Origin of the sequence: Comamonas koreensis, from assembly GCF_021026195.1 — a bacterium.
In the GTDB taxonomy this organism is placed as follows: Bacteria; Pseudomonadota; Gammaproteobacteria; order Burkholderiales; family Burkholderiaceae_C; genus Comamonas; species Comamonas koreensis.
Map to the genome: position 1 here is coordinate 1 of NZ_JAJNCT010000028.1, position 57671 is coordinate 57671.

Annotated in this window: 50 protein-coding genes, 2 tRNA genes and 1 pseudogene (1 of these 53 running past the window's edge); 23 read left to right on the forward strand and 30 right to left on the reverse strand. The window is 63.8% G+C overall.

Features of this window, described 5'->3' with window-relative positions:
• Window positions 1–78: 78 nt before the first annotated feature.
• From LPW39_RS19385 to LPW39_RS19430, 10 genes and pseudogenes are all read right to left on the reverse strand, one after another.
• A pseudogene (locus LPW39_RS19385) lies at window positions 79–315 on the reverse strand (helix-turn-helix domain-containing protein); the annotation flags it as partial.
• Window positions 316–432: 117 nt separating this feature from the next.
• Entirely contained in the window at window positions 433–780 is a 348-nt protein-coding gene (locus LPW39_RS19390) for a PRC-barrel domain-containing protein (protein ID WP_230778871.1), read from the reverse strand.
• A gap of 340 nt (window positions 781–1120) precedes the next feature.
• A complete protein-coding gene (locus tag LPW39_RS19395) occupies window positions 1121–1657 on the reverse strand; it encodes a Dps family protein (RefSeq protein ID WP_230778873.1) in 537 nt (178 codons plus the stop codon).
• 257 nt (window positions 1658–1914) lie between these two features.
• The gene (locus LPW39_RS19400; protein ID WP_230778875.1) at window positions 1915–2124 is read right to left on the reverse strand and encodes a helix-turn-helix transcriptional regulator; all 210 of its coding nucleotides are present in this window, start codon (window positions 2122–2124) and stop codon (window positions 1915–1917) included.
• Entirely contained in the window at window positions 2124–2495 is a 372-nt protein-coding gene (locus tag LPW39_RS19405; RefSeq protein ID WP_230778877.1) for a hypothetical protein, read from the reverse strand. Before LPW39_RS19405 ends, LPW39_RS19400 begins: the two co-directional genes overlap by 1 nt.
• Before the next feature lie 124 nt (window positions 2496–2619).
• Window positions 2620–4023 carry a phospholipase D-like domain-containing protein gene (locus tag LPW39_RS19410; protein WP_230778879.1) on the reverse strand — a complete coding sequence of 468 codons (1404 nt, stop codon included), beginning with the start codon at window positions 4021–4023 and terminating at the stop codon, window positions 2620–2622.
• A 59-nt stretch (window positions 4024–4082) separates the two neighbouring features.
• Window positions 4083–4439, reverse strand: coding sequence for an arsenate reductase (glutaredoxin) (gene arsC, locus LPW39_RS19415; RefSeq protein ID WP_230778881.1), 357 nt, complete (start codon window positions 4437–4439; stop codon window positions 4083–4085).
• Window positions 4440–4452: 13 nt separating this feature from the next.
• Complete coding sequence (locus LPW39_RS19420; RefSeq protein WP_230778883.1) at window positions 4453–4851, reverse strand: roadblock/LC7 domain-containing protein; 399 nt, start codon at window positions 4849–4851, stop codon at window positions 4453–4455.
• A 57-nt stretch (window positions 4852–4908) separates the two neighbouring features.
• A complete protein-coding gene (locus LPW39_RS19425; protein WP_230778886.1) occupies window positions 4909–6294 on the reverse strand; it encodes a phosphatase domain-containing putative toxin in 1386 nt (461 codons plus the stop codon).
• Window positions 6295–6648: 354 nt separating this feature from the next.
• Window positions 6649–8283, reverse strand: a complete 1635-nt coding sequence (locus LPW39_RS19430; protein WP_230778888.1) for an ABC transporter permease — start codon at window positions 8281–8283, stop codon at window positions 6649–6651.
• An 88-nt stretch (window positions 8284–8371) separates the two neighbouring features.
• Between LPW39_RS19430 and LPW39_RS19435 the strand changes: the two genes are divergently transcribed.
• Entirely contained in the window at window positions 8372–9415 is a 1044-nt protein-coding gene (locus LPW39_RS19435; RefSeq protein WP_230778890.1) for an ABC transporter ATP-binding protein, read from the forward strand.
• A 28-nt stretch (window positions 9416–9443) separates the two neighbouring features.
• On the opposite strand, the gene LPW39_RS19440 is transcribed toward LPW39_RS19435, so the two are convergent.
• From LPW39_RS19440 to LPW39_RS19475, 8 genes are all read right to left on the reverse strand, one after another.
• On the reverse strand, window positions 9444–10199 hold the full coding sequence (locus tag LPW39_RS19440) for a lysophospholipid acyltransferase family protein (RefSeq protein ID WP_230778892.1): 756 nt from the start codon (window positions 10197–10199) through the stop codon (window positions 9444–9446).
• Window positions 10200–10216: 17 nt separating this feature from the next.
• On the reverse strand, window positions 10217–10666 hold the full coding sequence (gene ruvX / locus LPW39_RS19445) for a Holliday junction resolvase RuvX (protein ID WP_230778894.1): 450 nt from the start codon (window positions 10664–10666) through the stop codon (window positions 10217–10219).
• Window positions 10663–11271: a YqgE/AlgH family protein gene (locus tag LPW39_RS19450; protein WP_133855278.1), complete on the reverse strand. Its 609-nt coding sequence runs from the start codon at window positions 11269–11271 to the stop codon at window positions 10663–10665. Before LPW39_RS19450 ends, ruvX begins: the two co-directional genes overlap by 4 nt.
• Window positions 11272–11395: 124 nt before the next feature.
• Entirely contained in the window at window positions 11396–17710 is a 6315-nt protein-coding gene (locus tag LPW39_RS19455; protein ID WP_230778896.1) for a hybrid sensor histidine kinase/response regulator, read from the reverse strand.
• A gap of 111 nt (window positions 17711–17821) precedes the next feature.
• Window positions 17822–20089 (reverse strand): methyl-accepting chemotaxis protein, encoded by a 2268-nt coding sequence (locus LPW39_RS19460; protein ID WP_230778898.1) that lies wholly within the window; start codon window positions 20087–20089, stop codon window positions 17822–17824.
• Window positions 20090–20127: 38 nt separating this feature from the next.
• Window positions 20128–20655 (reverse strand): chemotaxis protein CheW, encoded by a 528-nt coding sequence (locus LPW39_RS19465; protein WP_230778900.1) that lies wholly within the window; start codon window positions 20653–20655, stop codon window positions 20128–20130.
• A 3-nt stretch (window positions 20656–20658) separates the two neighbouring features.
• Window positions 20659–21024: a response regulator gene (locus tag LPW39_RS19470; protein ID WP_230778902.1), complete on the reverse strand. Its 366-nt coding sequence runs from the start codon at window positions 21022–21024 to the stop codon at window positions 20659–20661.
• Window positions 21025–21033: 9 nt separating this feature from the next.
• Window positions 21034–21420 carry a response regulator gene (locus LPW39_RS19475; RefSeq protein ID WP_021027286.1) on the reverse strand — a complete coding sequence of 129 codons (387 nt, stop codon included), beginning with the start codon at window positions 21418–21420 and terminating at the stop codon, window positions 21034–21036.
• Window positions 21421–21725: 305 nt separating this feature from the next.
• Here LPW39_RS19475 and thiD point away from each other — a divergent pair, with 305 nt between their 5' ends.
• Both thiD and hemL read left to right on the forward strand, forming a co-directional pair.
• Window positions 21726–22658, forward strand: coding sequence for a bifunctional hydroxymethylpyrimidine kinase/phosphomethylpyrimidine kinase (thiD, locus tag LPW39_RS19480; protein ID WP_230778905.1), 933 nt, complete (start codon window positions 21726–21728; stop codon window positions 22656–22658).
• A gap of 104 nt (window positions 22659–22762) precedes the next feature.
• Window positions 22763–24061 carry a glutamate-1-semialdehyde 2,1-aminomutase gene (gene hemL / locus LPW39_RS19485; protein ID WP_230778907.1) on the forward strand — a complete coding sequence of 433 codons (1299 nt, stop codon included), beginning with the start codon at window positions 22763–22765 and terminating at the stop codon, window positions 24059–24061.
• 87 nt (window positions 24062–24148) lie between these two features.
• On the opposite strand, the gene LPW39_RS19490 is transcribed toward hemL, so the two are convergent.
• The 5 genes from LPW39_RS19490 to dusB all read right to left on the reverse strand — a co-directional run bounded on the left by LPW39_RS19490 (window position 24149) and on the right by dusB (window position 28581).
• Window positions 24149–24859, reverse strand: coding sequence for a Bax inhibitor-1/YccA family protein (locus LPW39_RS19490; RefSeq protein ID WP_230778909.1), 711 nt, complete (start codon window positions 24857–24859; stop codon window positions 24149–24151).
• Window positions 24860–25006: 147 nt separating this feature from the next.
• Window positions 25007–25495 carry a c-type cytochrome gene (locus LPW39_RS19495; RefSeq protein WP_230778912.1) on the reverse strand — a complete coding sequence of 163 codons (489 nt, stop codon included), beginning with the start codon at window positions 25493–25495 and terminating at the stop codon, window positions 25007–25009.
• A 105-nt stretch (window positions 25496–25600) separates the two neighbouring features.
• Window positions 25601–27199, reverse strand: coding sequence for a bifunctional phosphoribosylaminoimidazolecarboxamide formyltransferase/IMP cyclohydrolase (gene purH / locus LPW39_RS19500; protein WP_230778914.1), 1599 nt, complete (start codon window positions 27197–27199; stop codon window positions 25601–25603).
• 78 nt (window positions 27200–27277) lie between these two features.
• On the reverse strand, window positions 27278–27511 hold the full coding sequence (locus LPW39_RS19505; protein WP_021027292.1) for a Fis family transcriptional regulator: 234 nt from the start codon (window positions 27509–27511) through the stop codon (window positions 27278–27280).
• Window positions 27508–28581, reverse strand: a complete 1074-nt coding sequence (gene dusB / locus LPW39_RS19510; RefSeq protein ID WP_230778916.1) for a tRNA dihydrouridine synthase DusB — start codon at window positions 28579–28581, stop codon at window positions 27508–27510. The genes LPW39_RS19505 and dusB overlap by 4 nt, the downstream gene beginning before the upstream one ends.
• A gap of 305 nt (window positions 28582–28886) precedes the next feature.
• Between dusB and LPW39_RS19515 the strand changes: the two genes are divergently transcribed.
• A complete protein-coding gene (locus LPW39_RS19515; protein ID WP_230778918.1) occupies window positions 28887–29420 on the forward strand; it encodes a YqaA family protein in 534 nt (177 codons plus the stop codon).
• Between the two features lie 23 nt (window positions 29421–29443).
• On the opposite strand, the gene LPW39_RS19520 is transcribed toward LPW39_RS19515, so the two are convergent.
• The 5 genes from LPW39_RS19520 to LPW39_RS19540 all read right to left on the reverse strand — a co-directional run bounded on the left by LPW39_RS19520 (window position 29444) and on the right by LPW39_RS19540 (window position 34807).
• Window positions 29444–30436, reverse strand: coding sequence for a tripartite tricarboxylate transporter substrate binding protein (locus LPW39_RS19520; protein ID WP_230778921.1), 993 nt, complete (start codon window positions 30434–30436; stop codon window positions 29444–29446).
• Window positions 30437–30487: 51 nt separating this feature from the next.
• The gene (nadC, locus tag LPW39_RS19525; protein ID WP_230778924.1) at window positions 30488–31357 is read right to left on the reverse strand and encodes a carboxylating nicotinate-nucleotide diphosphorylase; all 870 of its coding nucleotides are present in this window, start codon (window positions 31355–31357) and stop codon (window positions 30488–30490) included.
• Window positions 31358–31505: 148 nt separating this feature from the next.
• Complete coding sequence (locus LPW39_RS19530; RefSeq protein WP_230779323.1) at window positions 31506–32417, reverse strand: NUDIX hydrolase; 912 nt, start codon at window positions 32415–32417, stop codon at window positions 31506–31508.
• Between the two features lie 322 nt (window positions 32418–32739).
• On the reverse strand, window positions 32740–33834 hold the full coding sequence (gene ychF, locus LPW39_RS19535; RefSeq protein WP_133857775.1) for a redox-regulated ATPase YchF: 1095 nt from the start codon (window positions 33832–33834) through the stop codon (window positions 32740–32742).
• A 91-nt stretch (window positions 33835–33925) separates the two neighbouring features.
• Window positions 33926–34807: an MOSC domain-containing protein gene (locus LPW39_RS19540; RefSeq protein ID WP_230778927.1), complete on the reverse strand. Its 882-nt coding sequence runs from the start codon at window positions 34805–34807 to the stop codon at window positions 33926–33928.
• Window positions 34808–35055: 248 nt separating this feature from the next.
• On the opposite strand from LPW39_RS19540, the gene LPW39_RS19545 reads away from it, so the two are divergent.
• The 10 genes from LPW39_RS19545 (at window position 35056) to alkB (ending at window position 45559) form a co-directional block, all read left to right on the forward strand.
• Window positions 35056–36213 (forward strand): FAD-dependent monooxygenase, encoded by a 1158-nt coding sequence (locus LPW39_RS19545; RefSeq protein WP_230778930.1) that lies wholly within the window; start codon window positions 35056–35058, stop codon window positions 36211–36213.
• 211 nt (window positions 36214–36424) lie between these two features.
• Complete coding sequence (locus LPW39_RS19550; protein ID WP_230778933.1) at window positions 36425–37138, forward strand: DsbC family protein; 714 nt, start codon at window positions 36425–36427, stop codon at window positions 37136–37138.
• A gap of 108 nt (window positions 37139–37246) precedes the next feature.
• Window positions 37247–39082 carry a M61 family metallopeptidase gene (locus LPW39_RS19555; protein WP_230778935.1) on the forward strand — a complete coding sequence of 612 codons (1836 nt, stop codon included), beginning with the start codon at window positions 37247–37249 and terminating at the stop codon, window positions 39080–39082.
• A gap of 148 nt (window positions 39083–39230) precedes the next feature.
• On the forward strand, window positions 39231–40010 hold the full coding sequence (locus LPW39_RS19560; protein WP_230778938.1) for an enoyl-CoA hydratase: 780 nt from the start codon (window positions 39231–39233) through the stop codon (window positions 40008–40010).
• 139 nt (window positions 40011–40149) lie between these two features.
• Window positions 40150–40226: transfer RNA gene (locus LPW39_RS19565), tRNA-Met, on the forward strand.
• Between the two features lie 126 nt (window positions 40227–40352).
• Window positions 40353–40429: transfer RNA gene (locus LPW39_RS19570), tRNA-Met, on the forward strand.
• A gap of 931 nt (window positions 40430–41360) precedes the next feature.
• Window positions 41361–41897 (forward strand): thiamine pyrophosphate-binding protein, encoded by a 537-nt coding sequence (locus LPW39_RS23670; RefSeq protein WP_230778941.1) that lies wholly within the window; start codon window positions 41361–41363, stop codon window positions 41895–41897.
• A gap of 84 nt (window positions 41898–41981) precedes the next feature.
• Window positions 41982–42923 carry a ketopantoate reductase family protein gene (locus tag LPW39_RS19580; protein WP_269075896.1) on the forward strand — a complete coding sequence of 314 codons (942 nt, stop codon included), beginning with the start codon at window positions 41982–41984 and terminating at the stop codon, window positions 42921–42923.
• Between the two features lie 71 nt (window positions 42924–42994).
• Entirely contained in the window at window positions 42995–43966 is a 972-nt protein-coding gene (locus LPW39_RS19585; RefSeq protein ID WP_230778947.1) for a Bug family tripartite tricarboxylate transporter substrate binding protein, read from the forward strand.
• 927 nt (window positions 43967–44893) lie between these two features.
• The gene (alkB, locus tag LPW39_RS19590) at window positions 44894–45559 is read left to right on the forward strand and encodes a DNA oxidative demethylase AlkB (protein WP_230778949.1); all 666 of its coding nucleotides are present in this window, start codon (window positions 44894–44896) and stop codon (window positions 45557–45559) included.
• On the opposite strand, the gene LPW39_RS19595 is transcribed toward alkB, so the two are convergent.
• Window positions 45556–46461, reverse strand: coding sequence for a LysR family transcriptional regulator (locus LPW39_RS19595; protein ID WP_230778953.1), 906 nt, complete (start codon window positions 46459–46461; stop codon window positions 45556–45558). The two genes, alkB and LPW39_RS19595, sit on opposite strands and share 4 nt — an antisense overlap.
• An 88-nt stretch (window positions 46462–46549) precedes the next feature.
• Between LPW39_RS19595 and LPW39_RS19600 the strand changes: the two genes are divergently transcribed.
• From LPW39_RS19600 to LPW39_RS19635, 8 genes are all read left to right on the forward strand, one after another.
• Window positions 46550–47392 (forward strand): DODA-type extradiol aromatic ring-opening family dioxygenase, encoded by an 843-nt coding sequence (locus LPW39_RS19600; RefSeq protein WP_230778956.1) that lies wholly within the window; start codon window positions 46550–46552, stop codon window positions 47390–47392.
• Between the two features lie 96 nt (window positions 47393–47488).
• Entirely contained in the window at window positions 47489–48466 is a 978-nt protein-coding gene (locus LPW39_RS19605) for a bifunctional helix-turn-helix transcriptional regulator/GNAT family N-acetyltransferase (RefSeq protein ID WP_230778958.1), read from the forward strand.
• 7 nt (window positions 48467–48473) lie between these two features.
• Window positions 48474–49355, forward strand: a complete 882-nt coding sequence (locus LPW39_RS19610) for a DMT family transporter (protein ID WP_230778961.1) — start codon at window positions 48474–48476, stop codon at window positions 49353–49355.
• A 77-nt stretch (window positions 49356–49432) separates the two neighbouring features.
• A complete protein-coding gene (locus LPW39_RS19615) occupies window positions 49433–49870 on the forward strand; it encodes a hypothetical protein (RefSeq protein ID WP_230778964.1) in 438 nt (145 codons plus the stop codon).
• Between the two features lie 170 nt (window positions 49871–50040).
• On the forward strand, window positions 50041–51369 hold the full coding sequence (gene miaB / locus LPW39_RS19620; protein WP_230778967.1) for a tRNA (N6-isopentenyl adenosine(37)-C2)-methylthiotransferase MiaB: 1329 nt from the start codon (window positions 50041–50043) through the stop codon (window positions 51367–51369).
• 167 nt (window positions 51370–51536) lie between these two features.
• Entirely contained in the window at window positions 51537–53837 is a 2301-nt protein-coding gene (locus tag LPW39_RS19625; protein WP_230778970.1) for a hypothetical protein, read from the forward strand.
• 8 nt (window positions 53838–53845) lie between these two features.
• Window positions 53846–55003 (forward strand): hypothetical protein, encoded by a 1158-nt coding sequence (locus LPW39_RS19630; RefSeq protein ID WP_230778972.1) that lies wholly within the window; start codon window positions 53846–53848, stop codon window positions 55001–55003.
• Entirely contained in the window at window positions 55000–55665 is a 666-nt protein-coding gene (locus LPW39_RS19635; RefSeq protein ID WP_230778975.1) for a DUF1266 domain-containing protein, read from the forward strand. The genes LPW39_RS19630 and LPW39_RS19635 overlap by 4 nt, the downstream gene beginning before the upstream one ends.
• Window positions 55666–55708: 43 nt before the next feature.
• Here LPW39_RS19635 and LPW39_RS19640 read toward each other — a convergent pair whose 3' ends face one another.
• Window positions 55709–56284 (reverse strand): C40 family peptidase, encoded by a 576-nt coding sequence (locus LPW39_RS19640; RefSeq protein WP_230778978.1) that lies wholly within the window; start codon window positions 56282–56284, stop codon window positions 55709–55711.
• Window positions 56285–56520: 236 nt separating this feature from the next.
• Here LPW39_RS19640 and fdnG point away from each other — a divergent pair, with 236 nt between their 5' ends.
• A protein-coding gene (gene fdnG / locus LPW39_RS19645) for a formate dehydrogenase-N subunit alpha (RefSeq protein WP_230778981.1) crosses the window boundary here: on the forward strand, window positions 56521–57671 show its 5' end (the start). Its footprint extends 1912 nt past the window's final position; the window shows 1151 of its 3063 coding nt (coding positions 1–1151); its start codon is at window positions 56521–56523; its stop codon lies off the right edge, out of view.

Consider the following 57671-nt stretch of genomic DNA (forward strand, 5'->3'; position numbering starts at 1 on the left):
CCTTAGCCCGGTTCAATTCGAGGAGCGGCAACGTTTAAAGGGCTAGGCAAAGTGTCCGGGAAACTGGGGGAAGCCCAGCTCGGGTGTCAGCGGCTGAGGATTTTTATTGATCGGCATAGCCGCAGATGATGCACCAACGCTCCAACCAAGTCTGCCGTGCTTTCGCAACCACACCAATACGGTTGATCTGCCCTGTATGCCGTACTTGTGCTGCGCCTGCTTGTATGTCAGCTCGCCTTTTTCTACCTGCTCGACAACGGCCAGCTTAAAAGCCAGCGTGTAATCGCTCTGTGTCCGCTTAGTCCTAGACTCCATCTTGCTTATCCCTTTGGGTAAGTCCAAGGTGTCAACGCTAATACGGACGGGTCAGCAAAAACAAAAAAAGCGCCTGTGCTGCATCCGCAGTACAGGCGCCCTGCCGTCAGCAACAGCTTAAGCCGTCGCTTTCGGATACACAAACTGCGGCAGGCCTTGCAAGGTCTCCTTGGTGGCATCCGGCAGCAGCAGGCCGTACTTACCCAGCTTGAAACGGGAGAACTCGATGGCGACGTCATAGGTGCCCAGACCCATGAAGCCGCCGATTCCGACAATCGCAAAAATCAGGTTGTCTTCTCGGCCAACGATCACGTCATCGACGGTGCCAATTTCCTGGCCGTTCGTGTCGTGTACCGGCTCGCCGATGAATTCCTTCCGCACACTCCAGCCGGTGGCCAGGACCTCAGCCCCGCGTGGCGAGATGGAAAAAGGGGTGTTGATTGTGACTTTCTCTTGGTTATCCATACACGCACCACAAAAAATTGAAGCAAGTCCAAAATGTATCAAATTACATTCGTTCGGAAACTGCATCCAACCCCGATTGACAGAAGTCGGCGCGGCGTCTGACAGGGGAAGATCCACCGCTATCACAGCCAGCTACACCGGCAGCACACCCTCAGGAAATAGATCAATATGGATACATTTGTTTTCATTCCGCAGCCAGCATGATGGGTGACGACTCTTGCCTGACGCTCGCGGTCCCCGAGAACGCGCGGACGCAGCAACCACCGCACTTGCCAAACCACCGATCAGCCCCACAAATACTGCCCCAGGCGCTCAAGCTGGGGCAGCGTGGCCTTGGCCCTTAACTGGCGTTGCGGCCGGATTCAAACAGGAACCAGGTACGGCGCTCGGTTTCGTCGATCCAGTTTTCCAGCAGGCTCGACGATGCAATGTCACGGTGCTCGTCGGTCACATTGTGCGCCTCGCGCAGGCGCGCCGCCATTTGCTGGTTGTCCTCGCGCAGCTCGGCCAGCATGTCCAGCGGATCGACGTAGTCCGCATCGTTGTCGCTGATGCGCTGCAGGCGTGCAATATGGCCAATCGAGCGCAAGGTCGTGCCACCCACCTTGCGGATGCGCTCGGCGATGGCATCGGTCATCGCATACAGCTGGTCGGCCTGTTCATCGAGCAGCAGATGGTAGTCACGGAAGTGCGGGCCACTCATGTGCCAGTGGAAGTTCTTGGTCTTCAGGTAGAGCGCAAACACATCAGCCAGCACGCCATTCAGCGCTGCACTGATGTCCTTGGTCGCGTCGGCACTCAGATCACTGGGCGTAACCAGCGGCGCCTTGCGGCGTGCCTTGATATCCGTTTTACTGCTGCGGTCAGATTTGGCCATGGTGTACCTTTCAAGCAATGCGTTGAAGACAAACGAAGCGGAAGCGGCGTAACCAGCAAGTATCCGGAGCCATGATGGCAGCCAGATGGCAGCGGTCCATCCGCTCTAACAGACTCTGCTATTCAGAGGATGACTAGCTTCTTACCAAAGCAAAAATATTGCAAACAAATCCCTGTCAGCCGTTGTTGATGATGGTTGGCAAGTCACCTGATCTTGAGGTACATCAACGACCACTGCATGCAACTGCACACCGGCGTTCAGGCCCCCTCGCTGCGATAGGGGTTGGCAAAGATTGCCTCTACTGGCAAGTCAAACACCACGCTGATACGGTAGGCCAGATCGAGCGACGGATCGTGCTTGCCCGTCTCCAGCGCATTGACGGCCTGGCGCGACACCCCCAGGCGTTGCGCCAGGTCTGCCTGGGTCCATTGGGCCTGGGCGCGCAGGCTGCGTAGATGGTTGTCCATCAGCCACGCAGCCGCAGGGTGCAGCTCACCAACGCCCACACCAGCCAGAACAGCGGCACCACCAGCCACGCCGGCACGTGGGGCGCAGCGGCATAGCTCTCGCCAAACCCCCAGATGCTGCAGAGCATCAGCAGCAAGCCGCAGGCGATGACGACGCTGCGGATGGCCTGTGCGCGCTGGTACTCGTCCGCCGCTTTGATCCACAGCAGCGAAGCGCGCAGCTGCGCCGCAATCGGCACGGCCACCGCCAAAGCCAGCAGCCAGGCCATAGGTGTACCGATGATGGCATCGAACCAGCCAAAGATGACTAGCAGGTGAATAGCGCAGTAGACGCCCATCCATAGCGCGGTACGGACGAGGTAAGCGCGCATGGTGGACGATGGTGGGTGCGAGGGTAAGCGGAGGTGCATGCTGCAATGGGGATGAAAATGTAAAGTAAACCTGACTTTAGCAAATGTCAGGTTTACTTGTCAATCCCACACCGATTGAACCGCCTTAGAGCTGGAAGGCCACCGCGCGCACCAGACCCTCACCCACATCGCGCCACCAGCCCGGTGGGCGGTAGGCATAGGCCGAACTCTCTGCCATCTGCTGCTCGCACCAGTGCTGCAGCCAGGCGATGTCCTGGGCGCTGTAGAAGGCGGTCATCGCCTCGTAGTTGAGGAACAGGCTGCGACCATCAAGATTGGCCGATCCGCACAAGGCCATGCTGTCATCCACCACCACCACCTTGGCATGCACCATATGCGGGGAGCAGAACACTTCGGCACCGGCCAGCACCAGGGCACGCAAGGCGCGCTCGCGGGCCCAGTCGGCCAGGCGGTGATTGGACTTCCGGGGCACCACCACGCGCAGCCGCACCCCCCTGCGGCAGGCCAGACACCAGGCCTCCAGCAGCGCGTCATCGGGCACAAAATACGGGCTCACCAAGGTGATCGAGGTCTGCGCATGGAAGGCGCTGGCCAGCAGCAGCGCATGCAAGGTGTCATCGGCATGGTCGGGGCCGCTGGGCAGCCACTGGGCCCAGGCTTGGTCACCGCCGCCCAGCGCCATCGCGGGCGACAGCCACATGGTGCGTCGCCGCCCGCGTGCTGCACGCCAGTCTGCCTCAAACTGCGCGGCCACTACGCCGGCCAAGGCGCCTTGCACGTTGAAGCTCAGATCCACCCAGGCCGGGTGCCCGGCGCTGCTGGGTAGAAAGTACTCATCGGCCAGGTTGCGCCCGCCGCTCCAGACATGCACGCCATCGGCCACCGCCAGCTTGCGGTGGTTGCGCAGATTGCTGCCTCCGCGAATGGGCTGCAGCATGGGCACCATGAAGCGGCGCACCAGTACGCCCGAGCTCCGCAACTGGCGCAGGCGCATGGGCAACAGGCGCCAGCAACCCACGCCATCGAGCAGCAAGCGCACCTTCACCCCACGTGCCGCCGCATGCTGCAGCGCCGTGCCAATCTGGCGCCCCACCACGTCATCGGCAAACACATAGGTGCAGACATCCAGGCTGCGCTGGGCCTGCTCCATCAACCGCAGCAGCTGCTGCAAGGCCTGCAAGCCATCCTGGTGAAACACCACCTCGGCATTGGGCTGGGCGGCATCCAACTCCATGCTGGCCAGCAACTGGCCGGCCCAGGCGGGCACCTGCTTGGGCACGCTGCTGCGGCGCTGGCCACTGTTGGGGATGACCGCATGCGCCGGCGGCCGCACTGCCTTGCGCGGGCCGAACACCAGAAACAATGGCAAAAAGAGGTAGGGAAAGGTGACCATGCCCAGCACCCAGCCAATGGCCGATGCCGGATGGCGGCGCTGGTGGCCGGCACGCGTGACCAGGGTGTAGACCAGGAGCGCCACCATCACCGCAATCGTGTGGCCCAGGCCGGAGAGCACCGTGACGCGCAGCATCCGCTAGGCCCCGTCTGTTGGCACAGGGCTGCTGCTGGGCAGGCAGGCGGCCGGGCCCATCAGAGCAGATCGAGCACCCGCTCAGGCGGGCGGCACAAGCGGGCCCCTTTGGCGCTCACCACAATCGGCCGGTTGAGCAGCACGGGGTGGGCGGCGATTTGCGCGATCAGTTCGGCATCGCTCAGTCCTTCGCGGCCCAGGTCCAGCTCGTGGTAAATGGCCTCTTTGCTGCGCATCACCTCACGCACTGGCACGCCCAGTTGGGCGACCAGCGCGCTCAGATGCGCAGTATCCAGCGGCTCGTGCAGGTAGTCGATGACCTGGGGCTGGATGCCCTGCGCCTCAATCAGCGCCAGCGCGCCGCGCGAGTTGCTGCAGCGCGGGTTGTGGTAGATGGTGATGGTGTCTTGGGCCATGCCCGCCATCTTATTACAGAGAGGCTTCCAGCTCCGGCATGATGATGCGCGCCTTGGTCAGCGCCATGCCCAGGTTGGCGGTGCGCCGGCAGACCAGCACGGCCACATACTCGGGGTTGGCCTTGCCGCGCATGAAGATGTGGATCAGGTTGTCGCTGTTGACAATGATCTCCTGGAAGTAGTGGTGGCCGTCATCCTGCAGGCCACGCGACTTCTTGAACATGCGCTCGATCATCGACACGTTGGGGCCATTGAAAAGGTCAGCCGTTGCAGCGGCCACCAGATCGATGACCTCACGCGGGTGCGAATCCACCGTGCGAATGGCCAGCAGCATGCCCGTGGCCACGTCGACATAGCCGGCAGCCAGACATTCAGGCACAAAGGTGGCAACCTTCTGCAAAACGGTATCCATGGACATTGATGTATTCCTTCAAAGGGGGTTGGTAAAGGGCTGGCACTTTGGATGCAGTCAGCCCATTTTTTCGAGCAGCATTTCTTCATACGCCAACAGCGAGCGTTCTTGCTGCTCGGACTGTACGTACTGCGGCTCGATCTCGCGCACACGGCGCAGCGCTTCTTCAGCGGTGACGCCTTCAAAAACCAGCCAGGCTGCCAGCACGGTGCCTGTACGGCCCAGGCCTGCCAGGCAATGCACCGCCAGCACATCGCCGGCCAGCAGCAGCCGCTTCATCTTGAGCATCAGCATCTGCAGCTGCGACACCGATGGCGGCTCGCGGTCATGCACCGGCAGATGCACATTGCGCAGGCCGTTGCGCGCCAGCGCCGCCTGGTCAATATCTTTCTCGGTCAAGGACACCAGCACGGTGACGCCGCAGCGCCGCAAGGCCTGCATGTCCACATCGACGTCACTGACAACTCCGGGCAGCGGCGTGCCCGCCAACTTGCCGGGCACCAGCCAGGCAAAGCCGCGCGGCCCGCGTGCGCTGGGTACAAAATGCTCGGCCGCCAGCACCGGGTTGGCCAGTGCCAGATCGGGCAAAACGGCGCGCTGGCTTTGGCGAGCGGCCTGCGCTGCGGTGGGTGCGGGGGCCTGAATCGCAAGGGGGGACAGTTCAGCCTGCATGGCCTCCTGCACCGACTGCAGGGGCACCACCACCGCACAGCTGCCACTGCGCACAAACTGCTGACCTGCAGGTGAATAAGGCGCGGAGAAAAAGTTGTCAGCGCGACTGCTTTCCTGCACCGCGCCACCCGCCAGCAGCAGCACATGGTCGGCCACGCGCTGGGCATGACGCTGGTTGTGGGTCACCAACAGCACGGCGCGCTCCCGGGCAATGCGTTTGAGCAGCTCCAGCAGCAGGTAGCTGTCGTAGTCCTGCAGATCAGCGCTGGGCTCATCGCACATCAGCAGCGCAGGGTCGGCGGCGGCTTCGCGCAGAATGGCAACCGCACGCTGGTGCATGGCGGACAGCTCCACCGTCGTCTGCGCCAGCATCGGCTTGATATCGGCAAAGCCCATGCGGTCCAGATAGGCCTCGCACCAGGCCCGGCGGTCCAGCCCGGAGAGCAAATGGGCCTGTGGCACCAGCTCGCTGAGCGAATCCTGCACGCTCGACTGCATCAGGCGCACATGCTGGCGCACCAGGCGAGGCCGGTGATCGCCCGCCAGCGGCTGGCCGTCATAGCGCAATTGCCCCCATTGCACAAAGCGCGGGTTCTCGTCATTGAGGCCCGCCAAGCTACGCAACACCGTGGATTTGCCACTGCCCACAGGCCCCATCAGGACCGTGATCGCGCAAGGGGCGATCTGCAATTGCAGGCTGGAGAGGATGACCTTTTCGCCATAGGCCACGCCCCAGTTATCTGTTTCCAGAATGGGTGTTGGTGTTTGCACGCGATGGGAGCCGCTCAGCGGCATTGAGAGGTAGACAGGGAGCCAAGCCGGGCACGACCTCGGCACGCCCGCCATCCGAACACACGGATGTCAACCATCTCCGTGATTCAAAAAACGAAACACCAATAGTCAATTAATGTTTCAACACCACAGTTTAGGGAGAAACCCGAGTCGTTTGTTTGATCCAGATCAAACACGATATAGGTCGCCTATCGATCAGGCGATAAGACCACAGAAATCCAAATTATGGACAAGGTTCAAACACTGACCTGCAGCACGCCGAATAAGACCGAAGCATGCGCGCCGCAGGGCAAGCCTGCCGAATCGCCAGCACGCCAGAGACAACGAGTGGTGTCAGCGCGCAGCCGAGCTGCGCATGGTGCGGATCAGCAAGATCACCGGCACCAGCCCGACCAGCACCAGCGCAAGAGACGGCAGCGCCGCCTCGCCCAGGCGCTCATCGCGCGCCAGCTGGTAGGCCACCACAGCCAGGGTGTCGCTGTTGAAGGGGCGCAGCACCATCGTGGCGGGCAACTCCTTCATCACATCGACAAAGACCAGCAAGGCGGCGGTCAAGGCCGAGCGGCGTAGCAGCGGGCCATGCACGCGGGCCAGCAGGCCGGCGCTGCCAACGCCCAGCATGCGCGCCGATTCATCCAGGCTCTTGGGAATGCGGGTGTAGCCGCTTTGCAGGGACTGCAACGCAATGGCGGTAAAGCGCACCAGGTAAGCCCAGATGATGCCGGTCGAGGTGGCGGTGATCAGCGCCGGAAATCCCCATTGCGGAAACGCCTGCTGCACCCAGCCCACTGGCAGCAACAAGCCCACCACGATCACTGCGCCGGGCACCGCATAGCCCAGGCTGATAAGGCCCACAGTGCTGCGCGTAACCCAGTCCTGGCTGCGGCGTGCCGCATAGGCGGCCAGCATTGCAATGGCCACGGCCAGCACGGCGGTGATGGCACCAAAGCGGATGCTGTTGCCAGCCCACTGCACAAAGCGGTCCAGCGGAATCACCGACCAATCGGCCGCCAGCGGCCGCAGCATGAACATGACCGGCAGCACAAAACCCAGCAGCACCGGCAGGGCACAGACCAGCCAGGCCGCCAGGCAGCGCGCGCCTTGCAGGCGGTAAGGCTGGGCCTCGGCTGACGAGGCGCGCCCCACCCCGCTGGTGACAAAGCGCATGCGCCGCTGGGCGCGCAGCTCCAGCTGCAGCACCACCAGCACCAGGACCAGCAGCATCGTCGCCAGCTGGGCCGCGGCACTGCGGTTCTCCATGGACAGCCAGGCCTTGTAGATGCCGGTGGTAAAGGTCTGGATGCCAAAGTAGCTCACCACGCCGAAATCGGCCAGGGTCTCCATCATCACCAGCGCCACACCGGCCACCACCGCCGGCCGGGCCATCGGCAAGGCCACCGTCCAGATGCGGCGCGGCATCGACGCGCCCAGCAGGCGCGCCGCCTCCATCAGGTGGGCGGCGCGCTCGCTCAGCGCCGTGCGGGCCAACAGGTAGACATAGGGGTAGAGCGAGACCACAAACACCAGCACGGCGCCGCCGAGCGACCGCACCTCGGGCAGCAAGCGCCCTTGCAGCCCAAAGCTGGCACGCATCCACACCTGCAGCGGCCCGCTGAACTGCAAGAAATCGGTATAGGCATAGGCCGTTACATAGGCCGGCATGGCCAGCGGCAGCAGCAGCAACCATTCCAAGGTCTTGCGGCCGCGAAAGTCGAACAAGGTCACCACCGCCGCGCACAGGGTGCCCAGCACCGCCGAGCCCAACGCCACCATCAGCCCCAGCGCCACCGTGGTACGGATGTAGCCTGGCAGCACCGTCGCAAACATTTCGCGCACCACGGCAAACGCACCGAGGTCATTGCCCGCCCCGGGCAGCCAGGCGCTAAAGACGGTGAGCACCGGCAACACCAACACCAAGGCAATAGCTACCAACAGCAGCTGACGACGGAAGCGGGCGAGATTTTGCAAATGCGAATCACTGACAGGCCAAAAGCTGGCGATTCTACCTGCCCGTTTGCTAAGCCCTTTCCACGGGAGAGCCCTCTACAATGCAGCCATGTTTCTAGAGGTCTCCCAACTGAATGTGCGCTACGCCGGGCGCCCCCAGCCTGCGGTGGCGCAGGTGTCTTTGCAGCTGCAGGCGGGCGATATAGGGGTGCTGATTGGCCCCTCGGGCTGCGGCAAGACGACCTTGCTGCGTGCGGTGGCCGGGCTCGAACCCATCAGCAGCGGCGAGATCCGCCTGCAAGGCCAGGTGGTCAGCAGCAGCAGCGCCAATCTGCCACCGGAAAAGCGCCGCATCGGCATGGTGTTCCAGGATTACGCACTCTTTCCGCATCTGACGGTGGGCAAGAACGTGGCCTTTGGCATCCACCAGCGGCCCAAGGCCGAGCAGCAAGCGCGTGTGCAAGAGGTGCTGCGCCTGGTGGGGCTGGAGAACAGCGCATCGCGCTACCCGCATGAGCTCTCCGGCGGCCAGCAGCAGCGCGTGGCGCTGGCCCGGGCGCTGGCACCCGAGCCGCAGCTGATGCTGCTTGATGAGCCCTTCTCCAACCTCGATGTGGACCTGCGCGAGCGCCTCGCCCATGAACTGCGCGACATCCTCAAGGCCGCGCAGGCGACCGCCCTCTTCGTCACCCATGACCAGCTGGAAGCCTTTGCGATTGGCGACCAGATCGGCGTGATGGAAAGCGGCCATCTGCACCAATGGGCCGATGCGACCACCCTCTTCCAAAAGCCGGCGAGCCGCTTTGTGGCCAACTTCATCGGCCATGGCAGCCTGCTGCCGGCCAGCCCAGTCTCGTCTGCGCAAGGCTGGCAGCTCGACACCCCGCTCGGCGCCATTGCGGCGCCCGAAGCCCCGCAGGCCTGCGATGTGCTGCTGCGCGCCAGCGAGGTGGTGTTTGATGCGGCTTCGCCCTACCGCGCGACCTTGCTGCGCAAGTCCTTCCGGGGATCGCAGTACCTGTACACCTTGCAACTGCCCAGCCAGCAGCTGGTCTATGCGCAGGTCTCCAGCCAGCTGCAGCACGCGGTGGGCGACAGCATTGGCCTGCGTGCCCAGCCCGAGCACCTGGTCTGCTTCGCGCCCGGGCAATGAGCCTCAGGCCAGAAGCCCTCGGTCCTCGTCAGCGCTGCACCTGGCGCAATTGGTCCACCGCCGCCTGCAGATCGGCCGACCAGTCGCGCCGGTTGCGGCCTGCGCTGGCCTGCGGCTGGCCGTAGTTCAGTTGCGCCACCAACGGCGGGGCCGTCACGGTGCGCCAGATGGAGCCCAGCAGGCTCTCATCGCCTATATAGCTCGGGGCACTGCTCATGCAGCCACTCTGCCGGTCATAAAAGCACAGGCCCAAGGGCAGGACAGGCGCCTCTGCCGCAATCGCCGATTGCAGCAAGTTGGCATGGAAAGGCAGCAGCTGCCGGCCATCGCCCGTCGTCCCCTCGGGAAAGACCGCAACGATATCCCCATGGCGCATCGCTTCCTCCATGCGGCTGACGGTGCGCATCGCATCGCGCCGGGAGTTGCGCTCAATGAACAAAGTGCCTGCGGCGCTGGCCAGGCCGCCGATGACGGGCCAGGCCTTGACGTCGGACTTGGAAACAAAGCGGCAGTGCCCGGCCGCATGGATGACCGGAATATCGAGCCAAGAGAGGTGGTTGGCAACGATCAGCAAGGGGCCGTGCGCAGGCACCGCACCCAGCACCCGCAGCTCGATGCCGCTCAGCCGGAGCAGTTGAGCGGCCCAGCGCTCCACCGCCCGGTTGCGCTCGGCATGGCCCAGGCGGCCAAACGTCAGCCAGATCGTGATGACACCCACCACGATATGCATACCCATGCGCGCCAGGCGCCACAGGCCAATCAGGGAACGGGTCAGCGCTTGCATGGCGGGCCAGCGGGGTTTCAGGCCGTGCCGCCCAGATCGGGCGCATCCAGGCTGCGCATGAACTGCTCAAGAATGATGCAGGCCGAGGCCGCATCGGCATCGCGCGCGCCGTTGGCCAGCGCTTCGGTGGTGCTGTAGCGTTCGTCCACCTCAAACACCAGCAGGCCAAAGCGGCCCCGCAACTGGCGCGCAAAACGCAGCGCAAGCGCAGTGTTCTCATGGGCGGCGCCATCGGGGTGGTAGGGAATACCGACGACCAGCGCATCGGGCTGCCACTGGCCGATCAGGCTCTCCATCGGAGTAAAGCGGGCCTTGCCTTCGGCATGGATCGTCGGCAGCGGCCGGGCGGTGCCCAGCATGCGGGTGCCAAAGGCAGCGCCGGTACGCTTCATGCCAAAGTCAAAGGCGATGAAGCTTTGCATGCGCGCCGCGTCTGCCAGCAAGGGCTTGGTGGCTGCGTCCGTCATGCGCGGCCTGCGGCGGCCGACAGCGCCCAGGGCTGCACGCCCAGCAAGGCCAGCGCGGTGTTGTAGCGGTCGGCCACGGGCGTGTCAAAAATCACGCCGGCATCGGCATGCACCGTCAGCCAGGCGTTTTCGGTGATCTCGGACTCCAGCTGGCCCTCGCCCCAGGTCGAATAGCCCAGCGACACCAGCACCCGGTGCGGGCCGGCGCCGGTCGACAGCGCTTCGAGCACATCGCGCGAGGTGGTCATCTCCAGCCCGCCGGGAATGGTCAAGGTGGCCGAGTACGCCGATTCATCGGCAGCGCCCGACTCGATCACGATCCGGTCGTGCAGCACAAAGCCGCGCTCGGTGTGCACCGGGCCGCCCTGGAACACGGGTTCGAGCTCCAGGTCCTCGCGGCGCAGCGGCAGATCGACCTTGTCAAACAGCTTGCCCATCGTGATGTCCGAGGGCTTGTTGATGATGATGCCCAGCGCGCCTTTTTCGCTGTGCTCACACACATAGACCACGCTGCGGCCAAACATTTCGTCTTGCATGCCAGGCATTGCAATCAGAAAGTGGTGGGTGAGGTTCATGGTCCCGGAAGTGTCAGTCTCAGCGCTCATGGGGAACCATTGTACGGGCAGCCCGCCGCCCTTTTGTCTGCACGTACCTCTGTATGCGCAGCCAGGCCGGCATAAAAAAAGGCTGCCCGCAGGCAGCCCTTTTGGCTCGCTCCATGCGCCGCTATCAGTGCAGCGGCGCAGCGTCGGCCGCCTTGATCTCATTGTCCAGCACGCACTGGCGGACCAGCGAGAGCAGCACTTCGTCGGCATAGGGCTTGCCCAGGTAGTGGTCCACACCCAGGCTGGCCGCGTGCTCGCGGTGCTTGTCGGCAATGCGCGAGGTGATCATCACCACCGGCAGGTCCTTCATTGCCGCATCTGCCCGGATCTCGCGCACCAGCTCGAAGCCGTCCATGCGCGGCATCTCGATGTCGGACAGCACCATGACCGGGCGCTCCTCACGCAAGCGGTCCAGCGCCTGCAGGCCATCAGCGGCCAGCGCCACACGGTAGCCTTCGCGCTGCAGCAAACGTTGGGTCACGCGGCGCACCGTGATGGAGTCATCGACCACCAGCACCAACGGCGTCTGCACCACTTGCTCGGCCAGTTCGCGCACCGGCGCCTGGGCCACCTCGGGGCGCACAGCCGCCTGGGCAATGCGCTCGGCGATCTGATCGCCATACACGGTGTACAAAGCCACTGGGTTGTAGATCAGCACAATCGCACCCGATGCCAGCACGGACATGCCTGCCAGGCCTGGCAAGCGCGCCAGCTGCGGCCCCAGGTTCTTGACCACGACTTCCTGGTTGCCCAGCACTTCATCGACGTGGACAGCGACACGCTTGGTGGCCGAGCGCAGGATCACCACCGCACTGGTCTTCTCCGGCTCCTCGGTGCTGCGCAGGTTGCCCTGTAGCAGCGCGCCAGCAAAGTAGTACGGCAGCGCTTGCTCGTTGTCGGTGTAGATGTTGTTGGCATGGGCCTGCTCGATCAGTGCCTTGGGCACGCGTCGCACATACTCCACCAGGTTGGCGGGCACGCCAAACTTGATATCGCCGGCCCGCATCATCACCACCTGGGTGACGGCAGTAGTCAGCGGCATCACCATCTGGAAGCGCGTGCCCTTGCCGGTTTCTGACGTCGTCACGATGTGGCCACCCAGCGACTGGATCTCGGTCCGCACCACATCCATGCCGATACCGCGCCCCGACAGCTCGGAGACCTCGGTGGCCGTGGAGAAGCCTGGCGCAAAAATCAGCTGCGCCGCCTTGTCCACATCCAGCGCTTCGTCGGCCGTGATCAGACCCGACTGCATCGCCTTTTGGCGAATGGCCTCCAGCTGCAGGCCCGCGCCGTCGTCGTGGATGGACACGGCGATATCGTTGCCTTCCTGGCGCACATCGATGGCGATGGTGCCCACCGGCTGTTTGCCCTGGGCCTTGCGCTCATCGGGCGTTTCGATACCGTGCGCCACACTGTTGCGCAGCAAGTGCTCGAACGCCGGGGTCACCCGGTCCAGCACGCCACGGTCGATCTCGATCGAGGCGCCGGTGATGTCCAGCTTGACTTGTTTGCCCAGCTCCTTGGAGATCTGGCGCACGATGGCGTAAAGACGCTCGGAGATGGAGTCGAACTCCACCATGCGCGTGCGCAGCAGGTCCCGCTGCAGCTCTCGGGCCTGGCGGCCCTGCGCAATCAGGTCATCTTCGGCGCCTTCTGCCGTGCGCTGCAGGTTGCGCTGCACGGTGCCCACGTCGTTGACCGATTCGGCCATCATGCGGGTGAGTTCCTGCACGCGGGTGAAGCGGTCGAACTCCAGCGGGTCAAAGCCCGACTCCGAATCCTTGGCCAGCGCCATGCGCGACTGCATCTGCGACTCGGCCTGCATTTCCACATCGCGCAGCAAGGTGCGCAAGCGCTCCAGGTTGCTCGACATGTCCTTGATGGACGAGCGGATGTTGCTCAGGCGCATGTCCAGACGCGAACGGGCAATCAGCACCTCGCCCGCCTCGTTGACCAGGCGGTCGAGCAGCTGCGAGCGCACACGCACCGATTGGCCGGCAGCGGCACGCACCGGCGCCATGCGCAGCATCAGCGGCTTGTGCTGTACGCCCGCGCCTGCGTCGGCCGCATCAGCCGCTTGCGCAGCTTGGTCGGCACCGGCCCTTTCCTGCGCGGCTGGCGTGCTGGCGGCCACTTCGGCCACCACTTCGCCCATTTCGGTGGCGGCAGGCACTTGCTGGGGCAAGGCGCCTTCTGCCAGCACCTGGTTGCCGCGCTCCTGCAGGCCGACAAACTCGTGCTGCAGGCCGTCGTAGCGCGCCAGCAGGATGTCGATGTCCTGGCCGGTCAGGTTCTCCGTGCCGATGTCCTCGACCTCGGATTCCATGCGGTGCGACATTTCACCCAGGCGCATTGCGCCGGCCAGCCGTGCACTGCCCTTGAGGGTGTGCAGATGGCGCAGCACTTCACCACGCGGCGGCAGGTACTGCGGGTCAGCAGACCACTCGCGCAAAGCCGCACCCAGCTTGGGCAACAGCTCCTGCGCTTCTTCTTCAAAGATCAGGAACAGGTCCGGGTCGATGACATCGACCACTTCGATCGCATCGTCATTGCGCAGCTCCAGCACATCGGGCAAGGCTGCAGCAGACACCGCTGCCGCTGGCGCAAACGCGCGGACCGGCTCCATCGCCACTGGTGCGTGCTCGTGCAGTGCGGCCAGGCCCGAGGGCTCGGCATCGAACTCGGCAAAGCCATAGGGCGGGTGCAGCTGCGAGTTGATTTCCTGGTTGGCAATGTCGACCAGGTCCTGCACGACGATCTCGCTGGCAGGCTTGACAAAACCGGCCGCCAGTTGGTGCAGCAGCTTGCGGATCTCCGAGCCTGCGGCCTGGCAGGTATTGAGCCAGGAGACTTCCGGGTTGGAGAAATTGTGGATGTGTGAGAGCGCATGCTCCAGCGAGCGCGCCAGCTCGGACAGGGAGGTGAAGCCTACCGTTGACGAGCTACCTGCCAGCGAATGGGCGTAGGCAATCGCATCTTCGGGGAAGTTGCGGTTGGGCGCCTGGGCCCAGGCGTAGAGCACCTTCTCCAGGTTGTGCGACCAGTTCTCGGCCTCTGCCAGGTAGACATTGAACAGCGCCGTGCTGACACCCAGCACATTGGCCACCTCGGCAGGCTCTTCGCCGTCTGCCACAGCCGGGGCCTTGGCAACTGCTGCGATGTCCTCAACCAGTTCTTCTACCGGGGCTTCTGGCTGTGCCGCGGCTTCTTGCGCGGCAGGTACGTCGGCCGGTGCGTCCGGTTCCACTGCGGCAGCAGGATGGACTACCGGCTCAGGCTCCTGCTCTACGGCAGGGGCCAGCGCCTCGCCCAGGCTTTCTGCCGGTGCCTGGTCCTGTGCCGTTGCCAGAGGCTCTGCAAAGTCCGCAAGGTCCAGGATCTCGACCGCCTCGGTTGCCGCCTCGGGCAGCACCAGATCATCGGGCACCACCAGCAAGCTTGGGGGCTCAGCCACGGGCTCTTGCGGCAGCGCTTCAAGCTCGGGCAGCATGGTGTCTGCAAACTCGATCGCGTCAAAACCGGTGGCGGCAGGCGGCACGGCTGCGGCAGGCGCGTCCGTCAGATCCAGCGATGGCAGCTCCAGAGGCAAGCGGGTTGGAGCGGGCTCCAGCTTGGTGGCCTCTTCATCGCCGACAAACTCCAGGCCGGCATCCATCGAGACAAAATCCAGCGCGCTGTCATGCGGCTGCAGCGCCTCGGGGGCCTGCACTTCGGCGCTCTTGGCTTCGGCACTGGCCATCGCCTGCGCAAACTCGGAGAAGTCCACTTCCTCGGCGCTTTCGGGCGCCAGGGACAGCGGCACCAGGCCCGAAGGCGTGGTCAGCGCAGGCTCGGCCTCCAGTGCAGCAGGCGGGTCCAGCTCCAGGTCGATGCCCTCGAGCGGCCAGACCAGCGCGGGCGCTGCCTCGGTAGGGGCCGCGGGTGCAGGCGCTTCCTCTTCAACAGGCAGCTCCAGCTCAGCGAGGGCTTCGGCAGCCTCGACCGCGTCGGGAGTCTCGGCGTCCAGTGCCATCTGCTGCGTATCGTGTGGCCATTCCTCGTCCACGGGCGCTTGGCCGGACTCGGTCGGCACCACCAGCGGCAGGTGCAGGCCATCGATGCGCATGGCATCCGCAGAGATACGGAAGATCTCGGGGTTCCAGGTGGACTGGCGCTGCGCGCCAATGTCTTCGGCCCAGCGGCCAAAGCCGGTCAGCGCTTCCGCGCTCAATGCCAGCAGCGGTGCATTGGCCGGCTTGTGCTCAGCCAGCCAGCTGTTGAGCACCTGTTCCATCGACCAGGCGGCATCGCCATACTGCACCAGCCCAACCATGCGGGAGCTGCCCTTGAGCGTGTGGAAGGCGCGGCGCAGGGTCGTCAATGCCTCGGCATCGCCCGCATCGCGGCGCAGCGATTGCAGTGCCTGGCCACCGGTCTGCACCACCGACTGCGCTTCTTCCAAAAAGATTTCCAGCAGTTCCTGGTCCAGCGATTCCTCGGAGGCTTCGGGCTGTGCCGGTGCTGCCACCACGGCAGCGGGCGCCGGGGCAGGAGCCTGGACCGGCGCAGGAGCGGGTGCGAAGAACTGCAGATCGGGTGCGAGCACCACAGGCGCCTTGGGTGCCGGGGCGGGGCTCGCATCGAACAACGGTGCAGGAATGGTCGGCGCAAAGTAGACGGAATCGTCTTCCGGCTCTTCGGGCTCGGCAGGCGCCGCCACCGGCGCTGCTGCAACCGGAGCAGGCGCGACATCGCCCGCCTTTTGCGTGCCCATTACAATGCGCAGCTCGCCGCTGGTCGCATCAAACACAAAGAGCTTGCGCGCCAAGGTGCGCTGGTAGCCCAGCATGTCGAGCAAAAAGCCCAGCGCGCCCAGGCTGTTGCCCAGTTTTTCAAACACGACGGGCTTGTCTTCGTCAGCCACCTGGCCGGCAGCCAGCTGGTCCACCACAGTGCGCAGGTGCTGCGTAGCAGCGACAGCCTGGTCCAGGCCCAGCACCGACAGCACGCCGCGCATCTGCGACAGCGAACCGGTAACGGAGCCGAGCATCGATACATCGTCGGGGTTGCGGAAATACTGGTCCAGGTGCTTTTCTGCCTCGGCGAGGGTGGAGTGAAGTTCATCCACCACGCTGCCCATGGTCTGGTGGTCGCTGACGCGGCGGTACAGCTCTTCGACCCAAATCTCCAACGGCTCGGGCGGCTGGTCGGCCAGCACATGGTCCAGGCGCTGCGCCAGGCGGTCGGCACGCTCGCGCATCAGCGCGGGCTTGACGTCCAGCGACTCCAGATTGGCCTGCAGGTACAGCACCGCCGTGGCCACTTCCATGGCCATCGCGGTCGAGGGCGGGTTGCCGGTGTTCACCAGGCGCTCGGTCACACGACCGAGCGCCGCGCCCAGCTCATCGGCACCAATGTGCAGCTTGTGCAGGGATTCGCGGATCAGGTGGAACTGGTCGGCCACCGGCTTGATCTTGTAGCGGTCGCCATCGGCCAGCGATGACCACAGCTCGGCCGCAGATTCCAGGCGCTTGCGCGCTTGCGCGAGCACGGCCGGGTCATACTGGCCAAAGCGTTCCTGGCCGTAGTTGACGCCTTGCAGCGCCTCGGTCTGCAGGCTCACGCGCACCGCTTGCAGCACCGCCGCCTTGGCCTCATCGGGCCCCTGGGCGACGGCACAGAAGAAATTCAGCTCATGCTGCAGGCTCGGGTCCACGTCGCTGCCACCCTTGGCATGCGCGGCGAACTGCATGATCACCCGCGAGGCCGAGCGCTTCACATAGAGGTCGGGGTCGAGCAGCTTGTACGCCAGCGCGTCAAAAAAGCCTGCGGCCACCTTCCAGAACAGTTTCAGAGGCTTTTGCGTCTGGCCCTGGGCGAGGCCCAGGCAGACTGCCGTCAAATCCTGCGCGGCACGGCTGTCGGCAGACTTAATGATCTGCAGCATGTCCGAATCCAGGCGTTCACGTGCGCTGCGGTCCAGTGGCAGCGCAGCGACAGCCGGGGTCAGCGGCTCTTGCTGCGCCTGGTCGCCATGCCACAGGTCGGCGGGGTGGACGCGCTCCACCCCGGTGAAGGCCTGCATTTCCTTGTATTGCGGAAACAAGGCCACAAAGGAGACGTTGCGGCCCTTGAGCACATGGCTCAGGTACTCCAGCAGCGCAAACGAGGTCTTCTCCATCAGTGCGACCGATTTCTCGGTGCACAGATGCGGTTTGGCCGCAAAGCGCTGCGCGGCCACTTCCATCAAACCGACCAGCTCGGCCGCCTGGTCCACACCCACCATCTGCAAGGCACCCTTGACCTGGTGCAGGTACTGCTTGGCCACCCGGATACCGGTGGTGTCGATAGCCTCCAGATCCGACGCCTTGGCCGCTTCCACATCCCGGCTGTAACGAAGCAATGCCTTGACCGTGGATTCCAGTGACCGGCGCACCTCGTCATTGATCCACGCCAATGGCCCGAGATCCCTCTCTTCTGTTGGCTGCGCGTTTTCCGCTTTATTTTCGATAGCTATAGACATGCAACAGTCCCCGATTGCGGGTCAAAATTAAACAGCAGGCATGGGTCAGGCGATCTTGAACCGAGACACCGACTGGCGCAGTTCCTCGGCCATTTGCGACAGCTCACGCACCTGCTGCGCCGTGGTACGGGTTCCATCACTGGTCTGCTCCGTCACCGCAAAAATATGCTGGATATTCTCCGCCACATCGTTGGCCTGAACCGCTTCGTCAGACGCTGAACGGGAAATCTGTTGAATCAGATCGGCCAGCTCACGCGAGACGCGGTCAATCTCCGCCAGCGCGGTACCGGCGCTGTCCGACAGACGGGCCCCTTCCACCACACCCTGGGTCGAGCGTTCCATAGCGGCCACCGCGTCCTGGGTGTCGGTCTGAATCGCCTTCACCAGCACCGAGATCTGGCGCGTTGCGTCGGCAGAGCGTTCGGCCAGACGCTGCACTTCTTCGGCCACCACCGAGAAGCCACGACCGGCTTCACCGGCGGAGGCCGCCTGGATGGCCGCGTTCAATGCCAACACGTTGGTCTGTTCGGTAATGTCCGAGATCAGGTCGGTAATTTCACCAATCTCCTGCGAGGACTCACCCAGGCGCTTGATACGCTTGGAGGTGTCCTGGATCTGGTCACGGATGGAGTTCATACCACCGATCGCGTTTTCCACCGCATGCAGACCGGTCTCGGCAGCCATCAGCGATTTGCGCGCCACCGAAGCCGATTCCTGCGCCTGCGAGGACACGAGGTTAATACGGGTCGCCATGTCCAGAATGGACTTGCCGGTTTCGCGAATTTCGCGCAGTTGCTCGGTCGAGGCCGCCAGCAGTTCTGTCGAGGTGGAGTCCACGGTCGACGTGGTTTGCGCCACGCGGGTCGCCGTGTTCTGCACGCTGCCCACCAGCATGCGCAGCTCTTCCACCGTGTAGTTCACCGAGTCGGCAATCGCGCCGGTGATGTCCTCGGTCACGGTGGCTTCCTGGGTCAGGTCGCCTTCAGCAACAGACTGCAACTCGTTCATCAAACGCAAAATAGCGGCTTGGTTGGCATCGTTGAGGCGCTTGGCTTCCTGCTCCTGGCGGGTCGCTTCCTGTTGCAGCGATTCAGCAGCGCGGCGGCGGTTCAAGCTGTCTGCCAGCTGCAGACGCACCAGGCCCCACACACCCAGGCCCACCAGCAACGCTGCCAGCACAATGCCTACCAGGTACAGCCAGACGCGGTCCGACCAGCTGTTCAGGTCAGCCTGCAACACTTCCAGGCCCTTGCGCAGCGGATCGCTGGCCGACTGGATCGAGACTTCAGCCTCGCGGGCTTCCGAGATACCCTTGAGGTTGCTCAGCACCGAGGAGCCATCCTTCAAGGTGATGTCGTACTGGGTCGACAGCTCCTGCAACTTATCACGCACAGCGCCATCACGGGCGGGGCTCAGGCGCAGCTCAGCGCTGCCGTTGAGCAGACCGGCGACGATTTCCTTGAAGGTGTTCAAATCCTTGCCCAGCAGGAACACTGCTTCGGCGTTTGCACCCGAGGCGCTCTGGAAATCGTTGGCGGATTTACCGATACGCTGGGTCAGCATGGCCAACTGGCTGGCGGCAGCAATTTCAGCAGGCGGCGCGGCTTGCTGCAGCTTCAGGCTGACCACCGCCTCGCTCAGCTCGAGCAGGGTCTGGGTGTTCTTGTGAATCGCCTGCAAGTCCTTGTTCATTGCGACCAGCGAGGCTTTTTGCTTCACCACGGCATCGCTCTTGCTCGCGGTGCGGTCCGAGGCTTCCACCAGTGGCGCCAGCACGTCGGCGTAGGTGCTGGCCAGCGCCTTGATGGCAGGGTCTTCCGAGCCAGCATTCAGGCCGTCGATGTTTTTCTTCAGAATCGAGGAGGCTTCTGCCACTTCCGCAAAGGCCTGTTCGTTACCGTTGACGGCCTGGCCCACCGATTTGGCCAGACGCTGCGACTGGGTCAGTGCCTGACCGGTCGCGGCCAGCTGACCGCCCGTGGTGCGCGACTGCAGAATCGCCCACACCGCCAGGCCAAAGAACACCACCAGACCCACGACCACGATGGACAGCAAGGTCTTCTGGTGCTTGGCAGCCGGAGCGGCACCAAGGATAGGCAGGGTCACCAGGTCTTCGCTGGTCGTATCGCCTTCGACCAACTGGGCCATGTAATCATCCGACGCAGCGACGCCGGAGGCGCCTGCCACGCTCTTGGATGAAGACACGCCGTCGCCGGTCGAGCCTTCGGAGAGCATCACCTGGTCACCATCTGGGAAGATGCTGACACCTGGGTCTGCCACGTCTTCTTTGCGTTTGAATAGTTTGTTGAACATACAAATACCGAAAGGGATGAAGCCGCGGAAGCCCCGCACTAAACCGTGATATCGAGAAAATCGGGCGCATTGGCCAGCAGCTGCAGGTTGAGTTCCTGCCACTGCTCGCCACTGGCGGATATGTAGAGCGCACCAAAAAACTCCGGCGCCTCAGCCGGTTTGTCCTTGGATTGCGAGAAATCATTGCTGCCGCGCAAGCCTTCGAGCTGCTCGACAAACAGTGCGGCATTGACGCCCATCATGGGGTTGAGCGCGACAACCGAGGCCCCGGCAAACACCTGCTCACTGCGCGCGACGGGCAGGCCCAACATGCGGGCCAGATCCACTACCGTCAACAAAATACCCCGGATGCTGGTCACGCCGAGCATCCAGGGTTTGGTGTAGGGTACAGGCTCCACCCCGCTCCAGCCCAGCACTTCGCCGGACTGACTCAAAGGCAGCAGAAAGTTCTTGCCACTGATCTTGACCGCCAACCACGAGGCACCAACCGCTGTCTGGTTGCGTGCCTGGCTCAGACGGTCGGCCAGACGGGTTTGCAGCTCTCGCAAGTCTTCGCGCTGTGCCATGCCTTATCCCAGTGCCTCGATCTTGGCCTTGAGTTCGGCGGGGTCCACCGGTTTGGTCACATAGCCCTTGGCACCCTGACGCATGCCCCAGACCCGGTCGGTTTCCTGGTTCTTGCTGGTGCACATGATGATCGGGATATCCGCATATTCCGGGCTGCGGGAGATCAGACGGGTCAGCTGAAAGCCGTTCTGTCCCGGCATCACCACGTCCATCAGAATCAGGTCGGGGCGTTCTTCAGACAGGCGCAGCATGGCCTCGTCCGAGTTTTGCGCAGTGCGCACCACCATACCCTGGCGTACAAGTAGATCGCTCAAAAACATCAATTCAGTTTTTGAGTCGTCAACGATGAGAACTTTTTGAATAGGCACGACCCCTCCTTAACGTTCGGCAACGAAACGTCCGACGGTTTCCAGTAATTGATCTTTGGTAAATGGCTTGGTGAGGTAGTCTTCACATCCCACCATTCGTCCCCGGGCCTTGTCAAAGACGCCGTCCTTGGACGACAACATGACCACGGGTGTAGATGCAAAAGCATCATTGCGCTTGACGATGGCGCAGGTTTGGTAGCCGTCCAGTTTTGGCATCAGGATGTCGCAAAACACCATGTCCGGCTTGAAATCGTTGATTTTGGAGAGGGCGTCGAAGCCGTCTTCGGCAAGCAGCACCTCGTAGCCGCCCTGCTTCAGAAAAATCTCAGCACTTCTGCGAATGGTATTGCTATCGTCAACCACCAATACCTTGAAGTTGTCTGCGGAAACTGTCACCGGCCACCCTCCTCATTGCATGTCATGAAATGCGAATGCACGCGGCAGCCAAGGCTGACATAGCCCCTCCCACCCGTTTGCATTGAACACATACGCCCTATGGCAATTTTTCTTTCGACGAATCCGTATGTGCTGGAGGTGCATTTTGCACCACAGCGCGTACACTGCATCCGTCGTCCCTGCTCCTAATTTTGAAAAGCTTACAGAGGCTTTACATAGAATGCAACGATTGTAGCTTTTCAACACAGATTTAATGGTGATTCCTGCATCAATGTGCCTTATCTCGTTGACCTATGACATCCTCCTTGACAAACCAGCCAGAATCCAGCCCGAGTGAAAGCACGTTGGCAGCCACTATCGATACCGCCAGTATCCTGTGCATCAATGCCAATGACCCCAGCGGCGCAGGCGGAACCAATGCCGATGCGCTGGCCGTGGCCTCGATGGGCGGCCACCCTTGCACCGTGGTCACCGGCGCCTTGATCCGCGACACGCTGGACACCATCGACTTTTATGCGCTGTCAGATGATGCGGTACAACAACAGGCGCAGACCGTGTTGCAGGATATTCCCATCCGCGCGATCAAACTGGGCTTTCTTGGCTCGATTGAAAATGTACGAGTGTGTGCAGAAGTAACCAACGATTACCCGGAAGTACCGGTCGTGGCCTACGTGGCCGGCATGGCCTGGTGGGACAGCGAACTGATTGATGACTACCTCGACGCCTACCAGGAACTGCTGCTGCCCCAGGTGACCGTGCTGGTCGGCGCCTATGGCCTGCTGTGGCGCTGGCTGCTGCCTGACCGCACCTCCGAGCACCGTCCCAGCCCGCGCGACCTGGCCAAGGCTGCTGCCGACCATGGCGTGCCCTTTGTGCTGGTGACCGGCATACCCACCCATGACCAGCATGTGGAAAACGTGCTCGCTTCGGCTGACACCATCTATGGCAGCGGCGAGTTCGAGCTGTTCGAGACCGAGTACATCGGCGCGGGCGATACCTTGAGCGCTGCGCTCACCGCCTTGCTGGCGACCGAGGTGCCCCTGAGCGACGCAACCGCCGAAGCGATGACCTATCTGGACAAATGCCTGGAAGGCGGCCTGCGCCCCGGCATGGGCAAGACCATCCCTGACCGGCTCTTCTGGGTGCATGCCGATGACGAAGACGCCGATGAAGACGCTGATGAAGACGGTAGCGCGGATGAGAATGAGAGCGACGCGCTCCACACCCGCCCGCTCTAAGAACCGCTTCAAAGTCTGCACATTCCAGTGCAGTGAATACCGGATTGACAGCCCCAAGCCTTCGCTTGGCCGACAATCCAAGGCCAGTGTAGATGTGAGCCCTTATGACGATTGATAAAAACGCCCAGTTGTTTGAACGCGCCCGCCAGGTGATCCCCGGTGGCGTGAACTCGCCCGTGCGGGCCTTCAATGCCGTAGGCGGCACGCCAGCCTTCATCGCCCGCGCCCAGGGCGCGCACCTGTTTGATGCCAATGACAAACAGTATGTGGACTACATCGGCTCCTGGGGGCCGATGATTCTGGGCCACGGCCACCCGCAGGTGCTGAGCGCCGTGCAAGCCGCGCTGCTCGAAGGCTTTTCCTTCGGCGCCCCGACCGAGCGTGAGATCGCGCTGTCCGAAGCCATCCTGAAGCTCATGCCCTCGATGGACATGGTGCGCCTGGTCAGCTCCGGCACCGAGGCGGGCATGAGCGCGATTCGCCTGGCGCGCGGCTATACCGGCCGCAACAAGATCATCAAGTTCAACGGCTGCTACCACGGCCATGCCGATGCACTGCTGGTCAAGGCTGGCTCAGGCCTGGCGACCTTTGGTGCCTCGTCCTCGGCTGGTGTGCCCGACCATGTGGTGCAGGACACCATTGTTCTGGAATACAACGACATTGGCCAGCTCGAAGAAGCCTTTGCCAAGTACGACGGCCAGATCGCCTGCGTGATCATGGAGCCGATTGCCGGCAACATGAACTTTGTGCGCGCCAGCACCGCGTTCACCCGCCGCATCAGCGAGCTGACCCAGGAACACGGCGCGCTGCTGATCTACGACGAGGTGATGACCGGTTTCCGCGTGGCCCTGGGCAGCGCCCAAAGCCTGTATGCGCAGCAGATTCCCGGCTTCAAGCCCGACATCACCGTGCTGGGCAAGGTGATCGGCGGCGGCATGCCGATGGCCGCCTTTGGCGCGCGCCGCGAGATCATGGAAAAGCTCTCGCCGCTGGGCCCGGTCTACCAGGCCGGCACCCTGTCGGGCAACCCGATTGCGACGGCCTGCGGTCTGCAGACCCTGGCCCTGATCAGCCAGCCGGGCTTCCATGAAGCGCTGCATGCGAAGACCGGCCAGCTGATGGCCGGCCTCAAGGCCGAGGCCGATGCCGCAGGCGTTCCTTTCAGCGTGGACCACCAGGGCGGCCTGTTCGGCTTCTTCCTGCTGCCCGAGCTGCCCAGCCACTACGAGGCAGTGATGAAGAGCGACAAGCCGCTGTTCAACAAGTTCTTCCACGGCATGCTCGCGCGCGGCCACTACTTTGCGCCTGCGCTGTACGAAGCAGGCTTTGTCAGCAGTGCGCATACCGATGCCGATATCCAGGCCACCATCGAAGCGGCCCGCGAAGTCTTCAAGACCTTGTAACTCACTTCCACGCTTCTGCCTGCCCTTCTGGCGGGCATAAAAAAAACCTCGGCATGCCGAGGTTTTTTTATGGTCTGTCGCAGGCGATCAGTCGTCGCTGCCACCCAGTTGCATGATCAGACGCAGCACATACCAGAACAGCATGGCCACCGATGCGAACAGGTGCAGCGCCGCGCCAGCTGGGCGGTCCACAGGGTAGTGGCGCATGATCTGCGAGGTGTCATACAGCACGCAAGCGCCGGCAAACAGCACCATCGCGCCGGAGAACCAGATGCCTAGCTTGAAGCCGAACACGACACCGGCCAGGATGATACCGATGGCCACCAGGCCGCCGATCTTCAGGAAGCCGCCCAGGAAGGAGAAGTCCCTCTTGCTGGTGAAGGCCGTGAAGGTCAAGCCTGCCACCAATGCCAGGGTGGCAACCGATGCTGCCTGGATGGAGCCGGGAGCAATGATGCTGGCCATGGCCAGCATCGGGGCAAAGATCAGCGATTCAGCAAACACAAAGCCGCCCAGCGCCAGGTATTGCACGCCAGTGCTTTCCGAATTGTCAGCCGCATTGGTGGCCAACCAGGCCACGACCATGAAGGCGCCCATCACGGCGAGCCAGCCCCACTTGCTGACGCCCAGCATCTTGAGCATCGCAAACGATGCGCCGCTGGCGTAGAGGCCAAATGACAGCACGGCAAAAGCCAAGATGGCTACCGCCAGATGGCTGTAGGCCGCCTTGATGAATTGACCACGGCTGTTTGCCTCGGTCAGGCCACCGCCGTGGCCGGCGTATTCGGGAAAGTTCATGCATCCTCCTTCAGGTCTATGTCGGAGCAGTATCGCAGATTTGCTTTACAAAGCATGGCCTTTCCAGACCCTGTCTACGGACATTGCCGCCAGGCACAAAAAAGCCCGCAGTAGATGCGGGCTCCAGAGCATCGGTGCAGCAGGCCATCAGGGCGCGCTGGCGGCCGGGGGTGTGGCGGGGCTGAGCGCCATCAGCCAGCCGGCCATCAGTTCGGCCTGCTCCTGCGTGATCTGCGGGTGGCGTGGCATCACGATACGGCCCCACTCGCCGACGCTTCCCTCGCGGATCTTGCGTGCCAGATAGGGCACGGCATCGTCACGGCCGGCATAGCGCTTGGCGATGTTGCGAAAACCCGGGCCCACCACATCGAGCTCCATCGTGTGGCAGCGCATGCAGTCGCTGCTGCGGGTGACCAGGTCACGCCCTTTTTGCAGCTGCGGGCTGGCCTCGATCAGGCGGTCAGCAGCCGTCACCTCGGGCTTGGGCCGGATGATGAGCCGCCCGATATTGAACATGCCCAGGCCCACTACCAGGGCAAATGCCACGATCAGCACACCGAGCCAGCGCGAGCGGCGCGGGGTGTCGTTGTCGGCATCGGTGCTGGGTTGCGGGTCTGGGTGTTGCGAATCGCTCATGCTGGAATCGGCCCGGGGGCCAGCGCTGAAAACGGGCCGGCGAACGCGCAGGTTCGCGGCCCTGGGTGAAAAGCGGCAGCGCCTTGGCGGGCGCTACCTGTGCCATCAATGGCGGAAGTGGCGCACGCCGGTGAACACCATGGCCACGCCGCGCTCGTTGGCGGCGTCGATCACCTCCTGGTCGCGCATCGAGCCACCCGGCTGGGCCACGCAGGTGGCACCGGCATCGACGACCACATCCAGGCCGTCACGGAAGGGGAAGAAGGCATCCGACGCCACGACGGTGTTCTGCAGCGACAGCTTGGCCGCTTCTGCCTTGATGGACGCAATACGCGCCGAATCCAGGCGCGACATCTGGCCAGCGCCCACACCCATGGTCATGCCGTTCTTGCAGAACACGATGGCATTGGACTTGACGAACTTGGCCACCTTCCAGGCGAACAGCAGGTCCTGCAGCTCTTGCTGGGTCGGCTGCTTGACGGTCACCACCTTCAGATCCGCCAGTTGCAGCTCATGGTTGTCGGCTGATTGCAGCAGGATGCCCGAACCCACGCGCTTGGATTCAATGGCGTTGCGGCCCTGCTCCCAGTCGCTGCTGCCGCCAGCGGGCAGTGCAATCTTCATCAGGCGCACATTGACCTTGGACTTGAAGATCTCCAGCGCTTCGGCGCTGAAGTCAGGGGCCATCAGCACTTCGACGAACTGCTTGGACACGGCTTCGGCCGCTGCCTTGTCTACTGCGCGGTTGAAGGCGATGATGCCGCCAAAAGCGCTGGTCGGGTCGGTCTGGAAGGCCTTGGAGTAGGCGTCAAACGCATCGGAACCCACGGCCACGCCGCAGGGGTTGGCGTGCTTGACGATGACGCAGGCCGGCACCTCGAAGCTCTTGACGCATTCCCAGGCGGCGTCGGCATCGGCGATGTTGTTGTAGCTCAGCTCCTTGCCTTGCAGCTGCACACCCGTGGCCAGCGAGCCGGGCGCGGGGTACAGATCGCGGTACCAGGCGGCTTGCTGGTGGCTGTTTTCGCCATAGCGCAGGTCCTGGATCTTGATGAACTGGCTGTTGCTCTGGCCGGGGAAGGCAGCGCGCTCGGGCACGTATTCTTCGGACAGCTTTTCATCGTCGAACGTGACCGACGACAGGTAGTTGCTGATCGCGCCGTCGTACTGGCTGATGCGGTTGAAGGCCGCCACCGACAGGGCAAAACGCAGCTTATTGGACAGCTTGCCACCGGCCTTGAGTTCGGCGAGCACGGCGTCGTACTGGTCGGCGGCGGTGATCACACCAACATCCTTCCAGTTCTTGGCAGCGGAGCGCACCATCGCCGGGCCGCCAATGTCGATGTTCTCGATGGCATCGGCCAGCGTGCAACCGGCCTTGGCCACGGTCGCTTCAAAGGGGTAGAGGTTCACCACCAGCAGGTCGATGGTCTCGATGCCGTGTTCCTTCAGCGCAGCCATGTGCTCGGGCAGATCGCGGCGGGCCAGCAGGCCGCCGTGCACCATGGGGTGCAGGGTCTTGACGCGGCCGTCGAGCATCTCGGGGAAGCGGGTGACCTCGGCCACCTCGGTCACGGGCAGGCCCTTGTCGGCCAGCAGCTTGGCGGTGCCGCCGGTGGACAGCAGTTGCACGCCCAGCGCATGCAGGGCTTGGGCGAACTCGACAATACCGGTTTTGTCGGAAACGGAAATCAGGGCTTTCATGTCAATCACTTCAAGAATGGAAACAGGCTTGTGCCGCATGCGCAGCGGGCGCAAGCAGCACTGAAATCAGGGCGCGCGTCAGAGCATCTTGTGCTCGACCAGCTTCTTGCGCAGGGTGTTGCGGTTCAGGCCCAGCCACTCGGCGGCCCGTGACTGGTTGTTGTCGGCGTGGTTCATCACCACCTCCAGCATGGGGCGCTCCACCATGCGCACCACCATCTCGTACACGCGGTCCGGCACCTCGCCTTCCAGGTCCTGAAAATAGGTCTGCAGGCTGTCCCGCACGGACTGCTCAATCGTCGTCTTACTCATACAAAGTCATCACTCATTGTTGTTGCTGGGGCCATCGCACTCCCGCTGGCCTCTGGTGCTGGTGCCATGCCAGGCAGCCGGTCCATCTGTTGCCCCAGGGCCAACAGGTAATCGGCTACGGCCTGCCATTGCGCCGCACTGTTTTCAATCACATTCATCTCGCGCCTGAACGCATCGCCCCCCGGCAGATCGCGCACATACCAGGCAATGTGCTTGCGCGCCGAGCGCACGCCCGTGCTCTCGCCGTACAGCGCATAGTGGTCCTGCAGGTGCTCCAGCAGATGGCGGCGCAGCTCGGCCACCAAGGGTGGCGCCAGCAGCTCGCCGGTCTGCAGAAAATGCACGATCTCGCGAAAAATCCAGGGGCGGCCCTGGGCCGCCCGACCCACCATCACCGCGTCCGCTCCGGTAAAGGCCAGCACATCGCGGGCCTTGGCCGGGCTGGTGATATCGCCATTGGCAACCACCGGCACCGACACCGCCTGCTTCACGGCGCGGATCGTGTCGTACTCGGCCAGGCCCCGGTAGCCCTGCTCGCGCGTGCGGCCATGCACGGTGAGCATCTGGATGCCCACCTGCTCGAACTGGCGCGCCAGCTGCACGGCATTCTTGTGGTCATCGCTCCAGCCGGTGCGCATCTTCAGCGTCACCGGCACGCCATGGGGAGCGGCAGCCTCCACCACGGCAGCGGCAATCTCGACGGCCAGCGGCTCGTTCTGCATCAGCGCCGAGCCGGCCCATTTATTGCAGACCTTCTTGGCCGGGCAACCCATGTTGATATCGATGATCTGCGCGCCGCGCTCAATGTTGTAGACCGCTGCCTCGGCCATCATCGGCGCGTCGGTGCCGGCGATCTGCACGGAGATCGGGCCGGGCTCGCCCGCATGGTTGGCGCGGCGGCTGGTCTTGAGGCTGTCCCACAGGTCCTTGCGGCTGGTCACCATCTCGCTGACCGCATACCCCGCCCCCAGCGCCTTGCACAGCTGGCGAAAAGGCCTGTCCGTCACGCCCGCCATGGGCGCCACAAACACGTTGTTGGCCAGAGTGTAGGGACCGATGTGGACGGACATGGAATGCAAAAAGCGAGCACTTCGCCACCGAAGTGCTGGTTGTTGTGGTGAGGGGAAGGGGCAGATTGTACTGCTTAAAAAAGTAGCAAACATCCAATCTACCCGCTTGACATTTGAGAATGCCCAAAAATTGGGCGATAAGGCAGCCGCTGACAACGTCCACACACCCCGTTTGGAGGACAGTGAGCGCTCAGGCCACAACATTGCAAGGGGCTGTCAGCATGGCATTTTTCGGCCTCTTGGCTGACACGGGAGCGGCCCGCAGCGCCGCTGGCGCGCAGGCCCCAGCCGCTACACTGGCAGCCATGGAAGCTTGGATTCAACAGTTGCTGACATGGCTGGCCCTGCCGCAGTTCGGGCTCAGTACGGTCTTTATCGTGGCCCTGATCTCGGCCACCTTGCTGCCCCTGGGCTCGGAGCCCGCTGTGGCCGGCTTGCTACACCTCAACCCCGATCTGTTCTGGCAGGCCATCTTGGTGGCTACCGCCGGCAATACCCTGGGCGGCGCGATCAGCTGGTGGACCGGCGCGCTGGCCCGGACCGCCTGGTACAAGGCCCGCAGCCTGCGCCATGTGGGCGTGGATCCTGCCGGCCCCAGCCAGCCCCCTGCCCCACCCAACAAGCAAAGCCGCCACCAGCGCATGGCCCGCATCTGGCTGCGCAAGTTTGGCGCCAAGGCCTGCCTGCTCAGCTGGCTGCCCATCGTTGGCGATCCGCTCTGCGCCGTGGCCGGCTGGCTGCGCCTGCCGTTCTGGCCTTGCGTGTTCTACATGGCGGTGGGCAAGTTTTTGCGCTACCTGGTGATGACGGCCACGATTTTGCATTTCTGGCCCTCTTGAAGACACGCCGCTTTGAGCGGCGCCTAATCCACCCGCAAGCCCAGCTGCTGCGCCACGGCGGCATAGCGGTCGATGTCGCTGTTGATCACCCGCCCAAACTCGGACGCACTTTGCTGCACCGGCGTATAGCCCTGGTCGCGCAGCCACTGCTGCATCGCCGGCTCGGCCAAGATCTGCGCCAGCACGTCATGCATGCGCTGCACCACCGCATCGCTGGCGGCAGCAGGGGCGAGCAGGCCATGCCACTGCTCCACGCTGAAACCAGCGGCGCCTTGCTCGGCCACGGTGGCAACCTGCGGCCACTGCGCCAGGCGCTGGGGCGCGGTGATGGCAATGGCGCGCACGCGGCCGGCCTCGATCAGCGGCGCCGCGCTGCTGGCGGTGACCATGCCCATGGCGACCTGGCCGGCGGCCACGGCGGTGATGGCCGGCCCACATCCCTTGTAGGGCACGTGCTGCAAATGCAGCTGCGCGGCCTGGGCCAGCATCTCGCCGGCCATATGCTGGGGCGTGCCATTGCCGCAAGAGGCAAAGGGCTGCTGCAGCCGCTGCGCCGAGGCGCGCACATCGGCCAGGCTGTGCAGCGCACTGGTCTGCGGCACCACCAGCACGGAGGCGATAGTGCCCACATTGAACACGGCCTTGAAATCCTGGCGCGGATCAAAATCCAGCTGGCGGTAGACGGCAGGGTTGATCGCGAAGGAGCTGTTCACCATCAGCCAGCTGCTGCCATCGCCCGCCGCCTCCGCCACATGGCGCGCGCCAATATTGCCGCTGGCGCCGGGGCGGTTTTCCACCACCACCGTTTGGCCCGTGCGCTGCTGCAAGGCGGCGCCCAGTTTGCGCGCCAGCAAATCGGTACCACCGCCGGGCGGAAAGGTCACCACGATGGTGATGGGCTTGTCAAAGCGGGCCGCCGCCATGCTGCTGCTGCCCAGCCACAGGCCAGCTGCCATGCAGGCCACCGTGGCGGCTGCCAGCCACCACCAGGAAAAGCGTTGGAGAACGCGGGACATCACAGGCCTCCTTCCAAGTTTTGCAGATTGCTCAGTCGGTAAGGGGCCGGCTCAGGCATCCAGGCCAATGTCCAGCACCTTGGCGCTGTGGGTGAGCCAGCCGACGGCAATCTGGTCCACCCCGGTGGCGGCCACTTGCGGCGCCGTCTCGGGCGTGATGCGGCCCGATGCCTCGGTCACCGCCTTGCCACGGCACATGGCCACCGCCGTACGCAGGGTCTCCAGGTCCATGTTGTCCAGCAGCACCACATCCACCCCCAGCTGCAATGCCGCATCAAGCTGCGCGAGCGTGTCCACTTCGAGCTCGATCTTGACCATATGGCCCACGCCAGCCCGGGCGCGGCCCACCGCAGTGGCCACATCGCCGGCCAGCGCAATATGGTTGTCCTTGATCAGCACCGCATCGTCCAACCCAAAGCGATGGTTGCTGCCGCCGCCCACACGCACCGCATACTTTTGCAGCGCGCGCAGGCCCGGCATGGTCTTGCGCGTGCAGGTCACCCGCGTGTCGTAGGGCTGGATGGCCTGGGCGATCGCGTAGGTGGCGCTGGCCACGCCGCTCAGATGGCAAAGGTAGTTGAGCGCCGTGCGCTCCGCCGTCAAGATCGCCCGGCTCTTGCCGTGGATGCGGGCGATCTCCATGCCCGGCGCCAGCACCGTGCCATCGCCGCACAGCGGCTCAAACTCCAGGCCGCTGTCCAGCAGATGAAAGGCCAGCCGCGCCAGATCCAGCCCCGCCAGCACGCCCGCTTGCCGTGCCACCAGGCGCAGGCTGTCTCTGGCATCTGCTGGCACTATCGTGTCAGTCGTCAGGTCACCGGCGCGGCCCAGGTCTTCCAGCAGGGCCATGCGCACCAGCGGCTCCAGCATCACATCGGGCAGAGGAGGAACCGGCAGCGCAGCAGTTTGATTAATGCTCATTTTGAGTATATAAAGGGTAAAAAAGAGGCGCGCCAGCCTTGCAGCGGTCGCACGCGTATTTATGCTAAATATGAGTATAAATATTGTCAAGGCCTGGCGCTGAAGGCATGTCGCCTCCGTTGCCACTTTCAAAAATGGATCAGGACAATCAACCGCGCGCCAACGGCAGCTTGTTGCCCGCAATGGCGCGTTCCACCAGCACATTGCGGCGAAAGCGAAACAGCTTGGCGGGGCGGCCTGCGCCCTGGCTGCTGATCTCGCCAGTCTCTTCCACCAACGCCTGCTGCTCGATGAGGCGGCGAAAGTTCTGCTTGTGCAGGCTGCGCCCGGCCAGCGCTTCCACGGTCTGCTGCAGCTGCAGCAGCGAGAAGCTGTCGGCCATCAACTCGAACACCACCGGGCGGTACTTGATCTTGGCCCGCAGCCGCGCCATGCCGGTGGCCAGAATGCGGCGGTGGTCATTGCGCATTGCCGTGCCCAGCAAGGTCTGGCCCTGGGGAGCGCGCATGCCGTCGCGCCAGGCTTCTGCGACCAGGCCGGCTTCAAACAGCAGCTCATAGCGCTGCAGCACCAGCTCTTCGTTCCAATCGCTGCCTTCCAGGCCGAAAGTCACACAGGCCCGCTCCCAGCGCGCGCCGGCCGCCGCCTTGGCCGTTGCCTGCGCAGCCCAGGCCTGCAAGGCGGGCGCAATGCGCTGGTCCAGGATCGCGGGCGCGCCGCTGCGCCAGTCCTCCCAGGGGAAATAGCGGTACCAGTCCTGCCAGCCCGGCTGGGCCTGGCCGGCATCGTCCAGCTCGCGCGTCAGCGCCAGGTAGCTGATGGAGATGGCGCGCATGCCTAGTTCCTGCGAGCGGTCGCCATCGGCAAAGGTGTAGAGCTGCTCGACAAAGCCCAGCGGGTGGTGGGTCTGCGTCTCCACCCAGGCCCGCAGGCTGGCCTGCAGCGAGCGGTGGTTGGCCGTAAAAGGCCCCGCTGGCAGGGTCTCGCCCGCCTGCGTGGTCAATATGCGCGGCTGCCCGGCCGTCACCGCCACCAGCACTGCCACCAGATCGGCCTGCACCGAATGCTGCTCGCGCTCGGCGGCGCTCGGCGCGAGGGGCGCGGGCGCAGCAGTGGTTTTTGTGTTGGCGGCAGGCGGGGTCACCAGATGGGGCCTTTCAAGAGTCGATGGGGTGGGTAGTGCGCGCAGTCACCAGCAGGGGCTGGTATCGGGCAAGCAGCGGCTATCTTATAACGGCTTGCCGCGCTGCTCTGCCATCCCGCTGCCACATGCGGATAAGCGCAACGCCCCACGAAAAAGCCCGCTGACGCGCAGCGGGCTTGGGGGGTTCTGACTGCCAGCACGCAGCGAATGCGCGCAAGCAGTATCGTCGCCGAAACGGTCAGACGTTGAACAGGAAGTTCAGCACATCGCCATCCTTGACGATGTATTCCTTGCCTTCGGCGCGCATCTTGCCCGCTTCCTTGGCGCCCTGCTCACCCTTGTACTGGATGTAGTCTTCGAAGGCGATGGTCTGGGCACGGATAAAGCCACGCTCGAAATCGCCGTGGATGACGCCAGCGGCCTGGGGCGCGGTGGCACCAATCGGCACGGTCCAGGCGCGCACTTCCTTCACACCGGCGGTGAAGTAGGTCTGCAGACCCAGCAGGGTGAAGCCGGCGCGGATCAGGCGGTTCAGGCCGGGCTCTTCCAGGCCCATTTCCTGCAGGAACATGTCGCGGTCTTCGTCGCCCATCTCGGACATTTCTGCCTCGATCTTGGCGCAGATGGCGACCACGGGGGCGCCCTGTGCTTCGGCATAGGCCTTCAGGCTGTCGAGCAGCGGGTTGTTCTCAAAGCCGTCTTCGCTGACGTTGCCGACAAACATTGCGGGCTTGGCAGTGATCAGGCAGAACTGCTTGAGCAGCGGCGCGTCTTCCTTGGACACGGGCACGATGCGGGCAGGCTTGCCCTGGTCCAGCACGGCCTGGATGGGGGTCAGCAGCGAGACCAGCTTGGCAGCATCCTTGTCGTTACCCGACTTCGCCGCCTTGCTGTAGCGGTTGAGCGCCTTTTCCACGGTGGCCAGGTCGGCCAGGCAGAGTTCGGTCTGGATGACTTCGATATCGGCGATCGGGTCGACCTTGTTGGCCACGTGGATCACGTTGGGGTCTTCGAAGCAGCGCACCACGTTGACGATGGCGTCGGTTTCGCGGATGTGGGCCAGGAACTGGTTGCCCAGGCCTTCACCCTTGGAAGCGCCCGCCACCAGGCCGGCGATGTCCACAAACTCGACGATGGCTGGAACAATGCGCTCGGGCTCTACTATCTTGGACAGCTGGTCCAGACGCGGATCGGGCACTTCCACGACGCCGGTATTGGGTTCGATCGTGCAGAAAGGATAGTTTTCGGCGGCAATACCTGCCTTGGTCAACGCATTAAAAAGGGTGGACTTGCCAACATTGGGCAAACCGACGATGCCGCATTTGAGGCTCATGGCAGTGCTTTCTCTATTCTTTCGGACAAACCCGGCATTTTAAGCCGACTGCATGGCAATCGCGAATCCAGGCGTATTTCAACGGCAAGCCTCAATCAAACTGCAAGGCACCGCCGACCGCATCACCCACCCGCAGCACCCCACCGGTGCCCGCAGGCACATAGGCATTCATGCCGAAGGTTACGGCGCCATCCAGGCGGTCATCGTGGCGGTAGGTCTGCAAGGTGTCGGTCACGCTGGTGCCGCTGGCGGCGGTGGCCGGGTCGATATCGGGGATGGGGCAGCGCGCGCAGGGCTTGACCAGCGGCAAATCCGCCCATTGCTGGCTGCCGGGGCCGCCCTGCTGCACCGACAGGCTTTCGATGCGGTCCTCGTCATGGGACTGGAAGCCGTCAACCACGATATTGGCGCGAAAGCGCTCTGCGACCACCGGCGTTTCGCCCGCCTGGGTCAGGCGCGCGTTGAGCTCATCGACCGAGGCCTGGCTGACGACCAGCACCGGAAAGCCATCGGCAAATTGCGTGGGGGCGTCGGCGCCGCCGGTCCATTTCTTGCTGGCCAGCCGCAGCGCCTGGGGCGCCATGCGCACCAAATAGCACTCGGTCTGCAGGAACGCGCTGAACCAGGCATTGACCGCATCGGGCGCCTGCAGGCCCGTCAACCGGTCGTCCCAGACGCGCACCGCGCGCTCGGGGCCTGCAAAGGCCATATCGACCGAGAGCGGCTCCATGCCCGGGGCGGTCACCGTCATCAGGCCATCGGCAATGGCGGGTTGCACCAGCACCATGCGGGCGATTTCGCGCTGCGAGATGAAGTCGCCCTGCCCATCGACCAGCATGAAGGCCCGGTCATGCTCCAGGCCCGTCGCCATCAGACGCGCGCTTTGCACGGCAATGCCGGCGCAGGATTTGATGGGAAAAACCCACAATTGGCCGATATGGCCGGTGACATCAAAAAAATCGGTATTTGCCATGCTGCTCTGCGCCTGGGTTGGTTCTGGGCAAACCACACTGTAACGAGTAAAAGGCTGTCTTGCACCCAGCGGCCCTCTGCCCTCCACCGGCCCTGGTTTGAACTCGGTCTTGTGCGATCCGCGCCCACGCCCTGGGGCAAGGGTCGGGTCAGGAGCCCGGACTCGGCGCCAAAACGGTGGCCAGACCCTTGCCGCAAGTCGTACAGGCGCCCCGTGCTGCCACAGTGCCCCACTACAATAGACCGCTTATGGCTTCTGAATTCGACGTTTGTATCCGTGGCGCGGGCATTGTGGGCCGCAGCTTGGCATTGTTGCTGGCGCGGGAGCGCATGCGCGTGGCGCTGGTGGACACCGCCCCGGCGCCCAGCAACAGCGGCCATGGTGATGTGCGCGCCTATGCCCTCAACCAGCTCTCGCGGGAGGTGCTGCAATCGGTGCGCAGCTGGCCCGAGACCCAGTACGCCACCCCGGTGACTCGCATGGACGTCTATGGCGACCAGGGCGGCGAGGTGCATTTTGATGCGGCGCAGCAGCACACCGAGGCGCTGAACTGGATCGTCGATGTGCCCGCATTGGAGGCACAGCTGGCCGCTGCCGTACGCTACCAGCCGATGGTGGAGACGGTCACCAGCCCCGTCGATGCCAGCTTGACGGTGGTCTGCGAAGGCAAGCACAGCCGCACCCGCGAAGAATTCGGCGTCGAGTTTGCCACCATTCCCTACCACCAGACAGCGGTTGCCACCCGCCTGCGCTGCGAGCGCCCGCATGGCCAGGCCGCACGCCAGTGGTTTTCAGCGGCCGGCGATATTCTGGCTTTCCTGCCGCTGGGCGGCCCGGACGGCCATGAGGTGGCCGTGGTCTGGTCGCTGCCGGTCAGCCAGGTTGAAGGGGTCAAGGCGCTGGACGATACAGGCCTGGCGATGGCACTGGAATCGGCCAGCCAGGGCATGCTGGGCCCGTTGACAGTTTGCGCCGAGCGCGCCGCCTGGCCATTGCAGCAGTCGGTCGCGCGCCAGTGGTGCGGCCCGATGCCCGGTAGCGCCCTGCACGATACCGCCCGGGCCCAAAGCTGGGTACTGGCCGGCGACAGCGCCCACGCCGTGCATCCGTTGGCTGGCCAGGGTTTGAACCTGGGCATGGCCGATATCGCCGCGCTGGCCCGTCTGCTGACCAGCGAAGATGCGCGCTGGCGCCGCCTGTCGGACCTGCGCCTGCTGCGCCGCTATGAACGCGAGCGCAAGGCGCGCCTGGCCCCCATCGGCTTGGCGATGGACAGCATTCAACAATTGTTTACCAGGCCCGAGACGCCTTTGCAGAACCTGCGCAACTGGGGCATGCGCGGCTTTGAGAGCAGCGGGCCGCTGAAATCCTGGGTTACCCGCCAGGCCATGGGAGTGAACTTTTAGCGCCCATCGGGTACAAACCGTTGTTCGGCCAGAAGCCGCTGTTAGTACCAAAATGTTAATTATTGCAGGGGTTTAGCGCGCAGCCCAGTCGGTAGACTGTAGTGCCCAAGCACCTGCAACAACTGGCATGGCGGTGTGCACAGCGGCTTTCAATGTGTTGGGGATCACCTGGCGCTGGCTTTCCATTATCAAGATTCAAAAAAGGTTTCCCATGCGAATTCTCTCTACCGTATTGGCCAGTGCTGCCATCGCGGCCAGTTTCTCTGCCAGTGCGCAAGAAGACGTGATCCGCAAGTCGCTGGCAGAGCGTATCCCCCAGCTGCAAAAGATTGACGAAGTCAGTGCCACGCCGATGCAGGGTCTGTATGAAGTGCGCGTTGGCACGGACCTGTTCTACAGCGATGCCAAGGGCAACTACCTGATCCAGGGCGAGTTGATCGACACCCAGGCGCACCGCAACCTGACCGAAGACCGCATCAACAAGCTGACGGCGGTGGATTTCAACAGCCTGAACCTGAAGGACGCGATCAAGACCGTCAAAGGCAATGGCTCGCGCAAGATTGCCGTCTTTGAAGACCCCAACTGCGGCTACTGCAAGCGCTTCGAGAAAGACCTGCAAAACGTCAAGGACGTGACCGTCTACACCTTCCTCTACCCGATCCTGAGCCCCGATTCGGTCGAGAAATCGCGCAACATCTGGTGCGCCAAGGACCCGGCCAAGGAATGGGCGAGCCACATGCTCAAGGGCACCGATGCCCCTGCCGCCGCATCGAGCTGCGACGTGACCGCCCTGCAGCGCAATATGGAATTTGGCCGCAAGTACAAGATCACCGGCACGCCGACGATCTTCTTTGCAGACGGCTCGCGCGTCCCCGGCGCCATCGGCTCGGACGACCTGGAAAAGCGCCTCAAGGCGGTCAAGTAAGCCAGGCGCGCTGCCGCCCCTTTTCTCAGGCCCTTCGGGGCCTTTTTTGCGTCCGCTGAATTCCTGGGTCGGCACGCGCCCATGCAATTGGGGCTACGCTTGCAGGCTATGACCCAAAGCGCACCCGCCCTGGCACCGCATGCCATCCAGTACACCATCACGCCCATCGATCTGCATGCCCACCTCTACCAGGTGGTGCTCAATATTCCCCGGCCCAAGGCGATGCAGACCGTGTCGCTGCCGGTCTGGATTCCCGGCAGCTACCTGGTGCGTGAGTTCTCCAAATCGCTGCAAGGCCTGAGCGCCAGCCAAGGCGGGCAGCTGGTCGACATCCAGCAGCAGAACAAAAACACCTGGGTGGTGGACTGCAGCGCGGCCGAGCCGCTGACCCTGAGCTACCAGATCTGCGCCTACGACAGCTCGGTGCGCACCGCCTGGCTCGACAGCCAGCGCGGCTTTTTCAACGGCACCAGCGTGTTTCTGCGCGTGCATGGCAGCGAGGCCTTGCTGCAGGTGCTGCACATCGAGCCACCGGCCCAGCAGCCCCACTGGCAGGTAGCTACCGGCCTGATGGCCGCGCAGACCAACCCCCAGGGCTTTGGCCGCTACCACGCCAGCAGCTACGACGAGCTGGTGGACTGCCCGGTCGAGATGGGGGCGTTCTGGAGTGCCGAGTTCAGTGCCCACGGCGTGGCACACCGCTTTGTGGTGGCTGGTGCACCGCCCAGTTTTGATGGCGCGCGGCTGATTGCCGACACGCAAAAGATCTGCGAGACCGAAATCCGCCTCTGGCACCCCCGGGGCAAGCCGCCCTTCGAGCGCTATGTGTTCATGCTCAATGCGATGGACGACAACTATGGCGGCCTGGAGCACAAGAACTCCACCGCGCTGATCTGCAGCCGGCGCGACCTGCCCCGCAAGGGCGAGGCCCAGCCCAGCAGCGGCTATATCACCCTGCTGGGCCTGATCAGCCATGAGTATTTCCACACCTGGAACGTCAAGCGCCTGCGCCCGATGGAGCTGGCCAGCTATGACTACGAACGCGAGAACTACACCGAGCTGCTGTGGTTCTTCGAAGGCTTCACCAGCTACTACGACGACCTGGTCCTGCGCCGCGCGGGCCTGCTGGACAACGCGCAGTACCTCAAGCTGCTCAACAAGACCTTGAACCAGGTCCTGCAGACGCCGGGCCGGCATGTGCAAAGCGTGGCCGAGGCCAGCTATGACGCCTGGGTCAAGTACTACCGCCAGGACGAGAACACGCCCAACGCGACCGTCAGCTACTACACCAAGGGATCGCTGGTGGCGCTGTGCCTGGATCTGAGCCTGCGCCGCGCAGGCCACAGCGGGCTCGACGTGGTGATGCGGGCGCTGTACCGCCGCTGCAAGGCCGGCCCCATGCGCGAGCAGGACCTGCTCGATGTGCTGCATGAACTGACCGACCGCAGTTGGGCCGCCGACATCAGCGCCTGGGTGCATGGCAAGCTCGATCTGCCCGTGGCCGCCCTGCTGCAGGCCCATGGCGTGGACTGCCAGCCCGACAAGCCCCAGATTGCCCAGCAGCTGGGCCTGCGGGTGGCCGAGGGCGCAGCGGGTATCAGCATCAAGGTGGTGCTGCGCGGTGGCGCGGCCGAGGCCGCCGGCATGATGGCGGGCGACGAATGGATCGGCATCGAGCCACTGCAGGCCAGCACCGACAGCATCGGCTGGCGCCTGCACAAGCTCGACGACCTGCCGCTGTATGCTGGCGATGCCCAGCAGGTGCTGGCGCTGGTGGCGCGCGACAAGCGCCTGCTGCGCCTGCCACTGGCCTTGCCCGCCCGTGCCGCCAGCGCCCCGGGCAAAGGCCGCAAGAAGCCTCCAAAAACTGCCAGCCTGAGCGATACCGTTACCTTGGCTGTCACCGATGCGAATCTGGTCAACCTTTGGCTGGACGGGCGCTGATCACGGGTGGCGGCACGCCCACCAGCACCCAAAAAGCGCCATCTTGTGCAGGCTGCTGCGCCGCAACAGCCTGCTTGGTGTAGGATGCCTGTCGACCATGCGGGCGCCAGCAGGCCGCTGCTGCCCCACAAACCCAAGGAGACAGACCGTGGCCTATGAAATGATCGAAGTGCGCGTCGAAGCCGAAAAGGTTGGCATCATCACGCTGAACCGCCCCAAGGCGCTGAACGCGCTGAACGACCAGCTGATGAACGAGCTGGGTGAGGCGCTCAAGGCCTTTGATGCCGACAAGAACATTGGCTGCATGATCATCACCGGCAGCGAAAAAGCCTTTGCCGCCGGTGCCGACATTGGCGCGATGGCCAAGTACAGCTTTGCCGATGCCTATGGTGGCGACTACATCACCCGCAACTGGGAGGCGATCCGCAGCATCCGCAAGCCGGTGATTGCCGCCGTCAGCGGCTATGCACTGGGTGGTGGCTGCGAGCTGGCGATGATGTGCGATTTCATCATTGCCGCCGACAACGCCCGCTTTGGCCAGCCCGAGATCAAGCTGGGCGTCATCCCCGGCGCCGGCGGCACGCAGCGCCTGCCGCGCGCCGTGGGCAAGGCCAAGGCCATGGACCTGGCCCTCACCGGCCGCATGATGAATGCCGACGAGGCCGAACGTGCCAGCCTGGTCAGCCGCGTGGTGCCGGTCGACAAGCTGATGGAAGAAGCGCTGGGCGCGGCCATCATCATCAGCGGCTTCTCGCAGCTGGCCGTGATGGCCGCCAAGGAATCGGTGAACCGTGCGTTTGAGGGCAGCCTCAACGACGGCGTGATGTTCGAGCGCCGCCTGTTCCATGCGCTGTTCGCCACCAACGACCAGAAGGAAGGCATGGACGCCTTCGTCAACAAGCGCCAGGCCCAGTTCAGCAACAGCTGATCGACGTGACGGTGCCGTGGGCGCCAGGCCAACGGGCCTGGGAACGCACAGCAACGGCCCCGCTCCATCACCCAGTTTTGACAAAACCTGGCAACATTGATCGCCAGGCCAAATTTTCGGTATATAATTTCGTTCTGCCGGTCGTATAGCTCAGTTGGTTAGAGCGCAGCATTCATAATGCTGATGTCGTAGGTTCAAGTCCCACTACGACCACCAGGTTTCAAGCCGCAGTGATTGCACAATCACTGCGGCTTTTCTCTTTGGCGCATCCGTTTTGATGGCTGAAAAAGTCTCCGCAAGCGCCCAGCACGCCGCCCATCCGCCTCTACAATGGAGCCCGTCGGTCGTATAGCTCAGTTGGTTAGAGCGCAGCATTCATAATGCTGATGTCGTAGGTTCAAGTCCCACTACGACCACCACATTCAAGCTCCCAAGCCAATGCGCGTTGGGAGCTTTTCATTTTGAAAGAGGCCGCAGCGTGCTTGGCCTGGGGGCCCTCTGCCCGAATACCGATGCAGCGGCAGTGCTGCATAAAAGCCAAGGGGGAAAGGTGTCACTCTCATCGATCCCTATAAAACACTTGCCGAACTCACGCCCAGAGCCATGGGTTGGCGGGCTCGCGCTCAAAGCGCCAGCTCCCGCGCAACGACAGGTCGGCACTGCTTTCAGGCAAGTCAGCCCCGGCCACCACATGAGGCCAACCTCGCCCAAAATAGTGGCGAAATCCATAGACTGCGGCCGGCATGGCCCCAACGGCTGGCTATTCAAGCCATCAAGCACTGAAAGCCCCTAGCGCAGCAGCACAACACAGGGATCTGACCGCAATCCCGGCCATTGGCAGGAGGGGGCAGAGTCTGCAGCTGCACATGAGGAGCCGGCTGGAGTAGCGCATGCAGCAGCGGGGGCAGAAGACGCGCCGCACCGAGCTCACTCAAGGGATTCAAAATCGCTTGCTGGCCTGCGGCGGATCAAAGCTGCGGGTCTCTGCCAGGGCCATCTCCAGCATGGTCAGCGCTGATCGCACAGCCGGGGCCAAGCGCTAGCCATGTGGTGTTGGCCGCACCCCGCCGTGTATACGCTCAAACAAAGAATCTTCCAGCACATCTCACGGCCGTGTCGTCGCCTGGCCGACTGCTGGCTGAGACAAATCCAGCGCTCAAGCAGCACGGCTGACGCTGCCGTGACGAAAACACGGCATCGATGACGCGCGGAAGATGGAGGCCGAGGCCAGATATATCCATAACGCTTATATCTCTTAGATAGATTATTCAATTGCTGATGATTTCACCTACAGGCAGGATTGCCACCAACAGCACCACAACCCGGTGTCTCTCACCCAAGGAGAATTTTTTGCATGCCAGCATCAGCCCCAAAGCGCAAATTGCCGAGGTTTTCACCGCGCGCCATGCAGTCGTCGAAATGCTGCACGGCTGGGGTGTGGCGCATATCCTCGGTAATTCCGGCGTCACGGAGCTGCTGATGCTGCGTAACGCTCCTGAGGGCTTTTCGTACATATGGGGCCGGCAGCAAACCGTGGTGATCGGTATGGCGGATGGCTATGTCCAAACCACAGGCCATGCCGCAATGGCGGGCATCGCGCAGGCAAAGCACCACAAGAAGATCATTGGGACATCGGCGATGGCTCTGCCGCGTATGCCATTCAGGCCCTATGGAGCGCGGCACAGCCGCAGTGGCCGGTCACCTGCATCCTCTTCAAAAACCGACGCTACGCGGCACTGCAAGACTTCTCCAAGGTCTTCGGCTACCGATTGGGCGAGAACGCCGCAGGCACAGCACTGCCTGGCATCGACTTCGTTGGTCTGCCCAAAGGATAAGGCTGCGGCGCCATACAAATTACCGAAGCAAGCAGCCTGCGGGAAATTCTGACAGACGCTTTGCATAACCCCCCGTGTCACGCTGATCGAGGTCGCGGTGGCCTGATCTCGTCACCCTATTTTTGGGAGATTAACTTTGAAGATAGAACAAGCACCGGCATCAGCCAGCATCGGCATTCTGGGGGCTGGCGCCATGGGTACGCTGTTTGGCACCCGGCTGGCCTGCGCGGGCATCCCTGTCACCTTAGTGGATGTCAACCAAGGCTTGCTCCAAACCATACGCGAACAAGGCTTGCGCTGTGAGACTGACCAAGGGGTGCTACGCGCTCGGGTACAGGCCTTGCAAGCCCATGAACTGGTACAGCCTCTCGCAAGATGGCTGGTGTTCACCAAGTCAGCACACACCGAAAGTGCGCTACAGAGCATTAGCCACCTGATAGGACCTAATACCTTGCTGCTGAGCCTGCAAAACGGCATAGGCCACATCGAGACCCTTCACCGTTTTGCCGCTGCCCAGCAAATTGCGGTGGGCGTGACAACATGGCCAGCCCGATTGCTGGGTGCAGGCCAGGTGCACTCGCTGGGCAGCGGCAAGATTCGCATGATGCCTCGCAGCGGGCAGATCGGCGCCGGCTTTCAGGACCTTTGTGACGACCTCAACCGTGCAGGCTTGCAAAGTCAGATAGACCCTCAGGTAGAGACCGCCATCTGGGAGAAGCTGGCCTTTAATGCCGCCTTCAATGGCCTGTGTGGCATCACGCGCCAAACCGTAGATGGGCTGGCCTGCCCTTTAGGCCGCGATCTGATCTACCAAGTCCTCGCAGAGGTCGTGACAGTCGCCACCGCCAACGGAATAGCGGTCGATGTGCCACGCATCCATGCCACGGTGGAAGATGCGCTGCACCACCATGTCGGCCACCAACCCTCGCTGCTGCAAGACCTGCTCGCCGCGCGCCCGACCGAGACAGACTCGATCCATGGCGCGGTAATACATGCAGCCCAACGACACGGCGTTGCCACCCCTTTGAATGCCATGCTCCACCAGCTCATCCGCCTGACAGAGCAACGCAGTTCATAGCGGCGCGATTCCGTCAGCCTTGCAGTGTCTGGGCAGGCACTGGTTCAAAAGCCCGTTAACCAGGAGACCCCATGCGTAGAACCTTTTTGAAAGCAAGCGCGGCTTGCGGCATGCAACTGATGCTCGGTACGGCCTACTCCCAACCTGTTTCTGGAAAACCTATAGAGTGGGTAGTGGGGTTTGCTGCGGGCGGAGGCTCAGACGCCGTAGCCCGCAGTGTGGCTGAAGCCTGGTCCCAACCTCTGCAGCGCAACATTGTCGTAGTCAACAAGCCCGGCGCCGGCACCAATATTGCCGCAGACTACGTAGCACGCTCGCGCGACCAGGGCAATATTGTTTTCACTGCTGACTTTGCAACCCTTGCATCCAATCCGCACCTTTTTCCCAAGCTCACCTACAACGCCGAGGAGGATTTCGTCCCGATCGGCCTGCTGGCACGGTTTCCCATGCTGCTGGTAGTCAACAACGCGTTGCCGGTCTCCAACTTCCAGGAGTTCAAGGCCTGGGCTCAGGCCAATCCCGACAAGCTCAGCTATGGAACACCCGGCTTGGGCACGCCGCATCACCTTGCCACCGAACTGCTGTCACAGGAAATGGGATTGAAGATGACCCATGTGCCCTACCGAGGTGCCGGCCCAGCCATGCTGGATGTCATCGGTGGCCAAGTCCCTTTCATGCTGGTAGATAGCGCTGCAGGTCTGCCCCACATCCACCCAGGCAAGGTCCGTGCGATCGGCGTGGCAAGTACTCAGCGGCTCCAGAGCCTGCCCCAGACGCCGACGCTCATCGAACAAGGTCTGGCCAATTTCGAAGTCTTTGCCTGGCAAGGGCTGGTCGCGCCCAAAGGCACAGATGAGGCCACCGTTCAGACCTGGTCCACGGCTTTACAGGACACCCTGAAGACCCCAGCCATGCAGGCCCGCTTCGAAGCGCTGGCTCTTGAGGCCTTACCCAGTACGCCCGAACAGATGCGTACGTTCTGGCGCTCCGAGAAAACGCGCTGGGGACAGGTCATTCGAGCCGCGAACATCAAGCTAGACTGAGCAAGGCTCCACACAGCAAGGAGAAGATGGATGCACACCCCGATCAATGAGCGCGCTTACCGAGCAGCGCTAACCGGGCGCTGCCAGCCTTGATGGCCAAAGGCTGTGCCGCTCTGGCCCTCCTGGGCGTGATGTTGATCTGACACCGTCTGCGCAGGCGCAGCCTTAGCCGGAACGCCCTAAGCGCTTGGTCGTCAGTTTCGCCCCCGGTCGCAGAGCTGGTGCGATGGGACGCGCGATCTTGCCGACAAAGAGCCAGGAGTCATGCCAGCCCGTGGTCGTAAACAACAGCGTGCAAGATTTCATCAGCTATCTCCAAGCCAAACCTAGTGCGTTGTTTTAATGCCCCCAAGACCGGAAGGCTCGCCTCATCGGGCAGGAGAAATGATCTGACAAAGAGCCAGAGTCGATACCGTCCAGAGCGCTCAGCGGACAACTCCAGTACTGGTTCGACCCAGGCCCGGCTTCAAGCAGGGGGAGGCGGGAACGCTCAGCTTCCCGGCTATTGGGCTCCCTCTACCCCCACATCCCTCCCCTGCTGAAAGCGGTTTACCGGGCTTTGATGCCAATACGCTATTTGGGCACTTACGCCCTGGCGGGCAAACCCGCATCGGTGATGAGAGCGGTGCGCGCCAACATGCTCAATAGCCATGGCGCCACAGAGCTTCTTGGATATCACCCGAGGCCTGGGCGCGATCCTTGAGCGGAACATGGCTCGCCAAGCATTCAAAGCCCACCATGCTACAGAGCACGCACGTTTTGCAAAGCTGATTCAGGAGATTGATTTGGAGGTCGAATGAATAGCACCTCAGGCCGGGCTACACAAATCGCCATCGCAGATGGTCTGGCGTGGAGCTTACGCAGCAAAACCCTGGCGCGTCACTCCTGACGGCTGCCGCCCTCTATCTTTGCGGCCACAATAGCCCCATGCAAGACCTGTTCAGCCCCACCGCCGACGAGGGCAAGCCACCCTGGGAGCGCATTGCCATTGGCCGCCAGGCCTGTGTGCTGCGCGGCTTTGCGCTGCGCTGGGAGAATGACTTGCTCCGCCAGGTGCAGGAACTTGTGCAGCGGGCCCCGTTTCGGCATTTGCGCACGCCCGGCGGCCGCCAGATGCAGGTGGCGATGACCAACTGCGGCGATTTCGGCTGGTACAGCGACCAGCGCGGCTACCGCTACACCGCAACCGATCCGTTGAGCAGCCAACCCTGGCCGCCGATGCCACCGGCTTTTGCAGCGCTGGCTGCGCAGGCGGCAGAAGCCGCCGACCTGCCGCCTTTTGCGCCCAATGCCTGCCTGATCAACCGTTACTCCGTCGGCACCCGCCTGACCCTGCATCAGGACGAAGGTGATGCCCGCCACCCCATCGTGTCGGTGTCACTGGGCCTGCCTGCCATCTTTCTGTGGGGCGGCGACCAGCGCGCCGACGCCACGCAAAAGCTGCCGCTGCAGCATGGCGATGTGGTGGTCTGGGGCGGCGTGGACCGCATGCGCTACCACGGGGTGATGCCGGTCAAGGAGGGAGCCAGCCCGGTGGCCCATCCGCTGCTGGACGGGCAAAGAATCAACCTTACTTTCCGCCACGCCAGCTAGTCGGCTGCGCCGCTGCCCGCACCACCCAACTCCTGCGACAGGCAATCGATAAAGCTGCGCACCTTGGGCGCCAGATAGCGGCGGCTGGTGTAGATCGCATACAGGGTCACCGTCAGCGCATCCCACTGCGGCAGCACCCGCTGCAGCTGGCCGCTGCGCAGATCGTCCTCCACCAGCCACGACGGCAGGAAACCCAGGCCCATGCCGGCGCGCACCGCATGCAGGCTGAGATTGGAGTCATCGGACAGCAAGGCCGGTTGCACATTCATCGGCGCGCTGCGGCCACCGGGCTGGCTCAACTGCAGGGGGCTGAGCGACACATAACTGGGCAGCACTCCAAGATGCTGGGCCAGGTCGGCAGGCTGCTGGGGCGAGCCGGCCTGCGCCAGGTAAGCGGGGCTGGCCACCAGGTAGAAGGGCACCTGGCACAGCGGGCGGGCAATCAGATGCGGCGCGGGGTCGGACGAGGCCCGCAAGGCCATGTCGTAGCCGGCGGTGGCCAGGTCAATCTTGTGGTTGTCCAAATGGATGTCGACCAGCACCTGCGGATAACGGGCGCGGTAGCGTGCCAGGATGCGCGCCATCTGCGGGGTGGCGCACCAGACCGGCGCGCTGATCTTGAGCTGGCCGCTGGGGGCCTGGTTGTTCTGGCCGATCTCCTGGGCGGCGGCATCGAGCATCTCCAGCGCCAGGCTGCTTTGCGCATACCAGCGCTGGCCCGCCTCGGTCAGGCTGACATGGCGGCTGCTGCGGTTGAGCAGACGCGCACCCAGGCGCTGCTCCAGCTGGGCTACATGCTTGCTGACCATCGGCGCCGAGATGCCCAGGCGCTCGCCGGCCTGGGCAAAGCTGCCGTTGTCCACGACCGCCTGGAACACCTGCATGCTGATGAGCTGGTCCATAGTTTCTCAACAGGAAATCAACTGCTGCATTTTAGCTACTTGGTTTCCTTTTGGGCAGCTACTACAGTGGAGACAAGGAGTTTTCCATATGACCATGACCACCCCCACCGCCCCGGCCAGCAACAGCGGCAGCCGCCTGCCCGTGTACTTTATCTCGCACGGCGGCGGCCCCTGGCCCTGGATGCCCGAGATGCATGACTACTATGCGCAGCTGGCGGCCTCCTTGGCCGATATTCCGCGCCAGATCGGCCGCACACCGCGCGCCATCCTGATGGTGTCCGCCCACTGGGAGGCCGATCGCTTCACCGTGCAGTCCACGCCCCAACCCGGCATGATCTATGACTACGGCGGTTTCCCGGCCCATACCTACCAGATCCACTACCGTTCACCGGGATCGCCAGCATTGGCCGAGCGCGTGGCGGGCCTGCTCGCCCAAGCCGGCCTTGCCGTGGAGCAGGACGCCGAGCGCGGCTATGACCACGGCATGTTCTCGCCGATGGCCGCGATCTACCCGGAGGCCCAGGTGCCGGTGGTGCAGCTGTCGCTGCGCCGGGGCCTGGACCCCGCCGAACACCTGGCGCTGGGCCGCGCACTGGCCGCCTTGCGCGATGAGGATGTGCTGATCATCGGCAGCGGCCTGTCGTACCACAACCTGCGCGCCTTTGGCCCGCAGGCCCGAGTGCCCTCCAAGGCCTTTGACGACTGGCTGGCCGAGACCATGCTGCAGGTGGACAGCGCCAGCCGCAGCCAGCGCCTGCTGGATTGGGAGGACGCCCCTGCGGCCCGCATTGCCCATCCGCGCGAAGAGCATTTGCTGCCGCTGATGGTGGCCGTCGGTGCCGCCGAGGCCGACCGCGCCATGCGCATCTACCACGAGGACGCCTTCATGGGTGGGCTGGCCGTGTCCAGCTACCGGCTGGATGCCGCCTGAGCGCTGTGGATGCCGGGTGCGGTAGACACCCCCTCCAAAAAAGTTGCACCATACAACCATATGGATGTATATTGCAACCAACTACTGGAGCAACGTATGGCAGCCGACACCCCCCTGGTCAACGACATCCGCAGCGCCTCCCGCACGATGGTGCGGGAGCTGGGTTTTATGGCCAACACCTTGGCGGCCACGCCCTACTCGGCGTCTGCGGTCCATGCGTTGCTGGAAATCGATGCGCATGGCAATCTCACCGCCGCCCAGTTGGCAGAGTTTCTGGGGCTGGACAAATCCAGCGTCAGCCGCATGGTGGCCAAGCTCATCGCCAACGGCGAGCTGCAGGAGCAGCCCTGCGCAGATGATGCGCGCGCCAAGCAATTGCAGCTGTCAGCGCAAGGCCAACGCACGGTAGCGGGCATACACGCCTACGGCCAAACACAGGTGCGCAGCGCGCTGGCGCAGCTCAACCCCTCGCTGCAACAGGCGGTGGCGCAGGGCTTGACCGCCTATGCCCAGGCCTTGCAGGCGCACCGGCTGGGCAGTGCGGCAGGCAAAGCCAGCTCCGCCAGCGCAGCCACCACCAGCATCCAGATCCACAGCGGCTACCGCGCGGGTGCGATCGGCCGCATTGCGGAGATGCATGCGGTTTTCTATGCCCGGCACTGGGGCTTTGGCGCCTTCTTTGAAAGCAAGGTCGCCTCGGGCCTTGCCGAATTCAGCGGCCGCCTGGGCGAGCCCTGCAACCAGATCTGGACGGCGGTGCAGAACGAGCGCATCGTCGGCTCCGTCGCGATCGACGGCCAGGACCTGGGCAACAACCAGGCGCATTTGCGCTGGTTCATTCTGGACGATGGCTGCCGTGGCGGTGGCATAGGCCGCCAGCTGCTGACGCAGGCCCTCGCCTTTTGCGACCAGCGCGGCTTTGCCAGCACCGAACTGTGGACCTTCCAGGGGCTGGACGCGGCGCGCAGGCTCTACGAATCGCTGGGTTTTGTGCTGGTGCATGAAGAAGCTGGCCAGCAATGGGGCTCGACCGTGGTGGAGCAGCAGTTCAGCCGCCGCCTGCACAGCGCCTAGGCCTGCCATGCAGGCCCGCCAGCCAGCGCTGTGGGCGGCCGCCACCACCGGCATGCTGGTGGGCGCGGCCATGGTCTCCACCAGCGTGCTGTCGCCCGCCGCATCGCCGGCCAGCCTGGCATTCTTGCGCTATGCCATCGGGCTGGCCATTCTGGCCGGCCCGGCGCTGTTCGTCACCTGGCCGCGCTACCGCGCCGGCGATGCGCTGGCCATTGCCTTGCTGGGCGTGGCGCAGTTTGCAGTGCTGATTCTGCTGCTCAACCACGCGCTAGCACGCCTGCCCGCCTCCACTTGCGCACTGGTGTTTGCCACCATGCCCTTGTTCACCTGGTGCCTGGCAGCGCTGTCGAGGCGCGAGGCCTTCAGCACCCGCAGGCTGGCAGGCCTGGCACTGGCAGTGGGTGGCGTCGCGGTGCTGCTGATGGGGGGCGGTGGCGCAGCGGGCGGCCTGGACCTGCAGGCCGGCTCCGGCATGGCCGCGTTGCTGGCGGCCACCCTGGTCGGCGCGGCCACCAGCATCCTCTACGGCCCCTATATGCAGCGCTACCCGGCGCTGCCCACCAGTTGCCTGGCGATGGCGGCATCGGTGCTGTTTCTGGCCTTGTATGGCGGCTGGCAGGGCCAAACGCTCTGGCCGGTGTTCTCGGCCACCCAATGGGGCCATATGGTCTTCATCGGCCTGTCGAGCGGGCTGGGCTATTTCAGCCTGCTGTGGGCGCTGGGCCGACTGGAGGCATCACTGGTGATTGCCTTCCAGGCACTGGGCCCCGTGACTGCCGCGCTGCTGGAGCTGGCCTTGCACCAGCGCCTGCCGTCACCGGCGCTGCTGGCAGCCATCGCGCTGGTACTGGCCGGCCTCGTCGTCAGCACCCAGGCGCCCGCCGGCTAGGCCCAGCTTGCCCCAGTGCCGGACTGCGGCACCGCCGGTGTTTGTAGAATGCGGCCTCCAGCCCCTGGATATACACCATGAACCGCTGCACAACACCCCACACCACCCACCTCCGCCTGCGACGCGCCACGCGCGCCAGCCTTGCCGCATTGGCCCTGGCTCTGGGCGGCATCAGCGCCCTGCCCAGCCTGGCACAGACCGCCACCTTTGCCCCATTCCAGGGCCCCGTCCGCGCCTTTCCGCCCCAGGCGCTGCGTGGTGACCTGGTGGTCACCAGCACAAGCCAGGCCACCATCGATGGCCAGTCCGTGGGCCTCGCTCCCGCGTTCAAGCTCTACAACCCGCGCAACACCACGATACGCCCCAACACCGTGCTGGGCCAGAAGCTGACGGTGAACTATGTGATCGAGAAAACCAGCGGCCGCGTGCATGCCGCCTGGATCTTGAACAGCGAAGAAGCCGCCCTCAAACGCGACCGCGCCGACAACGGCTTCTGGAGCGGACTCTTTAAATAAGGCGCATTGGCGCCGCCGCATGGGCTGACCGCAGCGGTCCAGCCCGGCGGGGCGACCTGCGCATCCCCCTTAGGCAGCAGTGCGCCCGCCTGGCGCCTGGCTTTCTGCCCTATTTCGGTATTCCTTCAGGCCTGCAAGCGCAGCCCCTGGGCCCCCACGAGATTTGCACCATGTCCAAAAAAGTATTTATCAAAACCTTCGGCTGCCAGATGAACGAGTACGACTCGGACAAGATGGCGGATGTGCTGGGCGCCGCCCAGGGCTACGAGCCCACGCAGGACATGGACGAGGCCGACCTGATCCTCTTCAATACCTGCTCGGTGCGCGAGAAGGCGCAGGAGAAGGTGTTCTCCGACCTGGGCCGCATCAAGCACCTGAAGGAAAAAGGTGTGCTGATTGGCGTGGGCGGCTGCGTGGCCAGCCAGGAAGGCTCCGAGATCATCAAGCGCGCGCCCTATGTGGATGTGGTGTTTGGCCCCCAGACCCTGCACCGCCTGCCCGAGCTGCTCAATGCCCGCGCGGCCAAGGCCAAGCCGCAGGTCGACATCTCCTTCCCCGAGATCGAGAAGTTCGACCACCTGCCACCCGCCCGAGTCGAAGGCGCATCGGCCTTTGTGTCGATCATGGAAGGCTGCTCCAAGTACTGCAGCTACTGCGTGGTGCCCTACACGCGGGGCGAAGAGGTGAGCCGCCCGTTTGAGGATGTGCTGGTCGAAGTGGCTGGCCTGGCTGCGCAAGGCGTCAAGGAAATCACCTTGCTGGGCCAGAACGTGAATGCCTACCTGGGCAAGATGGGGGATACGGCCGAGATTGCCGACTTCGCGCTGCTGCTGGAGTACGTGGCCGAGATCCCCGGCATCGAGCGCATCCGCTACACCACCAGCCACCCCAATGAGTTTACGCCGCGCCTGATCGAGGCCTATGCCAAGATCCCCCAGCTCGTATCGCACCTGCACCTGCCCGTGCAGCACGGCAGCGACAAGATCCTGATGGCCATGAAGCGCGGCTACACCGCCATGGAGTACAAGAGCACGGTGCGCAAGCTGCGCGCCATCCGCCCCGATCTGGCGATGAGCAGCGACTTCATCGTCGGCTTCCCCGGCGAGACGGAGGAAGATTTCCAGAAAATGATGAAGCTCATCGACGATGTGCGCTTTGACAACTCGTTCAGCTTCATCTTCAGCCCCCGCCCTGGCACCCCTGCCGCCAACCTGCCCGATGACACGCCTTACGAGGTCAAGCTGCGCCGCCTGCAGGAGCTGCAGGCTGTCATCAACCACAATATCAAGACCATCAGCGATGAGCGCCTGGGCACCGTGCAGCGCCTGCTGGTGGAAGGCAAGTCCAAGCGCGACAACGGCGAACTGATGGGCCGCACCGAGTGCAACCGCGTGGTCAACTTCCCCGGCCAGGAGCGCCTGATCGGCCAGATGGTCGATGTGCGCATCACCGAGACGATGACCTATACGCTGCGCGGTGAAGTGCTGATCACCCACTAAAGTGCATCGCCGGCATGCTGATGCTGCGCTGGTCAGCCGCTGCAAACACGGAGAAAATGGCCCTCTGACCTGCTTTTATGGCCCGCAAAGGCCACACCCGCCTTGGGGCCCGTTAGCATGCAGGGGGCGCATGAGGGATGCGCCATAACTAGAAAGGCAGCATCACCATGGCATCCGTGTCCGACCCGTCCACCGCACTGCGCAGCGAGGCGCTTGACGCCTTTCTGGACCATGTTGATACCCTGTTCAACACCGAGGACGAGACGCAGGAATGGCCTGCCCGCCAGGCCGCAGCCGCCCAGCAGCTGGCATCGCGCGCGCTGGAGCCCGAGGACCTGGACCAGTTGCGCCGCGTCTACCGGCTGTGGAGCATGGCCGGCCAGCCGGCCCAGGCTCTGGCTGCCGTGCAGCAGCACCAGGCCCGCCTGCTGCAGGAGCTGACCGCCGACGCCCAGCGCGATGCCGCCGTCACCATGGCCATGCTGCAGGCCGATGCCGCTGAGGATGTGCCCGACCTGCCCCGCGAACAGTACCGCGACGTGATCGCGCAGGCGATGGCGGCCGTGGACCAGGCCGGCGCGCTGGGCGACCCCGACCGTGCCTGGCGCCACCTGGCGCGCCACGCCCACCAGGCCCAGGCACTGGACCTGCAAGAGCAGATCTACCGCAAACAACACCAGTACAAAAGCCAGCAGGCCGACCGCGCCCAGCTGCGCGCCTGGGACGATGCCATGCTGGCCACGCGCCTGGGCCGCATCGAAGCGGCCAAGGGCAACAGCACGGCGGCCCGCGACCTGGGCCACTATGCGCTGCAAAAGCTGCAGCGCGCAGAAGCGGGCCAGGACATTGACACCGACGACTGGCTGCTGCTGGGCGAGGACATCATTGCGCTGGCGCCCGATGCACTGGCCCAGCACAGCGAACTGACCCTGGCCAGCCTGCCCAGCAACGCATCGCCCGCCGCCTGGCGCGATACCCGGGCCCAGCTGGCACGCCTGGCCGCTGCCAGCCTGCACCAGCAAGGCGCGCTGGATGCCGCCATCAGCAAAGGCCAGGAAGGCCGCTTTGCGCTGGTGCGCGACAGCGATGACAGCAGCAGCGCCTTGCTGATCGACTGGCTGGTGCAGGCCGCCCGCCTGCCCGAAGCCGCCCACATGTGCTTTGAGAGCACCCTGCACAGCCGCCCCGGATCGCGCGAAGCCGCCTGCCGCCAGGCACTGGCCCACCTGGCTGAATCGGATGGCGCACCCTACTGGGCTTTGACCCTGATGGCCGCCGCCAAGGACGAGGACCTGGCCGAATTCCTGCCCGCCGACATGGATGCCGAGCAGGCCTTTGCGCACTACAGCGCGCTGGTGCAGCAGCAGTCGCTCAACCACCCGATGTGGCGCCTGCTGCAGGGCAACCATCTGTTTGAGCAGCAGGACTATGCGCAAGCCCTGCCGCTGCTGGAGACGCTGGCCGAGCGTCCCCAGTACGCCAATGGCGAGCTGGCCTACCGTTTGTTTGTCTGCCGCGCCCGCGTGGCGGGCCTCGCCAGCGCGCTGCAGTCGCCCTATATCCGCTGCGACAGCGGCAGCTGGTGCTATGCAATGGGCGTGCAGTTGGACGACGACGAAGAACTGATGAAGGCCATCGGCGGCGAGGGCGAGGAGCTGCCCGCCGACTGGCCTTATGACGAGCTGCTGCGCTGGATCAAGCACTACTACGAGACGGGCCAGGCCCGCTTCGAACACTGGTTTGCCACCGGCCAGGGCAGCTACAAGGATGGCAACCTGCACGACTACTCGATGCTCTGCAACAACCTGGCCATCAAGTACCGCTACAACGACGAGAACTACGACGGCGCGCTGGCCCTGCATGCCAAGGGCATCGCAACCAGCCCCTTTGCCGAGCACTACAACGGCATCGTCTCCACCCATATCGACAGCGACAACTACGCGCAGCTCATACCCGCGGCCGAGCAGCTGTGGCACTACAGCCAGGACAATGGCTACAGCCGCCACAGTCCCTGCGACTACTTCCCCAAGGTGGCCTACGCGCTCTACCAGCAAGACCGCAATGTGGAAAACAGCATCTGGCTGGAGCGCCTGGACGAGTGGTGGAGCCAGCTCGACGAGGACGAGCAGCGCAGCGAGCGCTATGACTATCTGCGCAGCCTGCTGAACCAGCTGGACTACTACTCGGCCACCCATGGCGCCGAGGTGCTGCCACGCCTGCAGGCGCTGCTGCCCGAGCTGGAGCAGCGCCAGAATCCCTACCTGCTGCGCCGCGCAGGCGATGCGATGCAGACCTCGGGCACGGACCAGCAAGCGATGCAGATCTACCAAAAGGCGCTGGCCTGTTCACGGGCCGATGACCCGGCCGAGCGTGAAAAGCTGCAGACCACGATCGACAAGCTCAACGCCCAGCTGATCACTGCCGCGCCCGGTGCGGGCGGCGGCAGGCCCTGGTGGAAGTTCTGGTAAGCCCCTCCATGCGCACAAGCACGGTGTACCTGGCGCGCAATGTGGTGAATGCGCCCGAACTCAAGGCCCGCATCATCGCGCGCAGCCGCGAGCGTGGTGACACGCCTGAAATAGCCGCCTGGCTGCAGAACCATTTCTACCGCTACCTGGTGGGCAACTTCAACACGCCGCCCGAGGCAGTGCAGGCCATCAGCACGACCGAAGCGCTGCAGCAGCGCTATGCCGCCGGCGCACCGGCCTGGGCGCTGGCCTTGCTGGCCCGCAAGACCGGGCCCGAGGCATCGCCTGCCGACCAGGCGCTGTGGTGGATCAGCCCTGCCCATGACAGCGTGCTGGCATTGGAGCGCCGGCTGCTGGAGTTCTTGCGGTCGCGCCAGGGCACCTCGCTGGAAGGCAAGCTCGCGCGCATCAACTGCCCGCAGGCGCTGGAGCGTTGGGCGCAAGAGCACCAGGCTTTTGAGGCCCAGCAACTGGCCGGTTGGCGCCAGCACCAGCCCCATGCGGTGCAGACGCTGTGGCAAGGCAGCCAGGGGGCCTTTGTCGAGCTGCTGCCCGGCAGCGGCGTGCTGCGCGAAGAGATGGCCTACGAGAGCCAGATGATGCGCCACTGCCTGGGCCAGTTTGCCAACCGCCGCCAGCTCAGCGGCGGCTATGGCGAGCACTATGCCGAGGGCTGCGAGCAAGGCCGCATGCGCATCTTCAGCTACCGCACCGGCCAGGGCCAGCCGCGCATCACCATCAATGCCTGGCTGCAGCCCGATGGGCGCCTGCGCATCGACCAGATCAAGGGCAAGCAGAACCGCCCGCCGGTGGACCGCTACCGCGCCGACGTCATCGCCTTTTTGAACCATCTGGACACCAGCGAAGAGACGCCCGACGATGCGCTGGGCATGCGCCTGCTACGCACCACCGGCGCCCAGCCGGGCTGGCATGCGGTGGAGAGCCTGCACAGCGAGGCCGAGCATTTGCAGCTGTGGCAGCGCCAGCCCCGGCTGCTAGCCCATGTGCCCCAGGCCTCGCCCCTGGTGCAGTGGCTGGCCGCCGCGCATGACAGCAGCCTGCTGGCCGGCCAAGCGCTGCCGCCTGCGCTGGCCTACAGCCTGGAGCAGGCAGGCAAGGCGCCAGCCAAAGCAGCGCCGGGCACGCCGCCGGAGGCGCAGCGATGATCCAGATCCTGGTGGCAGGCATCGGGCTGTGGCTGGTGTGGCAATGCGTACGCGCCTTTCGCCGGCAATGGGGCAGCCAGGCGCCCGCGCGGTCAGGACCGCTGGGGCATTACCTGCTCAGGCCCGAGCAGAACTGGGCGTTGGCGCTGGCGCACCCGATGGCCTTCCATGCGCTCAAGGATGGCTTTGCCGACAGTGCGATGCCCTCGCCCACCACCGGCCTGGCAGCATCGTTGCGGCCCATGGCCTTGCATGCCTTTGGGCTGCGCACCGATCTGGACGATGCCCAGGTGCGCGCGCAATTGCCTGAGCGCATGCGCACGCGCTGGTGGTGCCTGGATGTGGAGCGGCTGCAAGCCGGTGACGATGCGCGTGCCGCGATGGCCTTTGCCTGCGTGCGCGCCAGCTTTTTTGTGCGCACCGCCGCCATGCTGGGCTGGATCAGCCCCGAGCAGCAGTGGCAGCTGTTGCAGCTCAATGCCGCGCGGGCGCGTGATTGTTTTGGCAGTTGGCAGGCGTTGGGTACGGCCTATATCCAGGGCCGCGCGCAGTGGGTGGCCAAGGGCCGCTCGGATGCGCTGGGCCGCAGCATCAGCCCGGAGGAATTGCAGCACTGGCTGCAGGATGCATCACACCCCTGGGGTGCCTACGCCTGGCGCTAGACCTTCACCACGCCAGCGTCAGTTATCTGGCCGATGAATAAGATCAAGCGTCAAAAATCGTGCGGGCTTCGGTAAAGCGGCGCGAGAAATACGGATTGGCCAGGCTCACCGTCTTGACCACACCGCCGCTCGACGGCGCATGCACAAACTGGTTGTTGCCCGCATAGATGCCCATGTGCGAGTAGCGCGCGCCCATGGTGTTGAAGAACACAAAATCGCCGCGCTGCAGGTCACGCCGGTCAATCTCGGCGCTCACCCCTGCCCATTGCGCCGTGGTGCGGGGCAGGCGGCGCGTGGTGATGCCCTGGATCGCATACTGGATCAGGCCGCTGCAGTCAAAGCCGCCTTCGGGGGTGTTGCCGCCATAGGTGTAGGGCGTGTTGACGACGAGCATGACCCGCGCATACAGCGCCTCACGCAGCTCACCACTCAAACCCAGGTTAACGGGCACCACGCCGGTATCGACCCGGGGCGAAGGCCCTGTACCACCCGCCGTGCGCTGGCCGCCCTCTTGCCGCGCGCTGCGCGGCGGCGCGGAGCTGCAGCCAGCCAGCAGTGCCGACGCCGACAGTGCCCAGAGCAAAAAGGGGCGGCGCGCAGCCGCGTCTTGGTGGTCCATGGTCTCCCCCTTGGATTCAGGCCGCAAGAAATTCATAAAGCATATTATTCACAATTCCATGCAAGTTTGTGAAATGTATTGGTATTTATGGCGAGGACGTTATTCGCTCGCCTTTTACCAATTTGTCAAACATGCCGAATACCCGGAATGCCCAACTATTCTGCTTTCAGAGGGAGAAGACTACAATTTGTGTCGTAAGCATAGAAAACAAGCATCCTTCATTGAAAGGACACCCCATGGTGCAATTCTCCAGACGCCAGTTCATGAAAGTGACTGGTTCGACTCTGGCGGGTTCCAGCCTGGCGGTGATGGGCTTCTCGCCCGCCACCGCACTTGCCGGAGTTCGTCAGTACAAGCTGGTCGGCAGCACAGTGACACGGCAAACCTGCACGTATTGCTCTGTTGGCTGCGGCATTTTGATGTACTCGCTGGGCGATGGCGGCAAGAACGCCAAGCTCTCGGTGATCCACGTCGAAGGCGACCCCGACCATCCCGTCAACCGCGGCACCTTGTGCCCCAAGGGCGCATCGCTGCTGGACATCGTCCACAGCCCCAACCGCCTGCTCTACCCCGAATACCGTGCGCCCGGCTCCAACGAGTGGAAGCGCCTGTCCTGGGATGAGGCCCTGACCCGCATCACCAAGCTGCTCAAGGACGATCGCGATGCGAACTTCCTCGAGAAGACCGATGATGGCCTGACGGTGAACCGTTGGACCTCGACCGGCATGCTGGCCGCCTCGGCCTCCAGCAACGAAGCCGGTTACATCACCTACAAAGTGGCCCGCTCTTGGGGCATGTTGGCGTTCGACAACCAAGCCCGTGTCTGACACGGCCCGACGGTGGCAGGTCTTGCCCCGACGTTTGGCCGTGGAGCGATGACGAACCATTGGGTCGACATCAAGAACGCGGACGTTATTTTGATCATGGGCGGCAATGCCGCTGAAGCCCACCCTTGCGGCTTCAAATGGGTGACCGAGGCGAAGGAGCACAACAAGGCTCACTTCATGGTGGTCGACCCGCGCTTTAACCGATCGGCTTCGGTGGCGGATTTCTACGCCCCTATCCGCTCCGGTTCGGACATTGTTTTCCTCGGCGGTGTGATCAACTACCTGCTGACGAACGACAAGATCCACCACGAGTACGTGCGCAACTACACCGACTTCACGTTCATCGTGCGGGAAGACTTTGCGTTCGACGAGGGCATCTTCTCGGGCTACAACCCCGAAAAGCGCACCTACGACAAGGCCAGCTGGGACTACGAGCTGGGCGAGGACGGTTACGTCAAGACCGACCCGAGCCTGCAGCACCCGCGTTGCGTCTACCAATGGCTCAAGCGCCACTACGCCAGCTACACGCCTGAGAAGGTGGAGAGCGTCTGCGGTACGCC

Excerpts from the sequence above, each read along its gene's own strand:
- LPW39_RS19390 (WP_230778871.1), bottom strand. The coding sequence starts at position 780 with ATGGATAACCAAGAGAAAGTCACAATCAACACCCCTTTTTCCATCTCG.
- LPW39_RS19395 (WP_230778873.1), bottom strand. The coding sequence starts at position 1,657 with ATGGCCAAATCTGACCGCAGCAGTAAAACGGATATCAAGGCACGCCGC.
- LPW39_RS19400 (WP_230778875.1), bottom strand. The coding sequence starts at position 2,124 with ATGGACAACCATCTACGCAGCCTGCGCGCCCAGGCCCAATGGACCCAG.
- LPW39_RS19405 (WP_230778877.1), bottom strand. The coding sequence starts at position 2,495 with ATGCGCGCTTACCTCGTCCGTACCGCGCTATGGATGGGCGTCTACTGC.
- LPW39_RS19410 (WP_230778879.1), bottom strand. The coding sequence starts at position 4,023 with ATGCTGCGCGTCACGGTGCTCTCCGGCCTGGGCCACACGATTGCGGTG.
- arsC (WP_230778881.1), bottom strand. The coding sequence starts at position 4,439 with ATGGCCCAAGACACCATCACCATCTACCACAACCCGCGCTGCAGCAAC.
- LPW39_RS19420 (WP_230778883.1), bottom strand. The coding sequence starts at position 4,851 with ATGGATACCGTTTTGCAGAAGGTTGCCACCTTTGTGCCTGAATGTCTG.
- LPW39_RS19435 (WP_230778890.1), top strand. The coding sequence starts at position 8,372 with ATGTTTCTAGAGGTCTCCCAACTGAATGTGCGCTACGCCGGGCGCCCC.
- LPW39_RS19440 (WP_230778892.1), bottom strand. The coding sequence starts at position 10,199 with ATGCAAGCGCTGACCCGTTCCCTGATTGGCCTGTGGCGCCTGGCGCGC.
- ruvX (WP_230778894.1), bottom strand. The coding sequence starts at position 10,666 with ATGACGGACGCAGCCACCAAGCCCTTGCTGGCAGACGCGGCGCGCATG.
- LPW39_RS19450 (WP_133855278.1), bottom strand. The coding sequence starts at position 11,271 with ATGAGCGCTGAGACTGACACTTCCGGGACCATGAACCTCACCCACCAC.
- LPW39_RS19460 (WP_230778898.1), bottom strand. The coding sequence starts at position 20,089 with ATGTTCAACAAACTATTCAAACGCAAAGAAGACGTGGCAGACCCAGGT.
- LPW39_RS19465 (WP_230778900.1), bottom strand. The coding sequence starts at position 20,655 with ATGGCACAGCGCGAAGACTTGCGAGAGCTGCAAACCCGTCTGGCCGAC.
- hemL (WP_230778907.1), top strand. The coding sequence starts at position 22,763 with ATGACGATTGATAAAAACGCCCAGTTGTTTGAACGCGCCCGCCAGGTG.
- LPW39_RS19490 (WP_230778909.1), bottom strand. The coding sequence starts at position 24,859 with ATGAACTTTCCCGAATACGCCGGCCACGGCGGTGGCCTGACCGAGGCA.
- LPW39_RS19495 (WP_230778912.1), bottom strand. The coding sequence starts at position 25,495 with ATGAGCGATTCGCAACACCCAGACCCGCAACCCAGCACCGATGCCGAC.
- purH (WP_230778914.1), bottom strand. The coding sequence starts at position 27,199 with ATGAAAGCCCTGATTTCCGTTTCCGACAAAACCGGTATTGTCGAGTTC.
- LPW39_RS19505 (WP_021027292.1), bottom strand. The coding sequence starts at position 27,511 with ATGAGTAAGACGACGATTGAGCAGTCCGTGCGGGACAGCCTGCAGACC.
- dusB (WP_230778916.1), bottom strand. The coding sequence starts at position 28,581 with ATGTCCGTCCACATCGGTCCCTACACTCTGGCCAACAACGTGTTTGTG.
- LPW39_RS19515 (WP_230778918.1), top strand. The coding sequence starts at position 28,887 with ATGGAAGCTTGGATTCAACAGTTGCTGACATGGCTGGCCCTGCCGCAG.
- LPW39_RS19520 (WP_230778921.1), bottom strand. The coding sequence starts at position 30,436 with ATGTCCCGCGTTCTCCAACGCTTTTCCTGGTGGTGGCTGGCAGCCGCC.
- nadC (WP_230778924.1), bottom strand. The coding sequence starts at position 31,357 with ATGAGCATTAATCAAACTGCTGCGCTGCCGGTTCCTCCTCTGCCCGAT.
- ychF (WP_133857775.1), bottom strand. The coding sequence starts at position 33,834 with ATGAGCCTCAAATGCGGCATCGTCGGTTTGCCCAATGTTGGCAAGTCC.
- LPW39_RS19540 (WP_230778927.1), bottom strand. The coding sequence starts at position 34,807 with ATGGCAAATACCGATTTTTTTGATGTCACCGGCCATATCGGCCAATTG.
- LPW39_RS19545 (WP_230778930.1), top strand. The coding sequence starts at position 35,056 with ATGGCTTCTGAATTCGACGTTTGTATCCGTGGCGCGGGCATTGTGGGC.
- LPW39_RS19550 (WP_230778933.1), top strand. The coding sequence starts at position 36,425 with ATGCGAATTCTCTCTACCGTATTGGCCAGTGCTGCCATCGCGGCCAGT.
- LPW39_RS19555 (WP_230778935.1), top strand. The coding sequence starts at position 37,247 with ATGACCCAAAGCGCACCCGCCCTGGCACCGCATGCCATCCAGTACACC.
- LPW39_RS19585 (WP_230778947.1), top strand. The coding sequence starts at position 42,995 with ATGCGTAGAACCTTTTTGAAAGCAAGCGCGGCTTGCGGCATGCAACTG.
- alkB (WP_230778949.1), top strand. The coding sequence starts at position 44,894 with ATGCAAGACCTGTTCAGCCCCACCGCCGACGAGGGCAAGCCACCCTGG.
- LPW39_RS19595 (WP_230778953.1), bottom strand. The coding sequence starts at position 46,461 with ATGGACCAGCTCATCAGCATGCAGGTGTTCCAGGCGGTCGTGGACAAC.
- LPW39_RS19600 (WP_230778956.1), top strand. The coding sequence starts at position 46,550 with ATGACCATGACCACCCCCACCGCCCCGGCCAGCAACAGCGGCAGCCGC.
- LPW39_RS19605 (WP_230778958.1), top strand. The coding sequence starts at position 47,489 with ATGGCAGCCGACACCCCCCTGGTCAACGACATCCGCAGCGCCTCCCGC.
- LPW39_RS19610 (WP_230778961.1), top strand. The coding sequence starts at position 48,474 with ATGCAGGCCCGCCAGCCAGCGCTGTGGGCGGCCGCCACCACCGGCATG.
- LPW39_RS19615 (WP_230778964.1), top strand. The coding sequence starts at position 49,433 with ATGAACCGCTGCACAACACCCCACACCACCCACCTCCGCCTGCGACGC.
- miaB (WP_230778967.1), top strand. The coding sequence starts at position 50,041 with ATGTCCAAAAAAGTATTTATCAAAACCTTCGGCTGCCAGATGAACGAG.
- LPW39_RS19625 (WP_230778970.1), top strand. The coding sequence starts at position 51,537 with ATGGCATCCGTGTCCGACCCGTCCACCGCACTGCGCAGCGAGGCGCTT.
- LPW39_RS19630 (WP_230778972.1), top strand. The coding sequence starts at position 53,846 with ATGCGCACAAGCACGGTGTACCTGGCGCGCAATGTGGTGAATGCGCCC.
- LPW39_RS19635 (WP_230778975.1), top strand. The coding sequence starts at position 55,000 with ATGATCCAGATCCTGGTGGCAGGCATCGGGCTGTGGCTGGTGTGGCAA.
- LPW39_RS19640 (WP_230778978.1), bottom strand. The coding sequence starts at position 56,284 with ATGGACCACCAAGACGCGGCTGCGCGCCGCCCCTTTTTGCTCTGGGCA.